The sequence below is a fragment of the Verrucomicrobiia bacterium genome (assembly GCA_035577545.1).
GTDB lineage: Bacteria > Verrucomicrobiota > Verrucomicrobiia > Palsa-1439 > Palsa-1439 > Palsa-1439.
Genome location: DATLVI010000031.1, coordinates 1 through 57,671, shown reverse-complemented (window position 1 = coordinate 57,671; position 57,671 = coordinate 1). Strand labels below are relative to the sequence as shown.

The 57,671-nt window shown below is 57.8% G+C and carries 52 protein-coding genes and 1 tRNA gene; 37 read left to right on the top strand and 16 right to left on the bottom strand.

Features of this window, described 5'->3' with window-relative positions; translation table 11 throughout:
* Positions 1-26: 26 nt before the first annotated feature.
* The 10 genes from VNL17_10670 to VNL17_10625 all read right to left on the bottom strand — a co-directional run bounded on the left by VNL17_10670 (position 27) and on the right by VNL17_10625 (position 9,931).
* Entirely contained in the window at positions 27-239 is a 213-nt protein-coding gene (locus VNL17_10670; GenBank protein ID HXI84538.1) for a DUF3185 domain-containing protein, read from the bottom strand.
* A 36-nt stretch (positions 240-275) separates the two neighbouring features.
* Positions 276-425: a lmo0937 family membrane protein gene (locus VNL17_10665; GenBank protein ID HXI84537.1), complete on the bottom strand. Its 150-nt coding sequence runs from the start codon at positions 423-425 to the stop codon at positions 276-278.
* Between the two features lie 81 nt (positions 426-506).
* Positions 507-1,316, bottom strand: coding sequence for a BON domain-containing protein (locus VNL17_10660; GenBank protein HXI84536.1), 810 nt, complete (start codon positions 1,314-1,316; stop codon positions 507-509).
* 396 nt (positions 1,317-1,712) lie between these two features.
* Entirely contained in the window at positions 1,713-3,200 is a 1,488-nt protein-coding gene (locus VNL17_10655; protein ID HXI84535.1) for an ice-binding family protein, read from the bottom strand.
* A gap of 104 nt (positions 3,201-3,304) precedes the next feature.
* Positions 3,305-4,411, bottom strand: a complete 1,107-nt coding sequence (locus VNL17_10650; GenBank protein ID HXI84534.1) for a hypothetical protein — start codon at positions 4,409-4,411, stop codon at positions 3,305-3,307.
* Between the two features lie 43 nt (positions 4,412-4,454).
* On the bottom strand, positions 4,455-5,909 hold the full coding sequence (locus VNL17_10645) for a glycoside hydrolase family 130 protein (protein HXI84533.1): 1,455 nt from the start codon (positions 5,907-5,909) through the stop codon (positions 4,455-4,457).
* A gap of 13 nt (positions 5,910-5,922) precedes the next feature.
* On the bottom strand, positions 5,923-8,226 hold the full coding sequence (locus VNL17_10640; protein ID HXI84532.1) for a glycosyltransferase family 4 protein: 2,304 nt from the start codon (positions 8,224-8,226) through the stop codon (positions 5,923-5,925).
* A gap of 114 nt (positions 8,227-8,340) precedes the next feature.
* The gene (locus VNL17_10635) at positions 8,341-9,153 is read right to left on the bottom strand and encodes an alpha/beta hydrolase (GenBank protein ID HXI84531.1); all 813 of its coding nucleotides are present in this window, start codon (positions 9,151-9,153) and stop codon (positions 8,341-8,343) included.
* Between the two features lie 75 nt (positions 9,154-9,228).
* Positions 9,229-9,510, bottom strand: a complete 282-nt coding sequence (locus tag VNL17_10630; protein ID HXI84530.1) for a YtxH domain-containing protein — start codon at positions 9,508-9,510, stop codon at positions 9,229-9,231.
* Positions 9,503-9,931 carry a DUF948 domain-containing protein gene (locus tag VNL17_10625; GenBank protein HXI84529.1) on the bottom strand — a complete coding sequence of 143 codons (429 nt, stop codon included), beginning with the start codon at positions 9,929-9,931 and terminating at the stop codon, positions 9,503-9,505. Before VNL17_10625 ends, VNL17_10630 begins: the two co-directional genes overlap by 8 nt.
* Positions 9,932-10,235: 304 nt before the next feature.
* On the opposite strand from VNL17_10625, the gene VNL17_10620 reads away from it, so the two are divergent.
* Positions 10,236-11,135, top strand: a complete 900-nt coding sequence (locus VNL17_10620) for a transglutaminase family protein (GenBank protein HXI84528.1) — start codon at positions 10,236-10,238, stop codon at positions 11,133-11,135.
* A gap of 88 nt (positions 11,136-11,223) precedes the next feature.
* Here VNL17_10620 and VNL17_10615 read toward each other — a convergent pair whose 3' ends face one another.
* The gene (locus VNL17_10615; protein ID HXI84527.1) at positions 11,224-14,625 is read right to left on the bottom strand and encodes an ice-binding family protein; all 3,402 of its coding nucleotides are present in this window, start codon (positions 14,623-14,625) and stop codon (positions 11,224-11,226) included.
* Positions 14,626-14,874: 249 nt separating this feature from the next.
* Here VNL17_10615 and VNL17_10610 point away from each other — a divergent pair, with 249 nt between their 5' ends.
* The 7 genes from VNL17_10610 to VNL17_10580 all read left to right on the top strand — a co-directional run bounded on the left by VNL17_10610 (position 14,875) and on the right by VNL17_10580 (position 20,986).
* Complete coding sequence (locus VNL17_10610; protein HXI84526.1) at positions 14,875-15,582, top strand: histidine kinase; 708 nt, start codon at positions 14,875-14,877, stop codon at positions 15,580-15,582.
* Positions 15,572-16,753 (top strand): sensor histidine kinase, encoded by a 1,182-nt coding sequence (locus tag VNL17_10605; GenBank protein HXI84525.1) that lies wholly within the window; start codon positions 15,572-15,574, stop codon positions 16,751-16,753. The genes VNL17_10610 and VNL17_10605 overlap by 11 nt, the downstream gene beginning before the upstream one ends.
* Before the next feature lie 6 nt (positions 16,754-16,759).
* On the top strand, positions 16,760-17,431 hold the full coding sequence (locus VNL17_10600; GenBank protein ID HXI84524.1) for a response regulator transcription factor: 672 nt from the start codon (positions 16,760-16,762) through the stop codon (positions 17,429-17,431).
* A 190-nt stretch (positions 17,432-17,621) separates the two neighbouring features.
* Positions 17,622-18,824: an ATP-binding protein gene (locus VNL17_10595; GenBank protein ID HXI84523.1), complete on the top strand. Its 1,203-nt coding sequence runs from the start codon at positions 17,622-17,624 to the stop codon at positions 18,822-18,824.
* Positions 18,821-19,258, top strand: coding sequence for a response regulator (locus VNL17_10590; protein HXI84522.1), 438 nt, complete (start codon positions 18,821-18,823; stop codon positions 19,256-19,258). Before VNL17_10595 ends, VNL17_10590 begins: the two co-directional genes overlap by 4 nt.
* 138 nt (positions 19,259-19,396) lie before the next feature.
* A complete protein-coding gene (locus tag VNL17_10585) occupies positions 19,397-20,002 on the top strand; it encodes a hypothetical protein (protein HXI84521.1) in 606 nt (201 codons plus the stop codon).
* A gap of 480 nt (positions 20,003-20,482) precedes the next feature.
* Positions 20,483-20,986 (top strand): hypothetical protein, encoded by a 504-nt coding sequence (locus tag VNL17_10580; protein ID HXI84520.1) that lies wholly within the window; start codon positions 20,483-20,485, stop codon positions 20,984-20,986.
* Positions 20,987-21,054: 68 nt separating this feature from the next.
* Here the strand turns inward: VNL17_10580 and VNL17_10575 are convergent, their stop codons facing one another.
* Positions 21,055-22,860 carry an AI-2E family transporter gene (locus tag VNL17_10575; GenBank protein ID HXI84519.1) on the bottom strand — a complete coding sequence of 602 codons (1,806 nt, stop codon included), beginning with the start codon at positions 22,858-22,860 and terminating at the stop codon, positions 21,055-21,057.
* Positions 22,861-23,443: 583 nt separating this feature from the next.
* Between VNL17_10575 and VNL17_10570 the strand changes: the two genes are divergently transcribed.
* The 3 genes from VNL17_10570 to VNL17_10560 all read left to right on the top strand — a co-directional run bounded on the left by VNL17_10570 (position 23,444) and on the right by VNL17_10560 (position 25,681).
* Positions 23,444-24,538, top strand: a complete 1,095-nt coding sequence (locus tag VNL17_10570; protein HXI84518.1) for a DUF6600 domain-containing protein — start codon at positions 23,444-23,446, stop codon at positions 24,536-24,538.
* Positions 24,539-24,563: 25 nt separating this feature from the next.
* On the top strand, positions 24,564-25,127 hold the full coding sequence (locus VNL17_10565) for a hypothetical protein (protein ID HXI84517.1): 564 nt from the start codon (positions 24,564-24,566) through the stop codon (positions 25,125-25,127).
* A 188-nt stretch (positions 25,128-25,315) separates the two neighbouring features.
* Positions 25,316-25,681 (top strand): hypothetical protein, encoded by a 366-nt coding sequence (locus VNL17_10560; GenBank protein HXI84516.1) that lies wholly within the window; start codon positions 25,316-25,318, stop codon positions 25,679-25,681.
* Positions 25,682-26,003: 322 nt separating this feature from the next.
* Here the strand turns inward: VNL17_10560 and VNL17_10555 are convergent, their stop codons facing one another.
* Positions 26,004-26,141 (bottom strand): hypothetical protein, encoded by a 138-nt coding sequence (locus tag VNL17_10555; protein HXI84515.1) that lies wholly within the window; start codon positions 26,139-26,141, stop codon positions 26,004-26,006.
* Positions 26,142-26,310: 169 nt separating this feature from the next.
* Here VNL17_10555 and VNL17_10550 point away from each other — a divergent pair, with 169 nt between their 5' ends.
* The 7 genes from VNL17_10550 to upp all read left to right on the top strand — a co-directional run bounded on the left by VNL17_10550 (position 26,311) and on the right by upp (position 33,965).
* Positions 26,311-26,661 carry a BON domain-containing protein gene (locus VNL17_10550; GenBank protein ID HXI84514.1) on the top strand — a complete coding sequence of 117 codons (351 nt, stop codon included), beginning with the start codon at positions 26,311-26,313 and terminating at the stop codon, positions 26,659-26,661.
* A gap of 418 nt (positions 26,662-27,079) precedes the next feature.
* Positions 27,080-30,151 carry an N-6 DNA methylase gene (locus VNL17_10545; GenBank protein HXI84513.1) on the top strand — a complete coding sequence of 1,024 codons (3,072 nt, stop codon included), beginning with the start codon at positions 27,080-27,082 and terminating at the stop codon, positions 30,149-30,151.
* Between the two features lie 4 nt (positions 30,152-30,155).
* Complete coding sequence (locus VNL17_10540; GenBank protein HXI84512.1) at positions 30,156-30,872, top strand: hypothetical protein; 717 nt, start codon at positions 30,156-30,158, stop codon at positions 30,870-30,872.
* Positions 30,873-31,595: 723 nt separating this feature from the next.
* A tRNA-Arg gene (locus VNL17_10535) sits at positions 31,596-31,672 on the top strand.
* A 17-nt stretch (positions 31,673-31,689) separates the two neighbouring features.
* A complete protein-coding gene (locus tag VNL17_10530) occupies positions 31,690-32,079 on the top strand; it encodes a hypothetical protein (protein HXI84511.1) in 390 nt (129 codons plus the stop codon).
* Complete coding sequence (gene glp / locus VNL17_10525) at positions 32,057-33,301, top strand: gephyrin-like molybdotransferase Glp (GenBank protein HXI84510.1); 1,245 nt, start codon at positions 32,057-32,059, stop codon at positions 33,299-33,301. Before VNL17_10530 ends, glp begins: the two co-directional genes overlap by 23 nt.
* Positions 33,302-33,335: 34 nt before the next feature.
* Positions 33,336-33,965 carry a uracil phosphoribosyltransferase gene (upp, locus tag VNL17_10520; protein ID HXI84509.1) on the top strand — a complete coding sequence of 210 codons (630 nt, stop codon included), beginning with the start codon at positions 33,336-33,338 and terminating at the stop codon, positions 33,963-33,965.
* Here the strand turns inward: upp and VNL17_10515 are convergent.
* The gene (locus VNL17_10515; GenBank protein HXI84508.1) at positions 33,952-35,436 is read right to left on the bottom strand and encodes a rhomboid family intramembrane serine protease; all 1,485 of its coding nucleotides are present in this window, start codon (positions 35,434-35,436) and stop codon (positions 33,952-33,954) included. The two genes, upp and VNL17_10515, sit on opposite strands and share 14 nt — an antisense overlap.
* A gap of 163 nt (positions 35,437-35,599) precedes the next feature.
* Positions 35,600-36,817 carry a 2,3-bisphosphoglycerate-independent phosphoglycerate mutase gene (locus VNL17_10510; protein ID HXI84507.1) on the bottom strand — a complete coding sequence of 406 codons (1,218 nt, stop codon included), beginning with the start codon at positions 36,815-36,817 and terminating at the stop codon, positions 35,600-35,602.
* Positions 36,818-36,949: 132 nt separating this feature from the next.
* On the opposite strand from VNL17_10510, the gene VNL17_10505 reads away from it, so the two are divergent.
* From VNL17_10505 to carA, 19 genes are all read left to right on the top strand, one after another.
* Positions 36,950-38,134 carry an ATP-binding protein gene (locus VNL17_10505; GenBank protein ID HXI84506.1) on the top strand — a complete coding sequence of 395 codons (1,185 nt, stop codon included), beginning with the start codon at positions 36,950-36,952 and terminating at the stop codon, positions 38,132-38,134.
* On the top strand, positions 38,131-39,492 hold the full coding sequence (locus VNL17_10500; protein HXI84505.1) for a sigma-54 dependent transcriptional regulator: 1,362 nt from the start codon (positions 38,131-38,133) through the stop codon (positions 39,490-39,492). The genes VNL17_10505 and VNL17_10500 overlap by 4 nt, the downstream gene beginning before the upstream one ends.
* A 32-nt stretch (positions 39,493-39,524) precedes the next feature.
* The gene (locus VNL17_10495) at positions 39,525-41,483 is read left to right on the top strand and encodes a glycosyltransferase family 39 protein (GenBank protein HXI84504.1); all 1,959 of its coding nucleotides are present in this window, start codon (positions 39,525-39,527) and stop codon (positions 41,481-41,483) included.
* Between the two features lie 84 nt (positions 41,484-41,567).
* Positions 41,568-42,404 carry a hypothetical protein gene (locus VNL17_10490; protein HXI84503.1) on the top strand — a complete coding sequence of 279 codons (837 nt, stop codon included), beginning with the start codon at positions 41,568-41,570 and terminating at the stop codon, positions 42,402-42,404.
* Between the two features lie 96 nt (positions 42,405-42,500).
* Positions 42,501-43,016: a hypothetical protein gene (locus VNL17_10485; GenBank protein HXI84502.1), complete on the top strand. Its 516-nt coding sequence runs from the start codon at positions 42,501-42,503 to the stop codon at positions 43,014-43,016.
* A gap of 20 nt (positions 43,017-43,036) precedes the next feature.
* Positions 43,037-43,654, top strand: a complete 618-nt coding sequence (locus VNL17_10480) for a DUF4230 domain-containing protein (GenBank protein HXI84501.1) — start codon at positions 43,037-43,039, stop codon at positions 43,652-43,654.
* Positions 43,655-43,768: 114 nt separating this feature from the next.
* Positions 43,769-44,992 (top strand): efflux RND transporter periplasmic adaptor subunit, encoded by a 1,224-nt coding sequence (locus VNL17_10475; GenBank protein ID HXI84500.1) that lies wholly within the window; start codon positions 43,769-43,771, stop codon positions 44,990-44,992.
* 15 nt (positions 44,993-45,007) lie between these two features.
* Positions 45,008-45,769, top strand: a complete 762-nt coding sequence (locus VNL17_10470) for an ABC transporter ATP-binding protein (protein HXI84499.1) — start codon at positions 45,008-45,010, stop codon at positions 45,767-45,769.
* Positions 45,766-46,983, top strand: a complete 1,218-nt coding sequence (locus tag VNL17_10465) for an ABC transporter permease (protein ID HXI84498.1) — start codon at positions 45,766-45,768, stop codon at positions 46,981-46,983. The genes VNL17_10470 and VNL17_10465 overlap by 4 nt, the downstream gene beginning before the upstream one ends.
* Complete coding sequence (locus tag VNL17_10460; protein HXI84497.1) at positions 46,976-48,481, top strand: TolC family protein; 1,506 nt, start codon at positions 46,976-46,978, stop codon at positions 48,479-48,481. The genes VNL17_10465 and VNL17_10460 overlap by 8 nt, the downstream gene beginning before the upstream one ends.
* 9 nt (positions 48,482-48,490) lie before the next feature.
* Positions 48,491-49,336: a prolipoprotein diacylglyceryl transferase gene (gene lgt, locus VNL17_10455; GenBank protein ID HXI84496.1), complete on the top strand. Its 846-nt coding sequence runs from the start codon at positions 48,491-48,493 to the stop codon at positions 49,334-49,336.
* A 17-nt stretch (positions 49,337-49,353) separates the two neighbouring features.
* Positions 49,354-50,256 (top strand): RluA family pseudouridine synthase, encoded by a 903-nt coding sequence (locus VNL17_10450; protein ID HXI84495.1) that lies wholly within the window; start codon positions 49,354-49,356, stop codon positions 50,254-50,256.
* Positions 50,244-50,990 carry a uracil-DNA glycosylase gene (locus VNL17_10445; GenBank protein ID HXI84494.1) on the top strand — a complete coding sequence of 249 codons (747 nt, stop codon included), beginning with the start codon at positions 50,244-50,246 and terminating at the stop codon, positions 50,988-50,990. The genes VNL17_10450 and VNL17_10445 overlap by 13 nt, the downstream gene beginning before the upstream one ends.
* 71 nt (positions 50,991-51,061) lie before the next feature.
* Complete coding sequence (locus VNL17_10440; GenBank protein ID HXI84493.1) at positions 51,062-52,060, top strand: GDP-mannose 4,6-dehydratase; 999 nt, start codon at positions 51,062-51,064, stop codon at positions 52,058-52,060.
* A gap of 114 nt (positions 52,061-52,174) precedes the next feature.
* Positions 52,175-52,375 (top strand): hypothetical protein, encoded by a 201-nt coding sequence (locus VNL17_10435; protein HXI84492.1) that lies wholly within the window; start codon positions 52,175-52,177, stop codon positions 52,373-52,375.
* Between the two features lie 124 nt (positions 52,376-52,499).
* Positions 52,500-53,030 carry a bifunctional pyr operon transcriptional regulator/uracil phosphoribosyltransferase PyrR gene (gene pyrR, locus VNL17_10430; protein ID HXI84491.1) on the top strand — a complete coding sequence of 177 codons (531 nt, stop codon included), beginning with the start codon at positions 52,500-52,502 and terminating at the stop codon, positions 53,028-53,030.
* Positions 53,027-53,977 (top strand): aspartate carbamoyltransferase catalytic subunit, encoded by a 951-nt coding sequence (locus VNL17_10425; GenBank protein ID HXI84490.1) that lies wholly within the window; start codon positions 53,027-53,029, stop codon positions 53,975-53,977. The genes pyrR and VNL17_10425 overlap by 4 nt, the downstream gene beginning before the upstream one ends.
* A complete protein-coding gene (locus VNL17_10420; GenBank protein ID HXI84489.1) occupies positions 53,974-55,254 on the top strand; it encodes a dihydroorotase in 1,281 nt (426 codons plus the stop codon). Before VNL17_10425 ends, VNL17_10420 begins: the two co-directional genes overlap by 4 nt.
* A complete protein-coding gene (carA, locus tag VNL17_10415; GenBank protein HXI84488.1) occupies positions 55,251-56,426 on the top strand; it encodes a glutamine-hydrolyzing carbamoyl-phosphate synthase small subunit in 1,176 nt (391 codons plus the stop codon). The genes VNL17_10420 and carA overlap by 4 nt, the downstream gene beginning before the upstream one ends.
* Here carA and mnmG read toward each other — a convergent pair.
* The coding region (gene mnmG / locus VNL17_10410; GenBank protein HXI84487.1) for a tRNA uridine-5-carboxymethylaminomethyl(34) synthesis enzyme MnmG at positions 56,423-57,671 on the bottom strand (1,249 nt) is incomplete at its 5' end. The genes carA and mnmG overlap by 4 nt on opposite strands.

Sequence of the window (57,671 nt, the reverse complement as noted above, 5' to 3'; positions counted from 1 at the left end):
AATCAACCCCCGGTCCCCCCGACGACTCAGGCGTTTTTGGGGCCGGCTACAAGCAACACGAGTCCACCGGCCAACATGAGCGCGCCAGCAATCGGGGGGATGAAGTGGCTGTGGGTGGTCTCGATGTGCGCCCCGAGGAATTCGATGGGTTTACCCGGGGTCTTGTACGTGATGCCCGAGTAGGCGAGCACCACGATGCCGAGGGCGACCAGGATCATTGCGATCATCTTTGTATTCATGAGATCTCCAGTTTCTTTGCTTCGATTGACTGTGGCTTATATGGGCCTTCGGCCCTGAATGACATTGACCAGGATCATGATCACGGCAATGACCAACAGCACGTGAACAAACCCGCCCATCGTGTAACTGGTCACCAGTCCCAGCAACCATAGAACAATTAGTACTACCGCGATTGTGTACAACATGTGATTCTCCGTTTGGTTTGATTCACTACCGACCGGTGCGGGCAATCATGACCTCTTCACCAGCCGGCAATGAGTTAATGTCTACTTGTTACTGGATACGGTCGCTTCAATGGTCATGTTGTTGACCACGCTCTTCACACCGTTGATGTCCGTGACGAGCTTGGTAACCAGAGCCTTCTCGGCATCGTTCTTGGCTGTGCCACCCACCGTGACCACGCCCTCGGTTGTTGTGACCTTGGTGTTGAGTACACTGGTTGAATGGTGTGACAACAACGATCCCTTGACCTGGGCAGTGATCGACGCATCATCGATTTTTTGGCCGATTGTTTCGTCGACCTTCGCCGGGGTCGTCGCCACCGTCATTTCATTTTTCACGCTTTTGACACCATCGACGTCCTTGGCGTACTCGGTAGTGAGTTCCTTTTGGGCATCAGTGGCGGCTTCGCCTTTCAACGTGACGTTTCCATCTTTCAGGTAAACTTCCGTGGCCGAAGCGCTCACATTGCGGTGGAACAGGAGCGCGGATTTCACTTTCATACTGATCCATGTATCCGAACTCTCGGCCGGACTCTCTCCGGTGACTTTGATCCGATTGTCCACGCTCGTAACGCCCGGCAACGCTTCGGCGACGTCCTGCGCCATCGGCTTGTGCGACGCGTCGGCCACGGCGCCCGACAAGGTGACGACTCCGTCTTTGGAGCTGATTTTGATATGTTCGTCCTTCAGATACGTCTTATACACGTAGGTCTTCTTGAACGATGCGTCGATGCGATCATCCGTCTCGGATGCGCGCACAGGCCCGCTGGTGAACACCAGCACGGCGGTGAATGCCAGAACTCCCGCAGCCATGGCGAGCGCCAACGGGTAGTTTGTCTTAATTACTTTCCTCATACTTAACATCTTTCTGTTGTTACTACTTTGGGTTGAGAGTACGCTACGCGACGAGCGGATTGTCTGCTATAAGGCAGAACCCTACCTCGATGGCTCACTGCCGTTCGCCTATCCTTTATGTGTGCCCATTAACGGCGGGGCCGGTCGTTCCACAGGGCAAAGGCAACGCACCGAGACAGATGATCCATCCCGGCGCGTTGCGAGTTTTGCTTCTGACGTTAGGTAGTCGCTACGTCTTCATGATACTGCGACCGGCGGGACGGTTTTTGACCATCCCTTTTCCACCACGGCCCTTCGCCGCGCGACCTTTGGCTGCCGTCATTCGGCCGCCTCTGCTTTTCTTTGCCATTTGCCATCACCTTCTTTCGTCCATGGGACTTTTTTCCATCCCCAGATCTATGGGGTGGGAACTGTAATGGTGTTGTTGTCCATAGTAACCGCGCCAACCCGTGCCAGTGCCCGGCCTTCCAGCGTTGCGCCGGTCGTCAGCGAGATGGATTGATCCGCCATGACGGTCCCCTTAAACACAGAGGTTGTTCCCAGAGTCGCAGAACTGCCGACCTGCCAGAAAACGTTGGCCGCCTTCGCGCCGCCGCTCAGGATCACCTGGCGTCCCGCCGTCGTAGTCAGGGTGGTCGCCATCTGGAAGATGAAGATCGCATTCGCGTCGCCCTTGGCGTCGAGCGTGAGGTCCCCGGACGAGATTTCGAGCGAGGAAGTGGATTTATAGAGACCCGGGGCGAGGGTTTGCCCGCCGAGATTTCCGGCTACAGTGACTGCGCCGACGGTTCGTCCCTTGGCATCGTTAAACGCGGTGGTCAGGTCGAGTTGCGCCTGGGCAGCGGCAGGATCGCCCGCGTGGACCGCGCCGGTCACAATCCCCGGTCCGGCATCAACGATAAAGAATCCAGTCACTGAAGTGCCGGGGCTCACCCCAAGATCCCCGTTGTTCGTGGTCGTTCCGACGCTGGTGACCGTGGAGCCCGCCAAAGCCGCGAAGGAATTGGCCGATCGAAGGGCTACCGCCGCTTGACCTTCCGTTGGGATTCCCACTCCGCCACTTCCGCCGCCGGCTGTCAGGATGAGGTTGCCGTCAAGATCTGTCAGTGCCAGCGCGTGGATATCGAGCACGTTCGGCGCACCCGGAGGCAGGGCCGTCAGCTTCAGGTTGCCCGAACTGTCTGTGGAATTCGTTTGAGCAGCGTTTCCATTAATTGTTAGCACGTAGTCCGTCGACGGGGTCAATCCCGAAGCGGTCAACTGAAACTGGGTAGAGGTCGTAGTGGCCTTGATCTGCAGCGACCCGACCGCGGCGGGAATAAACCCGGTATTATCCAGGTCACGTTTGACCAAATACTGCAGCTTGTTCGGATCGGTCAGATCCGCCTGCAGAACCGTCTGCGTGCTGCTATTGACGATGTCCAGTTCACGGACGTTTCTGAGCGGGTTCAGCGCGTCCGGGAGAGGATGCTGACTGGGACTGGGGTTTCCCGTGGCCTTTTTCACATACGTGACCTTAAAGGCGCCTTTCGAATCCGTGGTGAACTCCGCCACGCTCGTTGAGTTGGTGTCATCGCCGATGAAGGCGTCCAACTGATACGTCGTGCTGGGACTCAGGTTGGCCAGCGAAATCTTGAGCTGTTGGTTATTGGCGTTCCCCTGTTGGCTGAGTTTACCGGTGACGTTGCCGCTGGCATCAGGTTCGACGCCGCTGTTCGTCATGACCGACGTGAAATTGAAGTGGAGAATACTCGTCCCACCCTGCTTGGCGATCGCGTCAGCGCGCGGGAACATCACGGCCCCTGCAAGGGCAAGGCCCGTTAGGATCCGTTTCGTTCGGTTCGTTACCAATGTCAGCGGATAGTTTGTCTTATTTACTTTCATTATGCTTCAGATCTTTCTGTTGTTACATCTTTGGGTTGGAGATACGTTACGCACTGGGCGGACCGCATGCTATTAGGTGGAACCCTACTGTGCGCGGCTGTGCCCTAGGGGTGCTGTTCTACTTTCAGGTCATCCTGGAAGCAGCGGACTACCTTCTTGACCTCCTGAAGCAGGATCGCGCCGTAAAGGATCCGGTCAACTCCCTTGGCAAAGGCCAGCGTCGGCGCGGCAACGAAATCACCGCGCCATACCAACGCTCCCGACTTTTCGCCGATGCGCATCGGCCAGATCTCGGACAGCGTCGCGGCGGCGTAGTATTTGCCGCTGACATAATACTGCGCGTCCAGGAGTTGGTAGTGGTCGCCTTGTGGCAATACATAGATGGCCCCAAGGCTTAGCGTCGCGTGGTGGTTGGCTGTGAACAGAGTCCAGTACAGCGTTGGTGTGAGCAACTCACCCTGCGGGTCGCCGAGCAGCCCGCTCTGTCGCAGCAATGTCGCAAACTGAAGGGCCACTGCCGGCTTCTCGCGCAACATCTCGCGCAGTTGTGTCGCGGGTGACACCGTCGCTCCATTGGCTTCGTAGGGTAATAGACCGTCAAATCCCTCCCGCTGAAACGCCACAGCGCGCGCCCGCAACAACTCACCCCAACAGGCGCCGATGTCTTGCGGATCAGGATTGCTCTTCGCACAGTTGGCCAGTTGTTGCGCCTCGGCTCGTGTTAAATTGAGATCGGATTTATCGGCAGTGGTGGCGAGGGTCTTGTCCAACAGCCAGTGGATAGCGCCCTGACTGGACTTCAGATTGAGGACTTGAAAGTCTGTGGCGGCGCACGGCGCGTGCACTGCCTGATACGCGAACACATTCAGCGCTTCGTGCGGCAATGGATCCCAGGTCAACAATCGCCGGACCGTCTCCTCCGCCGCCTCCGGTGCCACGAAACACGTCTGTGTGGAGAGTCCGTTGGGAGAGTTCATCAATGAACCGCGGGCGCCGAGAATGTCGCCGTCGATCACATGACGGAGATCGGTCGCCGGAAAATCACTGAACCGCTTCACATCTTCCAGTGGATCGGAGGCTTTGGCGACGATTGCCATGGCCAGCACTCCGCCCAGCAGACCCATCAGCGCGACTGCGCTGATGTTATATCGTCTTTTTGGGATCTTCGTCACGCGCTTAAAATGTACGCCAGAGCCGACAGTCGGTGCCATGGGGTGAAACCCTACCGTGTTTCATGCGACCACAACGTGGCGCTTATTCCATCGCGGCCAGTACGTCGTCGAGGGAGAGCGTGGCGAACGTGGTGGCGTAGTCGGACATCGCGTAGGGGATGATCAGATGATGGCCGCGCAGCAGGCTGCCGCAGGAATAGACGACATTCGGTACGTAGCCTTCGCGCTCGTTTTCGTTGGGTTTGATCAGCGGCTCGCGCAGCCGGCCGATGACCTTGGTCGGGTCGTCCCGGTCGAGCAGGAACGCGCCGATGCAATACTTTCGCATCGGCCCGACGCCGTGGCTGAGCACGAGCCAGCCGGCACTGGTTTCGATCGGGGAGCCGCAGTTGCCCATTTGGACGAATTCCCACGGAAACTTCGGCTTCAAGAGAAGTTGTGCGGTCTGCCAGAAATGCAAGTGATCGGAAAACATCATGTAGAGGTTTTCCGAATCCTGGCGCCCGAGCATGGCGTAGCGACCGTTGATCTTTCGCGGAAAGAGCGCCATGCCTTTGTTCTGCACCGCCGCACCGTTCAACGTGGTGAATTTGAAATGGAGAAAATCGGATGTCTCAATAAATTGCGGCAGGATCAATTTGCCATCATACGCGGTATAGGTGGCGTAATAAGTCTGCGTGCTGTCCTCATTGGTAAAGAGGACAAAGCGGGCGTCTTCGATCCCGTTGCTCTGCGACGGGGTGGTGGGAAACAGCACGCGTTCGGACAAGCGCGAATCCGTCGCAAATTGCACTTCGTAATTCGATTGGGCCAGTGTCAGGATTTTGCGCGCCGCGGATTGTCGTTCCTCGTCACGGGCCCGAAGATGTTTCACGGTCGCCAGGACGCTGTTGCGCAACTCTTCCAGCGTGAATGTATCGTTCAGGCCTTGGAGCGCCTGACGGCTGAAGTCGCCGGCCAGACCCAGTTCATGAAGCTTCCGATCGAACAACGCTTTCTCGTACGAGGCGTTGGGCATTTGCGCCGGTTCGAAGCAGTAACGCGTGGGGGCGTTGATGGTGATGTTGCCAACGGAATCCAGGAAGCCGGTGCGAAAAGTAATCGATGAAATGTGCCCTTCGCCGGTGGCCCGCAGGCTGAGAATGAATCGTAATGAGCCGGGTGGAAGATCCGACTGGTCGGGGTGCGGCACGATGGAGGGATTGAACAGGGCGGCGGCTTCCAGCGAATATTCGTGGCTGAAATACGCACCGAGCAACAATTTCCTTTCTTCAGACACATTCGCGCCAGCGGGCAACGAGGGCCGGACCCGTTCAAAGCGCCGCCGGAGGTACTCGTCGATTTTCACATGGCGCTCGCCAAACTCAGCCATCACTTCCTCCAACAGCGGGTGCACCGCATTTTCGGGAATCGCCATGATCTGCGCGCAAAGATTAACCGCCCGCCGGTCGTTCGTCAGAAGGAATGGGCGGAGTAACACCCGGGAACGATCCGGATTCAGGATAACATTGGTGCGTTGGACGTTGGTGGCCATCATAAACTGTTTGCGCCTAGGAGACCGGGTGATTGAAGGCGGTGACCGTGTTTTGCATGAGCCGCATTTCCGCGAGGGAGAGCAGGAAGGCCAGGCTGGACTCCGCGCCCTGGTTTTGGTTGACGCGATCCACGTGCAGCGCATCGCGGCAGCCGCCGGTGCTGGGGGAGTAGACTTCCAGGCCGAGATCATTCCAACCGAAAAACCAGTCGAAGGCGCGCTCAGCTTCGGTGTACCACCACGCGTCCGCTGTGGACCGATAGGCTTCAAGACAGGCGGACACCATGGCCTGCGCTTCGATGGGTTGTTGATCAAAGGTCGCGCGCGGCCCGCCATGCTGATAAAATCCGTTGCTGCCGATGGGACGGAAATCGCCGCTCTCCGCGGTTTGCACCTCTGCAAGCCAGCGCAACGTCTGGAGTCCGCGCTCAAACACCGGTTTTTGCCCCGTTGCTCTCCCGCTCACAATCAAAGCATGTGCGAGCTTGGCATTATCGTAGGAGAGCACGTCTTCAAACCATGGCCAGTCTGGCTGTGCCGCGCGGTCGAACAACTCGATGAGCTTTGTGATCAAGGTGTCACGGACCTGGCTGGCAGATCGGTCCCCGCTCAGACGTTGCAAGTACTCGTGAATCCCGAGGAGGCTGAAAGCCCAGGCACGCGGTGACGTGAACGCGGTCACCGCCGGTAGCGCCTCCGCGAAGATCTGCCCGGACATGACTTGAAAACTCCGATAGGGCGAGCGTCCCACGCCCATACCCAACGCCCAGAGCGCCCGGGCATGGGAATCCTCCGAACCTTGTTCATCAAGCCAGTGACGGTCGAAGCTCAGGTGGTTATGGAAACGCTTCGTCTTGGGGTCGAACGCGTGATGCAGAAAAGCCGCGTAGGTCGTGGCCATGGTGCGGATGCGCTCCGGCTCCTCTTCCATCTCATCCAGGAGAACCGCGAGAATGAAGGCGCGCGCGTTGTCGTCCGTGCAGTAGCCTTCGGAAAAATTCGGCACGGTGAAGATGGCATGCTGAAAAAGGCCGGTGGAATCGGTCATCCGCGCCAGATGATCCAGCTTCAACTCCGGCAGATCGCGCGGTTGCTGGTCGAGCGTCTTGGTGGCAAACGATTTTCGGGATAACACCGCGCGCTCCAGCCGCGCCAGTTCGAAGGAGCGCATGTAAAGCCGGGCCACGTTGCTCCAAACCATATCGCGACCGAGCTTGTAGGCATTCTTGCGCATCGTGTGCCGGCGGGTATCGTCGCGCAACAAACCGATCACCTCCCGCCCAATGGCCTTCGCGTCCCCGAACGGCACCAGCACGCCGCGATCTTCCGCGAGCAATTCAGTCGCGTGCCAGTAAGGAGTCGAGACGACCGCTTTGCCAGCGCCAAAGGTGTAGGCGAGCGTGCCCGACGTGATCTGCGCTTCGTTGAGGTAGGGCGTTATGTACAGGTCCGCCGCGCCGATGAACTCCTTGAGTTCATCGAGTTCCACAAACCGGTTGTAGAAGATGACGTTCTTCTGGACTTTGTTCCTTTTGGCCAGGCGTTCGAGGCTGAGACGATAGGCCTCGCCCTCTTCGCGTAATTCGTTCGGATGGGTGGCGCCCAGCACGATGTAAACCACGTTCGGGAACTCCGCCAGAATCTGCGGCAACGCGTTGAGCACATGCTCGATTCCCTTGTTCGGCGAAAGTAATCCAAACGTAAGTAAAACAACCCGCCCGGCGACGTCGAATTGGTCCTTGTAATAGTTCGGGTCGACAAAAGGGATATCGGGAATGCCATGCGGGATGAGATCGATCTTGGTTGGCGGCGCATGGTAAATCTCCTGCAACATCTGCCGTCCCCGATCAGCCATAACCAGCAGCCGCGTCGAGCGGGTAATCAATTCCTGCATCACGCGCCGCTGATCGGGGTTCGGCTCACGCAGTACCGTGTGAAGCGTCGTGACAACAGGCATTCTCAGCTCGCGCAGCAATGCCAACACATGACTGCCCGCCGGTCCGCCAAAAATTCCGAACTCGTGCTGCAAGCAGACGATGTCCACATTGCCAATATTGAGAAAGTCCGCCGCACGCTGGTAGGACGATAAATCCTGCTCCTCAATCTCGAAATGGACAACATCGGGGTATTCATAACCACTCTTCAGGTCATTGACCGGTACCGCAAAGCACTGCGTTTGTGGGTGCTCTGTGGCCACAGCGGTAAGCAGGTCGGTTGTGAACGTGGCGATGCCGCATTTTCGCGGCAGATAATTGCCGAGAAATGCGATTTTTCGAATCTGAGAGGGTTTGTCCACAAATTTGCCCGTGGGATTGTACACCAGGCACCGTCTCTCTTGTATACGGTAAAACCCTACCCTGGACGATTGGACGTACTCTTTGAAAATGAGGTCAACGCAGCCGTGGTGAAGAGACTGTGACAACCGAAAGCACGGTCACCGCAACTCACGGACAGGGACGGGAAAGGCCGCGCGGTCCAACCACTCGTCGATCATGTGATTGAACTCGTCCGGCTGCTCGAATGGGACGAGGTGACCCGCGTGCGCAACAATATTCAACTGACTGCCCGGAATCGTCTGGGCCAGCTTTTCCGATTCCGTCGGAGGAATGAGCGCGTCATCAGCGCCGGTGACGACCAGGGTCGGCACAGAAATCCGGGGCAACTCTGCCGTTGCATCCGGTCGCTCCACCATCCCCAGTAAGGCACCGATCACTCCCGCGGGTTTGGATGGCGCCATCAATCCACGCACCTGCTCCGCCATGGCCTGATCATGATTGTCCCCCGCGAGCATCCTGGGCGCCATCGCCTCGATAACAACCTCCACGCCCCTGGCCTGCACTTTCTCCGCCGTTGCGCGTCGTGCTGCGGCAGCTTCGGGGGTATCCTTGCCCGCCTTCGTGCTGACCAACACGAGGCCGCGGACCATCTCGGGGTATTGACGCAGGAAGGCGAACGAAACATAACCACCCATGGAGTGGCCGATCAGCACCACCGGTCCTGTCGTGAGTTGTTGGAGCAGTGCGTGAAGATCGTCGGCGTATTGCGCCATCGAGATCGCGCCAGTCCCGGCTTCGCTTTCGCCGAATCCGCGCAGATCGGGCGCGATGACCCGATAGGATGATCGGAGCGCGTCGATTTGCTTCTGCCAGGCACCCCGACTGAGAGGGAACCCATGCACGAAGAGCAACGGCACGCCACGCCCTTCGTCGGTGTAGTTCATGGCGATGCCGTTCACAATCATTCGCATGTGCGCTCCTGTACGAGGACAGCCAGCCGGTGTCCGGTTAGCACAACTCGCCGCCCGGAACAAGTGCCTGTTCGACTAGGCGTGCTTCTGATGCTTGGCTCGCTCTTCGTGCATCGCTTCCTTGCCAGCTTCGACGGCGGCGGCAATCTCCGCTTTCTTGCCGTCGATGTAGTCCCTGGCATCCCCGAGGGCATCCGTCGCTTTACCCTTGAGCTCCCGGCCCTTGGCGGCGATCAAATTTCGCGTTTCTTCACCCGAACGCGGTGCGTAGAGGAGGGCAATCCCCGCCCCGGCGAGCGCGCCGATAGCAAATACCGCCAGAAAACCCCCTACCGGATATGAATTGTTCTCAGTCATGATCTTGTTCCTTCTTTGTTTGGTTATGCTGATTTCGATGCAGTAGGACCTGCAAAAATGTTGTCACTCCGGTTCGGAACAGGTTCATGTTCCGAACCACCGAATGCACGGGCGGCTCAATCGCCGATCCGACCTCGTCCACGAGCCGGTCTACCCGCTCCGTCCACCGGTGCGCGGTCTGTACCATGCGACTCACTTCGTCCAATTCCTCAGTGGCCCGCTTTGAGAGCTCCGTCACACTTCGCACCATCTTATGGCTGTCCTCCACGAGAACCTGAAGCTTTTCATTCAATTCCGCGTGGGTAATCACCAGTTGCTCCAACTTACGCTGCACCTGGAAAACGACGGGAATCAGGCAGACAACCAGGACAACGAAAGCAAGCGAGGCAACGAACAAAGCCACCTGTAACGCAGCCGACATTTATGTCACCCCTTCCCCTCACGCCCCGACAGATTATCGAGGTCATTCACTGGAGAGGTCGCCTTTGCATTCATCATCGCCAGCAATGTTACGGTCTGTATTGGTCCGCGGCTATGGGGCAAAACCCTACCAACCAGAATCCTTGGTAGGGTTTTGCCGTATGGACTGATTCGAGCGAATGTCACACGGTGAGTACGAAAGATCGAAGGTCTGGTTGTGGGCGCGAAGATTTGCATTCCAATGAAACGGACGTTGACCAAATGAGTGCCGGCCAAGTCTGGCGAGTTGGCCCAAACTGCGACCCATGAATTGGGCTCCCCTGAATCTTACCGTCCGAGTCGGTTGCCATCTTGCCTATGAAACCTCGGCGCCGACCCCGGCGTTTTTCGTACTGAAGCCGCGGCTCGAAGGCAAAGTTCTCGTGTACCAGGAGAAACTCTCGTTCGGGATCGGTCTCCCGTCCTATGAATTCCAGGATTCTCATGGCAACATTATCTATCGCTCGATGCTCATGCCGGGGCGCAACGATATTCGTCATGATGCCCTGGTCGCTGTTTCTTCCCTGCCCGACAACCGCGAGGGACCCGTCGATGTCGTGCCGGTGGCGGAATTGCCCACGGAGTTATTGCGCTACACATTACCCAGCCGCTATTGCGACTCCGACAAACTGCTGAATTTCGCCTGGAACCTTTTTGGGCCGATCCCTCATGGCCTCCCGCGGGTGCAAGCCATCTGCGACTGGATCCACACCCACATCGAATACCGCTTCGGTTCCGGACGCACTGACCTTTCGGCTACAGAGGTGATCGAACGGCGTTACGGCGTCTGTCGCGACTTCGCGCATGTGGCCATCGCGCTGTGCCGTGCCTTTAACTTGCCCGCCCGTTACGTGACGGGACACCTGCCCGACATCGCGCATGTCGATCCGGGCGTCCCGATGGATTTCCATGGCTATTGTGAAGTTTACCTGGGGCAGGAGTGGTTCACGTTTGATCCGCGCTACAACGTCCCGCGCATTGGACGCGTCAAGGTTGCCCACGGGTTGGATGCCGTGGATGGCGCGTTTGGGACCATTTACGGCGAGGCCAGACTCACCTTTTTTGAAATCTGGGCCTATCAAGTGAATCCCGAAGAAGTTTCCGTTGGTGACCCTGTTGATTTATCCAAACGCCTCGATGGCACCCCGACGATCCGGTTTGACTGACAGAACTGACGCCGCGTCTGTTTTTCTTTGTCATTTGCCATCACCCTCTCCAGTCGGTGAGATATTTTCTACTGAAATGCCCCCATCTCTATGGGACAGGAACTGTAATGGTATTGGAGTCCATGGTGACCGCGCCCGTCTGGGCTAGCGCTCGGCCTTCCAGCGTTGCGCCGGTTGTCAGCGTGATGGATTGATTCGCCATGATGGTCCCCTTGAACACGGAGGTCGTTCCCAGGGTCGCGGAAGTGCCGACCTGCCAAAAGATGTTGGCCGCCTTCGCCCCGCCGCTCAGGATCACCTGGCGACCTGCGGTGGTAGTCAGGGTGGACGCCATTTGGAAGATGAACACCGCATTCGCGTCGCCCTGGGCATCCAGCGTGAGATCTCCGGACGAGATCTCCAGCGAGGAGGTCGATGTATAGAGGCCCGGCGTGAGTGTTTGCCCACCGAGATTGCCGGCAACCGTGATCGCCCCGACGGTTCGTCCTGCCGCGTCGTTAAACGCGGTGGTCAAATCGAGTTGAGCGGTGGCCGCTGGGCCGGGCGTGACGTTGTAGATCGTCCCGTTCACTATTCCCGGTCCGGCATCCACTGTAAAGAATCCAGTCACCGCAGTGCCGGGGCTCACTCCAAGATTGCCATTCACCGTGGTAGTACCGAGGCTGGTGACCGTGGAACCACCCAGGACCGCGAACGTGGTCGCTGCTCCCATGGCGACGGGCGCTTGCCCGGCCGGTGTGGCAGCTGTGCTAAAACTCCAGTTAAAATCAGCGGCCAGCGCATTGCCGGCTAGATCCTTGGCTCCCGTGGTGAGCGTGGCTATATAGACGGTGTTGGAGTCAAGGCTGCTGGCCGGTGTAAAGGTCGCAATCTTGCTCGGGACATCATAGCCGACGGTTCCTGTTACGGCGGTCGCCCCCGGTCCTGTCAGCAACAAGGTGGCGGTGTTGATCGTCAACGGGTCCATCGCCTCACTGAGAGTGACGTTGATGGTCTGGTTGATCGCCACATCCGTGGCCCCATTGGTGGGGACGGTGGCACTAACGGTGGGTGCGGTCGTGTCCGGGGTCGTGCCAGTGGTAAAGCTCCAATTAAAATTAACTGTCAGCGGATTGCCCGCCAGGTCCTTCGCCCCGGCGGTAATCTGCGCCGTATAGGTGGTGCTGGGTGCAAGATTACTGGTGGGATTGAAGGTCGCGGTTACCCCGACGTAGGTCACCGTGCCATCCAGACGTGTTAGCCCTTGCTTCAGGGTAAAGGTGGCGGTGGTGATCGTGAGAGGATTCATCGCCTCACTAAAGACGGCGGCGATGTTCCCGCCGATGGCCACACCGGTGGCCGCATTTGTAGGGACTGTGGAACTCACGGTCGGTGCGGTGGTGTCCGGGGTTGCACCGGTGGTAAAGCTCCAGCTAAAGCCTGCGGCCAGCGCATTGCCGGCAAGGTCCTTGGCTCCGGTGGTAATCATGGCCGTATAGGTGGTGCCGGTTGCAAGAGTGCTGGTGGGATTAAAGGTCGCAGTTACCCCGACGTAGGTCACCGCGCCGGCCACAGGCGTGGCCCCTTGTTTCAGGGTAAAGGTGTTGGTGGTGATCGTTGAGGGATCCATCGCTTCACTGAAGGTGGCGGCGATGTTCCCGCCGACTGCCACACCCGTGGCTGCATTCGCGGGAATTGTGGAACTCACGGTCGGTGCGGTGGTGTCCAGGGTCGTGCCGGTGGTAAAACTCCAGCTAAAGCCTGCGGCCAGCGCGTTGCCGGTCAGGTCCTTGGCCCCGGTGGTAATCGTGGCTGTATAGATGGTGCTGGCTGCGAGAGTGCTTGTGGGATTAAAGGTCGCGGTTACCCCGACGTAGGTCACCGTGCCGGCCACAGGCGTTGCGCCTTGCTTCAGGGTAAAGGTGGCGGTGGTGATTGTCAGGGGATTCATCGCCTCACTGAAGAAAGCGGCAATGTTCCCGCCGATGGCTACACCGGTAGCGGCATTGGCCGGGAACGTGGAACTCACGGTGGGAGCGATGTCTGCCGGAATCGCCAATCCGATGGTATTGGAGTCCATGGTGACCGCGCCAATTCGTGCCAAGGCTCGGCCTTCCAACGTTGCGCCGGTTGTCAGAGAGATGGATTGATCCGCCATGATGGTTCCCTTGAAGGAGGAGCCCGTTCCCAGAGTCGCGGAACTGCCGACCTGCCAAAAAACGTTGGCTGCCTTCGCGCCGCCGCTCAGGATCACCTGGCGACCCGATGTCGTGGTCAGGGTGGACGCCATCTGGAAAATGAAAACCGCATTCGCATCGCCCTGGGCGTCAAGCGTGAGATCCCCGGAGGAGATCTCCAGCGAGGAGGTCGATTTATAGAGCCCCGGCGTGAGAGTTTGCCCACCGAGATTGCCGGCAACCGTAATCGCACCGACAGTTCGTCCCTTGGCATCGTTAAACGCGGTGGTCAAGTCGCCCTGGGCGGTGGCCGCGGGTCCGGGAGTGACGTTGAATATGGTCCCGATGACCGAGCCGGGTGGAAATCCAACCACCGCAGTGCCGGGACTCACTCCGAGATCGCCATCAACCGTCGTACTACCGGTGCTGGTAACTGTGGAGCCTGCCAGAACCACAAAGGAATTTGCCGATCGAAGGGCAACCGACGCCTGACCATCCAGGGGGAGGCCCACTCCTCCACTTCCGCCGCCGACTGTCAGGACGACGTGTCCGGTAATATCTGTCAGTGCCACCGCGTGGATATCGAGCACATCCGGCGCACCCGGAGGCAGAGAGGTCAGATTCAGGTTGCCCGCACTATCACTGGTATTCGTTTGAACAGCGTTTCCGTTAATCGTAAGCACATAAGCCGTGTTTGGGGTCAAACCTGAAGCTGTCAATCGAAACTGGGCGAAGGTCGCGGAGGCCTTGATCTGAAGCAGCCCGGCTGCGGCGGGAATTAACCCGGCGTTATCCATAAGACGTTTGACCAGGTACTGCAGTTTCCCTGTATTGGTCAGATCCACCTGCAGAACTGTCTGCGTACTGCCGTTGACAATATCCAGTTCACGGATGTTTCTGAGCGGGTTCAGCGCATCCGGGAGAGGATGCTGGTTGGCACTGGGGTTTCCCGTGGCCTTTTTCACATACGTGATCTTAAAGGCGCCTTTCGAATCCGTGGTGAACTCCGCCACGCTCGTTGAGTTGGTGTCATCGCCGAGGAAGGCGGCCAGCTCATACGTCGTGCTGGGATCCAGGTTTGCCAGCGAAATCTTCAGTTGTTGGTTGCTGGCGTTCCCCTGACGGGTCAGTTTGCCGGTAACGTTGCCGCTGGCATCGGGATCGACGCCGGTGTTCGTCATGGCCGACGAAAAATTGAAGTGGAGAATGCTCGTCCCGCTCTGCTTGGCGAGCGCATCAGTGCGCGGGAACATCACGGCAGCCGCAAGGGCAAGGCCCATTATGATTTGCTTCGTTCCGCTCACTACCAACGCCATTGGATAAACTGCTTTCATGTACTCTTCTCCTTCTACTGCTGTTTCATTTCTGCCATCAACTGCGGACAGAATATGGGGTGGGCTAATTCTTTACTACGGGGTGTTCACCCTAGGGTGGTTACCCCAGATGGGATGACTGGAGGTCGCTTCCGAAATCGCGACGGAGCGGATGAGCCGTCGAAAAGGTAGGGTTTTACCCCATAGCCGGCTGGAAGGAATTGTAAGAGGGTGTCTGTGGAATTGTGACGCACGAAGTCGCACGTTGTCATGAAGAAAAAGTTAAACAAATTGTCGCGGGCATATGCGACAGCCTTGCGAAAGCATTTGAAGCAAGGCCCGCGGGCCAGCCTGGCACCGGCTCGGGAGTTGGGACGCCGGGCGGCCGCCATCGGGCTGGAGACGCTGGACGTGGCCAAGGTTCACGAGACAGCACTCGCCGCACTGGAAGCCTCCAGTAGTCAGGATGGGATTATCAAACGGGCAGAGCTGTTTTTTGCCGAGGCCATCACGCCCATCGAGAAGACGCATCGCGCCGAGATCAAGGCCGGCGCCCACCTGAACCAACTTCACACGACGCTCGGCCAGCGCACGGCGGATTTGGCGGTCTCCCACCGGTCCTTGAAACAAGGAATCGCCCAGCGCAAGATCGCGGAGCAAGCCCTCAAGGAAAGCGGCGGCCATTACGCCCGGCTGTTGAAGGAATCCCGGCTCCTCCAGAAACGGTTGCGGCATCTGACGCACCAGCTTCTCCAGACCCAGGAAGACAAGCGAAAGAAGATCAGCCGCGAGCTGCACGATGAAATCGCCCAGACGTTGTTGGGCATCAATGTCCGGCTGTTGACGCTCAAACAGGAAGCCACGATCAATACCAAAGGCTTCAAAAAAGAAATTGCCAGCACGCAACGGTTGGTGGGAAAATCGGCTAAAACCATAAGTCGGTTCGCCCGTGGATACGGCAAACAACATGGCCCGTAAGCACAACGGAATAGCGCGCCGCTATGCGGCGGCGCTGGGAAAACACCTGAAGCAAGGCCCGCAGTCGGCCTTGCAGCCGGCACGGAGATTGGGCCGGCAGGCGATGTTTACCGGGCTGGAGACATTGGATCTCGCCCGGATTCACGAGCGGGCGTTGGTCGCCCTCGTGTTGCCGAGCTACTCCCCCGGCACCCGTGACACGATGGTCCGGCGGGCCGGGGCGTTCTTTGCCGAGGTCATCACCCCCATCGAGAAGACGCATCGGACCGCGCGCGAGGCCAATCTCCGCTTGACCCAAATGATCGGGAGGTTGCACCGGCGCAGCGCGGACCTGAAGATCTCGAACCGGCGGTTGAAAAAGGAAGTCGTGCAGCGCAGATTGGTGGAGGAATCCCTCCGCAACAGCGAGCGGCACTACAGTAAACTGCTGGAGCAGTCGCAGGTATTGCAGGAACAATTGCGGCATTTGTCCCGCCAGCTTCTATTGGCGCAGGAGGAAGAACGCAAACGGATCAGCCGCGAGCTACACGACGAAATCGCCCAGACGTTGACCAGCATCAATGTCCGTTTGGCGGCGCTCAAGATCGCGGCCACGGTGAACACCAAGGATCTCCAGGAGAAAATCTCCAGCACGCAACGGATGGTCGAAAAGTCGGTGGACATCGTGCATCGGTTTGCGCGGGAACTGCGCCCGACGGTGTTGGACGACCTGGGGTTGATACCCGCGCTGCATACGTTTGTAAAAAGCTTCTCAAAACGGTCGCGCGTCCACGTGCGCCTAACGGTGTATGCCGCGGTGGAGCAATTGGACAGCGTCAAGCGCACGGTCCTGTATCGCGTCGTCCAGGAGGCGCTGACGAATGTCGCCCGCCATGCGCACGCCAGCCGGGTGGACGTCAGCATTCACAAACTTCAGCGGGCCGTGGGCGTGACCATCAAAGACGACGGCAAATCCTTCCAGGTGAGTCGTATGTTGGACGCCAGGAAAAACAAGCGCCTGGGATTGCTTGGCATGCGGGAGCGCGTGGAGATGGTCGGGGGCAGCTTTCACGTGGAATCCGCACCCGGCAAAGGTACTACTATCCGGGCGCAGATTCCGTTCACCAATGGCCGCGCGGGGGGGGGGGGCGGAAAACTCGCTAATGAAGTCTCTGCCCGAACCAAAGTTTAGGTGACTATGAAACGCATCACTGTCCTATTGGCAGAAGATCACATGGTCGTTCGCGAGGGGTTTCGGAAGTTGTTGGAGGGCGAGAACGATCTTGAGGTGGTTGGCGAAGCGCAAACCGGTCGCCAGGCGGTGGAACTGACCCGGAAGCTTCGTCCGGCGGTGGTCGTGATGGACATCGCGATGCCGCTCCTCAATGGATTGGAAGCCACGCGGCAGATCCGCAAGGCCATTCCGGACACCAAGGTGATCATGCTCTCCGCCCACAGCGATGACGCGTACGTCGACCAGGCAATCGCGATCGGGGCGGTGGGTTTTCTGCTCAAACAAACCTCTTCCCACAATCTGGCCGTGGCGATTCGGGAAGTGCAAAAGGGAAACACCTTCTTCAGTGCTTCCATTTCCAAGCGGTTGCACAATCAAAAAGTGCCCGCGAATGGGAAAGCCTTGCGGAAAAAAGTTGCCAGCCTGAGTTCGCGCGAGTTGGAGGTGCTCCAGTTGATTGCCGAAGGCAAGGCCAACAAAGAGACCGCGGCGGAACTCGGCATCAGCATCAAGACGGTCGAAAAGCATCGGCAGAATCTCATGGCCAAGCTCAACATCCACGAGATCTCCGGCCTCACCCGCTACGCCATCGGCGCGGGAATCATCGAGAGCAGTGTCCAGTTGACAATTCACTAGGCCGGTCCCGCGCGGGCTGGACTTTACGGTATCTACCGTACGGTGAACACCCCATAGCGCCCCTCCCAGCACCGGGCGTATTGTTTCTCCAGTAATAAAAACCAATTCGGAAGACCGTGTCCTAGAGTGTGAAGGCGCGCTGCTGACGGGTGTCGCAGCGCTCAAGTGGAGGGAAAGGGGAAGCAGAGAAGTGAACAACACCGCCGAAGTCGAAGTCAAGCGACCGAAGTCACCCGCGGCCATGCGGGTATCCGAGATCCGTTACCGCCGTCTGTTTGAGGCAGCTCGAGACGGCATTCTCATTCTCGACCCCGCTACACGAAAAATCATCGATGCCAATCCGTTCATGTCGGAGTTGTTAGGTTACCCGCATGAGGAATTGCTGGGCAAGGAACTCTGGGAAATCGGCCTGCTCAAGGATGAAGAAGTTAGTCGGGCGGCATTTCGAGAGTTGCAGGAGAAACAGTTTATTCGCTACGAGGATCTGCCGCTTCAGACCAAAGCGGGCCTGCGCCGGGAAGTGGAGTTTGTCAGCAATATCTACGAGGAAGACGGACAAGATGTCATTCAATGCAACATCCGCGACATCACCGACCGCAAAGGCGCGGAAAACGCATTGCACCAGGCCAAAGACCAACTGGCCGATCAAACCGCCAACCAAACCGCCAAACTGGAAGGGCTGGTGGTGGAGCGCACGGCCAAACTTCAGGAAACGATCGGTGAATTGCAGGCCTTCTCCTACAGTGTCTCGCACGACATGCGCGCGCCATTGCGGTCGATGCAAGGCTTCGCTCAAGTCCTCCTGGACGACTATGGCAGCAAACTGGATGAACGGGGAGTCGATCTTCTTCAGCGCGTGATGCGTTCAGCCCTCCGTCTCGACCGTTTGATTCAGGATGTCTTGAGCTACTCCAAGGTCCTCCATGCGCCAGGCCTGATGGTGCCGGTGGATTTGGACGGGCTCGTGCGCGACATCATCGCGACGTACCCGAATGGACACAAAACGGAGATTCACATTCAAGGAAAGCTGCCGGCGGTCCTGGGGAACGAAGCGTTCTTGACGCAGTGTTTTTCGAATTTGTTGGGTAACGCCTCGAAATTTATCGCGCCGGGAACCATCCCAAACATCGAGATTGGCGCGGAAGACCGTGAACAATCCATGGTCCGCGTGTGGATCCAGGACAACGGGATTGGCATCGCCGCCGAAAACCACGAACGCATTTTCCGAATGTTCGAGCGGATCAACCTGGCCGCCGAATATGAAGGTACGGGCGTGGGACTCACCATTGTACGTAAAGCGGCCGAGCGCATGGGCGCGCAACTCGGATTCGAGTCGGACCTGGGCAAGGGAAGTAGATTTTGGATTCAGCTCCAGAAAGCGTCAGACCCGTGACAAGAACCATCTTATTGGTGGAAGACGACGAGAACGACATGTTCTTCTTGCAACGAGCCATGAAGAATGCGGGCGTGCCGAATCCCATTCAGATCGCGAGCGATGGCCAGCAGGCCATCGACTATTTCCAGGGCACCGGCAAGTTTGCGAATCGGGAGGAATTTCCGCTGCCGTACCTGGTGCTGCTGGATTTGAAGTTGCCCCGCGTGATGGGGCTGGACGTCCTGAAATGGATTCGCCAACAGCCCGAGGTGGCGGCGATTGTGATCATCCTCAGTTCCTCCAAAGAGGAAGCGGACGTCGCTACCGCCTATCGGCTGGGAGCCAACGGGTATCTGGTCAAGCCGGCCGAGGCGAGCCAGCTCAATGACATGGCCAAATCGATCAAGGACTTCTGGCTGTCACAAAACACGCCCCCGCCGGAAGCTTGTTAGGGAAGTGTCCAGTTGACGATCCGCGAGCCCCGGTCCCGCACGTGGAAGTTGTCTTCCTGAAATCCTCGGTGGGGTGAACACCCCATATCGTGCGCAGGGCCTCCCATCTTATCCTCCCAGCGTGAAAGCCAATTACAAATGATAGAGGATCATCAAATCGTCAAACAACTGCACGGGATTGCGGCCAGGTTAACCAGCGATCTCGACCTGCAGAAGGACCTGATTCAGGAGATGTTCATCCACCTTGTGCAGGCGGAGGCAGAGCGGCCGGGGCAGACACTGAGTTGGTATCTCCAGGGTTGCCACTTTCGCGCCCGCGGCTACCTCGACCGCGGCCGCAGCATTAATTCGATCAAGCGCAGCAATAACCTCGTGCCGCTGGATCAGGGGGACGATGATGGCGACGGCGGTCTCGGTGCCTGGCTGGAAACACCCGATCCAATCGATCTGCGCAGCGAATTAATCACACGGGACATCGTTGACCTGCTGGTTCCGCGATTGACCGCGATGCAGCAGCAGATTCTGTTTCTTCTGATGCATGACTTCGGCGTGTGTGAGGTGGCGCGGGAATTGCGGGTCAGCCATCCCGCGATTGTTAGACACCGCAAGGAGATCGCCCGGACCGCGTCCGCTCTTCTCGCGGATTCCGCCGGCATCGGTTCCCGAAACGCTTCCAACGCCGTCCGTTGGTTCGCACAGCGTAGCCCAGACCCGGTCCTGCCGGAAGGCGGGAATTGTTGGTGATGGCGCAACGAACACAAAGACCAGATCCTCTTGCTGATATCATCCAATCTCAGCGAGAAGAGATTAGAACGTACAAGTGGATCGAAAGCGAGAAAGCCGGCCGCGACATCGGCTGGGAGTGCGCCGCTCATGAATGGTCGCACCGGCATTTTCCTGAGTGGAAACGCCACGTCTGGAATCGGGCCATACAGGACGCAATGCAAGTGAAAGAGGGGGGGTAGCCTCCCGGGAGCTTGCGCGCGCTACCGGCGCCCCTCAAAAAGGCGTTCCACACGCCGACCTCACAACACTGACGCCGGTACGCAAGCAAGAAGAGAAGGAGGCCGGTTTGAAAGCGGACCGGCCTCTTCTTCGTTTTCGACGCAACGCACAGGGTGTTGGTTCACGCCGTCGCCGTGCCCAGAGATTGCCGGGATTCAGGATCCCCGATGGGGCAAACACCCCATAGCGCCGGCACGACCGCAAACCTACTATCAAGCCATGCAACAAGGAATTTTTGAAATCAACAAGGAGGATGATGTGTCCATTGCCCGTCGAGAAACCGAGATTTCCGTACTAATCGGCCATGAGCCACCGGAAACCAGCGCAACAGCAGTGATTGCGTTGCACCCCGATATCGAAGTGTTAACAATGCGCTCTTACTGCAACCGTGACGGCGTCGTGCTCCTGTTGGCGACGACGAATGCGGTCAAAACCACGCGGGTCCTTAAGGCCGCCGGGTTCCAATGTCAGATCAACCCCGTCATCTTGATAGGCCCAATCAATCGCTCGGGCTGGGTAGATCAGATTGGTGTCGAGCTCGCCAACGCGGGAATTGAAGTTCTCTATTCTTATACTTCGCAAAGGGATTGTGACCGTCATTATCTGGTTTTCAGAACATCCGACGACGACCGCGCGATTGAGGTGCTGACCACCGGTCCGGCATTCCAGCCGTTGGCCTGCAACGATTCCCAGCGAGACCAGGAAATGGCAACCGCTGAATGATTCAGTGCGGAGATTGGCCGCCATTGCCCAGCGTGTTGCATGAGTTCGGTAGAGTGCACATCATTGAATCAGGACACTGCTGCGTCAGGCTGGAGTTTGACGCGGGGATGCAGGGCTTGGACGATCTGGTCGCGGGTTTCGATGAGGGTGGCAGTGACATGGGTGGCGCCAGCAGCCAGGAGGGCTTCGCGGTCGTTATGAACTTTCTCGAGCAATCCCCAATGGCCCGCCACGATGGTCAGTTCGGGGAGTCGGGCGCGCAGCAGCTTACTTACGTGGCGGCTGGCCGACAATCCGCCAGGCGGAATAAAACCAACGCAGAATAACGCCGGACTTTTCTGTTCCACCTCCTGCAGGATTTCGGGCAAGCGCTTACCGGCGGGGCTGATTTCCACCTCATAGCGCGTCGGATCGAGCAGTTGTTGAAGCATCAATAGCGCAATGGCGTCAGCTTCGTCATGAGCGGGCCAGGCCAGGATGCGGATTTTGTTGACACTTACAGTGCTGGCGGCGGTGTTGATCAACGACGTTGGGTGGGTGGATGGAAGGCCAATTCTTTCGATGATCTCACGTGTGGACCTGTAAATGAACTCTTGTTCGTCATCCGTCAGGACGCCCAGGCGGCTGTCCCGTTTGGCGTAATGCAGGGCGGGAATCAACACTTCGTCGAAGACGTGCCCGACCGGATGAGTCCGCAACTGTTCTTCCACAATCGCCTCGGCCTCGTCTTGATCCATCGTCAACAAATGCTGGTAATAGCTTACGGAGGTCTGCATGACCGGCTCGTCACCGAGGAGCACGGCGATGAATTCGAGTTGCGGGACGTACTTCGCGACGACGGCCAGGCATGCAGTCAACGGCGTTGCCAACAGCAGTCCGACGGGGCCCCACAGCCAGGTCCAAAATGCGATCGCGATCAGCATGGCGAGCTTGGAGGTGCCGGCGCTTTGACTGAACAGCATCGGCTCAATGACCAACGCCGCGATAGGCTCGAGCACGGCAAACAGCGCGATCACGGACAACGGTTGCCACCAGTTTGAGGAGGTGGCGAGGCTGACTGCGAACGGAAGGATCGCCGCAATCCAGATTCCGATGTAGGGAACGAACCGCAGGAAAATGATCAAAAATCCCCACAATAGCGCGTAAGGTACTCCCAGCAGAAACAGCCCCAGGCCAATCACCACGCCCAGGCAGGCGTTGACGATGAATTGGGCGAAGAGATAACGGCTAACTCGTTGGCCGGCTTCATCGAGCGCTTGAGTCGCCAGGCTCAGTCGTCCGTAGCCGAGCAGGCGAATGGCGCGGTTGCGCAACTCGTCACGTTCCAAGAGCATGAAAATCACCAGGGTGGCGACCAACAAGATGTAGAACAGCGATTCCAGCAGCGGCTGAATCATCGGCGAGAATTGCCATATCCCAGAGGAAAACCTGCCGCCCTGCACCGCGACCAGGACTGGCTGGCGAGCTTGCTCAGTCGACGGCGCGTTGGTGGTCACGTCGCCGATTAATTGCTCGAACTCAATGCGGACTTTATCCAGCGTCGTTCCCTGGCCCACTTGCAAATCCTCGATCCGTTTTTTGATGTTGCCCTGGTAGCTGGGTAGATTCTTGGCGATTTCCTTCACCTGGACGGAGATGGCCCAACCGATGACGCCAATCAAAGAAAATGTTATTATCGCCAGTAGCGCGACCGAGACCGCCCGCCCCAGGCCGAGGCGTTGAAGCGCGCTGTCCGCGGGGCTTAGTAGAAAAGTCAGCAACATCGCCAGCGCCACCGGTATCAGGACCGGGCGCGCCCAGTATATCGAGGCGACGATCAACACCAGCGCGCCCGACATGACCAGCGGCGATAATTTCAGAGATTTGGGTGGCACAGAGCGCGGTTCCTTGCGCTAGGCGGCCTTCACTGCTTCCTCATGGATGATCCTGACCACCAATGGTGGTCTCATTCTCAATGGTGATCTTGGTCGTCGTGACGATCCTGATCATGATGCTCATTTTCCTCATGTTCTTCATGGCGGGATTCGCCCCGATCGTGATCGTGGTCTCGCCAGATAAAGCATCCCGTAAGCAATGCAGAGAGTGTGCCCAATAAGACCGCCAATTTCAAAGCTGACCATTTCAAATTATTGTTCATGCAAGAAAAGTACGTGGGATGGCAGCGGAATGATATGGGGTGTTGACCGTAGCTCCGGAGGCTGGTCGCGGCTGGTTCAGTGAACGCACCGGTGGGGTGAACACCCCATAGCGCCTGCAGGACTTCCCGGCTTATCGTGGGGGCATGCAAGCCAATCACAAGAAGAGGGCATTGACGTTTGGCAGTCTCATCGAGACCGTTTACAGCGTCTGCGGGAATCGCAGAGCCAGAGGAATCATCCGGCTCGCCGTTAATGCCCACGTCGTTGTGTTCCAAAAACAACAACGCGCTTTTGATTTATTGGACAGAAGGATGACTCTATGAATGGAACCAAACGTTTGGCAGGAAAAGTCGGATTCGTTTTGTGCGTCGCGCTTTTCGCGACATTGACGGGGCGCGTCACTTGCGCCGCCGAGATATCGGTGGGAGTGACGATTCACAGCGAAAGCGATTTTTATGAGCCGCTCGCCCCGCAAGGGGAATGGGTGGTGGTCGGATCCTACGGACGCTGTTGGAGGCCGTCCCGGGTGGAGGTTGGATGGCGCCCGTACTGCAATGGCAGTTGGGAGCGCACCGATGCCGGCTGGTACTGGGTCAGCGACGAGCCCTGGGGCTGGGCCACCTACCACTATGGGCGCTGGGATATGGACGCGGAATTCGGCTGGTTTTGGGTGCCGCAGACGGTCTGGGCTCCGGCGTGGGTCTCCTGGCATGAGGGGGGTGGCTACATTGGTTGGGCGCCGTTGTCCCCGTCCGGAAGAGTCGAGGTGAACATCATCTCGCCACGGGTTGTCTTTGTCGAGGAACGACGGTTTCTGGAGCCGATCCGCCCAACAACGGTGATTGTGAATAACACCACCATCATTAACAAGACCGTGATCAACAAGGGCCCCGATACTGTCATCATCGAAAAGGCAAGCGGACGAAAGATTCAAGCGGCGCCTGTTCGCGAACTGCGCACCAAAGAGGAAGCGAAGGTCGCCGTTAAGCATCCGACGCCAACATCGACCACCGAGAAAGCAGCCCCGACGCCAGTTCGCAATCAGGCTGAACCGGCTGAAAAGAAAGTAGTCCCTGCACAAGAGCCGCATCGGGCTGAGAAGCCAGCCACAACGACGGCCGAACCACAGCCGCCGGTAACGAAGAAGGAAGTCCACCCAGCCGACAAGCCGATCCCGGTTGCGAAGCCCGCCGAGGAGAATCGCGTGCGGCCGGAAAAGGCGAGTGAGACCGGGAGCGAAAAGGCCAAAGCCCCTCCCGCTGGCCCGGAAGCCAAGCCGGCGACCAAGCCCGAGACGAAACATGAGACCAAACCTGACGGGAAGGTTGAGTCCAAGCCCGCGACCGATCGGCCCGCAGCGACCAAGGAACCAACCGAGCAGAAGCCCGGGAAAGACGACGAAAAGAAGGATTAGAGGACCAAGAGAATAAGAGGTCGTCGTGAGCCGTTGCAGTAAACGTAGCATCCTCAGCCACTGGCACTCAACCATATCCGGGACGGCCGCGTGTCTTTCCTGTTGGTCGGCCGTCCCGGCCGCTACTGCGCAAAACTCCGAGTCCCCGTTCCTGATGGCCTCCTTATCGATTTCCACAATTCCGGTGGAGTCCGTACGGAGCAACGTCAGCGAACGGACCCATCGTGTGGCCCTTCCCGAATGTGAGCCCCAGTCGATGCTGGCGCCCCAGCGCAAGCCGACGGACATCGAGGCGTGGGAGCGTTTTGAAGCAGAATACAGCCCGCCGCAAAAATCCTCGTCATCCGTCAAACGCCAGATCCAGGCCGCCAAATACGGTCTCGACACGGCGGTGTTTGCCGTCGATCGCTTCGTCAAGAGCGTCGAGAACCAGGCTGATTTCAGCTTTGATCAGGGCGGCCTGCGCCACACGCGGGCAACTTCTTCTGGAGTGTTACTGAACAACGTGCGCGTGAAGCTCGACCTTGACACGGGACAAGGCAGTAAGCCGTATGTGGGTGTGCGGATCATCATCCCGTTTGGCCACTGACGTGCCGTGAGTGTCTGACAATCAATGGTAAAAACAGACCCGGGCCGTTGCTCCCTACTTGATGATTGGCCATAAGCTGCGCCAAGAGCGGTCTCTCTTAAGATGGGGTGAACACCCTATCGCAGTTGACCGCTGCCCGACTTATCTTTGGTGTAGTGAAACCTCTCGAGGCAACAATAAAGGAAAATATGAATAAGAGACTCATTGTACTCACCTTCGCCATCAGCAGTGTGCTGGGGCTGGTCGGCTGTTATGTAGAGCGCCCTCACGAATACTCGCGCGGCCCCGCCGTCGGCGTTTCGTATTCGTATGTGTATTACCCGGATGCGGAAGTGTATTTCGAACCCCACCGGCATGTCTATTATTGGTCGGATGGCGGTTCGTGGCGTTCGGGTGCGCGCGTGCCGCAGAACTTCGTGTTGCGTTCTCACGTGACGGTCAATCTCGATTCGCCTGAGCCGTACCGGCACCATGATGAAGTGAGGGCGAAATATCCGCATCAGAAGCAAGAAGAACGGCACGAGCAGAAACATCCGGATCACGACGAGCATTAGCCGGCATGAGGGCAGAAAAGCGTAACGAAACAATTGGATCGCTGTTGGGCGGCGCCGTACCGCACCCCCGGCAGCGAATCCAATTCCAAACGCAGCCCAACTCAAACCCACCTCCGCCGAAGCTGGCATATGACGACTGACCTTTGGGACAAACACGGGCACGCCGTGGCGTACGTCGACGGTGACAAAGAGTCCATCTATATGCAAGATGGCACACCGGCGGGGTGGCTCTCGGGGAATGGGATCTATGCCTATGGCGGGAAATTTCTGGGATGGTTGTATGAGGGGTGGATCTTCGGGCGGGATGGGAAGTGTGTGCTTTTTACAGAAAGGGCGCAACCCGGGGCTGTGAGGCCGTTCCGCCAACCTGCCACTGACCGTGGTGATCAAGGTGCGTGCCCATCTCGCGCGACACGGGACGCTGCTTGCCGTCGGCCGGGGCGTTCTCCCTTGTGGTCATCAATGGACGCCCTGTCGTTTTTCGATCTTTAGAGACAATTGCTACAGGCGATAATCCGCTACCGCCCCGGCGATCCACAGTAGGGTTTCACCCCATGGCAAACATCTGGCGCACGACTATAGTCTGAAGTCCTGGCAAACTATTAGCCGTAGAAAAAGAAAGGGACCATATGTCAAAAATATCTCCAAACAGGAGCAGGACCTTCAACGCGTTGGGATTGATCCTTTATCTCGGGGCGTTGCCATTACTCGTTGGTGTGATTGGCTGCGCCAGCGGCCGCTACACGCAAAGCACCGGCGAACGGATTGATGACCGCGCCACATCTTCTCATGTGAGCGCAGCACTGGCGGACAGCCATCAACGCAAGTATTTCGAGGGAGTGAATGTGGAGACATTCAAGGACGTTGTCCAGTTAAGCGGATTTGTGAACACAAGAGATCTGAAAAGCAGGGCCGGGGACATCGCCAGAGATGCAGCGGGCGGGCGAGAAGTCCGCAATAATATCACTGTTAAAGAGTGATTGATTTACGACCCGGCGAAACGAGAGCGCTTTGCCGTTGAGCGTGTCAACGCGGGATTGAAGCCGTGGGAGCACGACGCTGGTTGAACACCTCGAAGCCGATGATCGGGTCGGTTACGGGCATTGAGGGCAGTCGGTGGGATTAAGGCTGAGGCGAGTCTCCCGGGTTCGAGGCGGCGGAATCGCGCGTATACCTGAAATCCAGCTTCTCGTGGTGACGGCAACAACTACGCCGTCCTCTACCAACCGCTTCACAACCGCCATATTTCGCCCATGCCGGCGGACTGCACTCCGAACTCCATAACTGTCAACGATTTCCGCTTGTAATTTATTTCTCATATGCTAATCTCTCGCCGCACACGAGGTTCTGGTAAGGGATTCTGAAGCCAACAAGGAGCGTTATTCGTTTTTGGAGGTTATGAGTGGCACACGGAAATGGCGCACTCCTGCTTCTCATGTTAACCACGGTGCGATTCCGCACGCGATCATGGGGTGTGGTGTTCCCATTCAGAATGTAAAGTTATTCGTCCCGACCCCTGGACCAGAACTGCTGAATTACTTAGACTTGTGTCCCGGCCCTTATAATGGCGGCGGCAAAGTCGTGCCGGACGGTGTGGCGGAGAGTCGCGACCGCCCTCTGCTCTACTTCATTAGAAATGACAAGCTTTCCGCAGATCACAAATGGGACGATCAAGAACTACGCCGTTTGCGCCGCGCTCTCGGCAGTCGCGGCGAGCGCGCTTTTCTTGCCATCGTGGAGCCGGGATTGGTCCGCGTTATTCCTGTCAGCCTCGATACTCGCTCGCAGAATTGGGAGGAGTTTCAACCAAACACACCGAATGCGCGCTCTCTCTTTGCGCGCATGGCCCTTGGCGAATATGACCCAAAAGGAACGCCAAACGCAGACTTCGTATACCAAGCCATGTTCAAGCTTCTCACAGAAGTCGCGAATAGAGTTGGTGCGGCAAGTCCCCGCATCGAGCGGCGCGACATCCTGTCATTGGTTGGTCGTGCTCTTTTCCTCCGTTTTCTGAGCGATCGCGGAGTTGTGACAGCGCAGAACCTCCAAGAGATCGCGCCCGGTGCCCGACGCCTAGATGACTGCTTCTTAGATGCCACAAAAACCGTTCACACTTGCCAGTGGCTTGACAACACGTTCAATGGCGACTTTCTACCGCTATCCGGAAAGGGGAATCTTGCGTGGTTTCGTCAACTTGCGCTTCCTGACAATGAGGTTTTTAAACACCTGCGTGCCATTCTGCGGGACGAGGAGCCAGCGGGCGGGGGCTATCAACAACAGTTACGCATGGACTGGAGCACGTTTGATTTTGCACATGTACCAGTTGGTTTGTTGAGCCAAGTATACGAAGGGTTTGTCTGGCAATGGGAGCCCGAGGAAGCGGAAGACACAAGTGTGCACTACACACCACGGCGGATCGCGGAGTATCTCGTGGACGACGCTTTTGACGGCATGCGGAGAGGAGGTAAAGCGCATGTGTTGGATCCGGCTTGTGGCGCTGGGGTATTCCTCGTTCTCGCCTTTCGACGCCTCTATCAAGAACGTTGGAAGGCCATGGGTCAGCGGCCTGATCGACGCATAATCCGCGATATTCTCAATAAACAGTTACGTGGTTTTGATATCAGTGAATCGGCGCTTCGGCTTGCCGCACTTAGCCTTTATCTAACGGCGGTTGAACTCGACCCGAAGCCCACCCCCCCTCACGCCTTGCGATTCAAAAACCTGCGCGGCGCGGTGCTTTTTAACTGCCGGCGCAAAGAAGACCCCGAAAAAGGCCCGGTGGTAGGAAGTCTGGATCTACAAATGCTGGAAGGCCATCGTGGACGCTACCAGATGGTCCTCTGCAATCCGCCTTGGAGGAGCCTCGACGAGTCAAAAAAGGCGGTCGCTACGACATTCCACGCAATCGGACGTGAAGTCCTTAACGAGCGCAATCTTACCGCCCTCGCGGAATCCTACGAGAACCCTGATAGCGTGCCAGACTTGCCGTTTGTTTGGCGAGCAATGCAGTGGTGCGAACCGAGTGGGCGAATAGCATTCGTACTACCAGCACGGCTACTCTTCAAGCAGGGTGACATCGGCCAGCGTGCACGAGAAGCAATCCTGCAGGCCGTCACTGTGACCGGGATGCTGAACTGCTCGAATCTTTCCGACACTAACGTGTGGCCAGAGATGCAACAGCCCTTTCTCTTATTCTTCGCCCGTAACCGTCCGCCAAAACCGGACCATACAGTGCGCTGGATCACGGTGCATCCTGACGAGGCACTGAATGACCGTGGCGAAATTCGCGTAGACTCGAAATCAATTGAGGAGGTCAGTCTTGAACAGACCTTTGCTGAGCCGTGGCTGTGGAAGGCCCTTGCGCTCGGCACCGCTTTAGACATTGAGGTCGTACGCAAGGTGAAACAGAGCGACGGCGTACCTTTACAACGGTACTGGGAAGAGGATTTGAAGTTACTCTGTACTAACGGCTATTCAGTTAAGAAAAAAGGACAAAGGGATGCCTCGTTTCTAGAGGGCTTGCCGAATGTCACTGCGAGAGCTCACTTCAAATTCTCTGTGAGGACTTCGGTGCTTCCGCTATTCGCTCGCACTACCGCTGCTCGCCCGAGATCCCGTGAATACTACAGAGCTCCCCTCGTTTTGGTTAAGGAATCGCCCGGAATCGCACGCGCAAACGGCAGAGCATGGCTTGCACAGAAAGATGTCGCCTTCAACCAAAGCTTCCACGGCTTCTCTGGTGCCGGACACCCAGAAGGTCGGGCTTTGGTTCGCTACCTCCAACTCGTAACCCACTCCGATTTATGGATGCATTACGCCCTGCTCACAAGCCCAAAGCTCGGAGCAGAGCGCCGTGTGATCTATAAAGAAGATCTCGAAGGCTTTCCAATTATTCCTTGGGCAAAGCTGTCCCACACCCAACGAACCTTGGCTCAAAAACTCAGCGAACGGTTACTTGGCGAAGACGCTCAAGTCTTCGCGGACATAGACGGCTTCTTCGCCGATCTCTACGATCTCAAACCACGTGACATGGAAGTCATTCGTGACACCTTGAGTGTGGAGCTCCCTTTCAAATCTGTCCGTAGGAGGGCCAGTGCATCACCGAAGCCGCAACAGTGCACTGAATTTTGTGCTCGGATGGAAACCGTCTTACGACCATTCTTCAAACGCATCGGTCAAGGTGTCTGTGTCACGCTCAGCGACATCGGCGCCGGCGCTAAAGACGCACCGTTCTCCGCGATAGTGATAACGAACACGCCCGAACTTAGTTATGACCTTGATGACACTGTGATTGCAAGCGCCTTGGAGTTAGCCAGCGGTACCGGGGCAAGTATGGCAATGATTGATGCAGAAATCCCGCGTACACTGATCGTCGCCATTTTGAACCATTCACGTTACTGGACGGCTTCCCGTGCGCGACTCTGTGCGATAAGGATTCTGAGCGAAGGTATGGGACCTTTCGAGGAATAAACGAATGGGATTTGGACTGTCTGTCGATTCGACGGCGAGGAGGGAGCAGGGGTTCTCATTGCCACATCCCGGGGTAACTCTTGCGGTCTTTCTCGTCATCGAAGAAGCTGTAGTGGCAGCGTGGAACATCTTGCACGTAGATCCGCCACGACCATTCGATCCTAGCTCTGCACATGAGGTCGATTTTACTACCCACCTTCACGAGATTCTCGAGGACCACTTATTGGATTCCAACTTGGTGAACGGATTCACGGGCGACGTCTTTTCCAGCATCAAACGGCCCGAAGTACGGAACTACGACGGTGTCAAGACCAGTAAGAAACCCGATATGGTTGCGTATCTCGCCGATCGCCCGAATGTAAAACGGTCGCAGGATGGAATCTTCATCGAGTGTAAACCTGTGGATGCAGCGCACTCCCTTCTTGCAGACTACTGCGACGCCGGGATTGAACGTTTTATCGTCGGTGACTACGCCTGGGCAATGACCGAAGCGCTGATGATTGGATATAATACTGTGCACCAGAAACCATCCGCAGCTTTAGTACAGCCGTTCCAAGCCCGTGCGAATAAAATCAACGCTATCGGCAAGCCGCGCGATTGTAAGATTAGCGCTCACAAACCGGCAGTTGCTATTACCCGTCACAGGCGTAGCTTTGTGCTCAGAGGTAAGCGAGCAGGCGCTATCACACTGCGACATCTTTGGCTATCAATGCCGAATTAGCCTGGGCGGGAATTCGTCGTTTTGACAACGGCCCTCTGCATACCAACACCGCAGTTCTCGCGGGATTCGACAGCCCACACCTTTCTTCTGGAAATCGGATTCCGATAGTGGTATGGTGGGCGGTATGACTACGGAAGAGCAGTCGAAGGCCGAGCACGCCTCCTGGGTGCAACAGCGGAAGGCTACAGGCGGGACGCCTGTTCAACTCGAAGGCGGAAAGACACGGGCGGGAGCCTACTTCGCGAGGACGCTACGAAGGCCGGGCTGCCCGCGCCACTATACATGAGGGAGGGGCCTATTATACGTTTCTGCGAAACGAACCCAAATTGGTTTTGTGAAAACCAACGCATATACCACTTGTTATTAGTGACTTATGTATTTGGAGGCGACGAACAAAATTGGGTTCGTTTTGGAAAACGAACCCAATTTGAGGGGGTAAAATGCGGGCATTTACCGAAAACGAACCCAAAATGGGAGGTAAAAGAGGCCTTGAGACCTTCGGTCGGGCGACGTGCGTGGTCTGGAGACCGTCACACAGCCCCCGGGTGCGATCGGCGCGAAACCCTTCGGGCTCGGCGCCTTGCAATCCGGCGACGGGGCAGATTAAGGAGAAAGGGAAGATGACTTGATGGCCACGGCGTATCTGCTTGCGGCTGGTGTTGAAAATGGTGAAAATGGCAGAGTAGATTTTGATAGGCTGTCAGCCAGTAATGAACAATCCGGGCGCCTGTAGCTCAGTTGGATAGAGCATCGGATTTCTAATCCGGCGGTCGCGTGTTCGAATCACGCCAGGCGCGCCAATTTCTCGAGCGGAGGCATGAAAATTGTGATAAGTCGACGATTTCCGTCCCCGGCAGTGAGACGGATCGCCGGGGTGATTCTTGCGACGACACTTGTCGCGGGTTGCCTGGGATGTGCGATGAATCCGCCGGCACGAGTTACGGCCCAGCCGGACAAGTTGCAGCTCGAATCTTCTGTGTACGTGCCGGGAACCACGGGCGTCAGGATCGTCTCGCTGAACTCGGAACATGGTTTTGTGGTGATCGATTTCACGTCACGGGTGGTGCCAGCAGTGGGAACGCGTGTGGATGTCTACCGCAATGGCAAATGGGTGGGCGTCGTGCGGATTACGGAGCCGGTGCGGGCGCAGTTCGCGACGGCGGACATTATGGAAGGAGAGGTGCATGTTGGCGACGAAGCCCGTTAACGGCGGCGAGATGCTCGCGGTTGCCGAGGCGCGGGAAATCATTTTGTCGGCAGTGCGGACACTCTCGGCGCGAGCCGTTCCTCTGGTCGAGGCCCTGGATTGCGTGCTGGCGCAGGATGTTGCGTCGCCCATCAATTTACCCCTGTGGGACAATAGCGCGGTTGACGGTTACGCAGTGCGTTCTTCCGACGTAGCAGGTGCGAATGAGAACAACCCGATTCATTTGCGCGTGACGTCCACAGTGCCCGCGGGCACGGCGGCCGGCGCGCGTTTGGAGCCGCAGACGTGCGCGCGGATTTTCACGGGCGCGCCGATACCCGAAGGCGCGGACGCAGTGGTGATGCAGGAGGACACGCGACCGCACCATGAAGGATATATTGCGGTCGAGGAATCCGTGGAGGTGGGCGAAAACATCCGTTGTGCCGGCGATGACGCGACGAAGGGTGAGATTGTACTGCGTTCAAACCGGGTGCTCGGCCCTGCGCAACTCGGGTTGGCGGCGGCGGTCGGGCTGGCCCAACTTACGATTTACCCGCGGCCGAGGGTGGGCGTGTTGGTAACGGGAGCGGAGATCATCGAACCGGGGCGCGCGTTGCGCCCCGGCCAGATTTATGATGCGAATAGCTATTCACTCGGCGCGCTGGTGAAACAAGCGGGGTGCGAGCCGGTTGAACTCGGCATCGCGGACGACACGCGCGAGGATTTGTTCGAAAAGATCGATTATGGCCTGAGCGAATGCGACGCGGTGATCACCGTCGGTGGCGTTTCTGTCGGCGAATATGACCTCGTGAAGGACGTGCTGGCGGAATTGGGATGCGAACAGAAATTTTGGAGGATCGCGATGCGGCCCGGCAAGCCGTTTGTATTTGGCGCGCACGGGGAAAAGTTGGCGTTCGGGTTGCCGGGCAATCCCGTCAGCGCCGCGGTGACGTTCCTCATCCTGGTACGACCGGCGTTGCTCAAGATGCGGGGCGCTGCCGAGATCGACCTGCCAACGGTGACCGCGGAAGCGGCGGAAGATTTCGTGAACCGCGGTGATCGTGTGCACTATATGCGGGCGAACCTGCGGCGGGACGGCGAGAAGTGGCTGGCGAAACCGATGCCTCGCCAGGGTTCGCATGTGATTTCCTCCCTTGCGAACGCCGATTGCCTCGTGGAAGTTCCCGAGGAGACCACCATCCCACAGGGGCATCCGGTTCGGGCGATTCGTTTCTCCGCTTGAATAATCCAATCCGCGTCTTACACTAGCTATCGCGATGCGCGAGACCGCCCATGTCCTGAACCATCCCCTGGCCCAAAGCTTCCTGACCGATATCCGCGACAAGAATTCCGACCGTGCGGTCGTCCGCAGCCGCATCCGCGCGTTGTCGGTGCTGCTTTTCTATGAGGCGACGCGTGATTTGCCGCAGGAGACCATGAAAGTGGCCACGCCGTTGGCGGAGACGACGGGCGCACATGTTGGCGCGAGCGTCGGACTTGTGCCGATCCTGCGCGCGGGACTCGGAATGGTGGATGGGATTTTGGAATTCCTGCCGGAAGCGCGTGTGTACCACCTCGGGTTGTTCCGCGACGAGAAGACGCTGGAGCCCGTCGAGTATTACAGCCGGTTCTCTGAAGACAAACCGGTTGACATCGTATTCGTGCTCGATCCCATGCTGGCCACGGGCGGATCGGCCTCCGTCGCCGTTGCGCGGTTGAAGAAGTGGGGCGCGAAGAAGATCAAGTACCTCGGCCTGTTCGCCGCGCCCGAAGGCATCCGCAAACTTTCCAAGGCGTATCCCGACGTCGAGATTTACCTCGGCGCGACCGATTCCCACCTGAACGACCGCGGCTACATCGTCCCCGGCATGGGCGACGCCGGCGACCGTCAGTTTAGCGGGGAGTAGGAAACTGCGAAGGTGTCGTTGTAGCGCCGGCAAGTCCATATTCTTTCGGGCGGTAGAGAACGAAAGCCGTAAGGAAGCCGATGACGACGCCAGATGTATGTACAGTGAAGCTAACTTGCGGCGTGAGCAAGTCGAAAACGGCCTGTGAGACAACTATCAGGCCGATGGTTTTCAGGCGTTTGAAGGCAATTGGGGCTCGCTCGGTGCGCCACCCACGGACCAATATTGCCCCGGTTGCGCCGACCAATCCCATGATGCATCCGGAGGCACCTGCTTCGATGGCTGTTGGCAGCCAACCGATCCAGACGAGTAGTACGAAGGTCAGAGCGGACCCAACTCCGGCAACAAGATAGGTTGCCAGGTAACGGACGAGGCCTAGAGAGTACTCCACGAATCGCCCCAGGATGTAGAGGGCTAGCATGTTCATCAACAGGTGGATCAGCCCGAAGTGGAGAAAACATGCGGTGAACACCCGCCACCAATCTCCTCTTAGCACGGCATCCGGGTAAGCGGCGCCCGCTCGCAGTAGCGTGTCTGCTCTTGTGGTGTCACCCAACGAGATCTCAAATGCAAACGCGGCGAGATTGAGAGCAAGGAGTGTGTGCGTCGCATATGGTCGCCACGAACCGAAATTGCGGCGAGTTTCATAGCGTGCCTCATGATCGAGTTCGTTTTCCACTCGCGCGACAGCTTGGCGGCTTTGTTCTGACAGAGCCTGTTCGGCGAGGACGACACCGCCGGAGAGGCGAAGCTCGATTGATTGACGGATAAGCGCGTCGGAAGAAGAGGAGATGTTGGCTAATAGTGTGCGTCCTCGATTTTCTTCCCCAGCAGCCATGTCAGTGGTTCCCAACCAAAAAGTCCTGGCGTTCGGGTGCAGATGCGCCAACTCGCCATTGAGGATGCGTTCGACGTGTTCACGTCGCCCGCAGAATGCCAGTACCGGCAGTCGGCAAAGAGCGCGGATCATCGGATTCCCAAGCTTCTCCAGGCTTTGCTCGGCTTGTTTGTACGCCTCGACCAAGCCGTCAAGATCGCGGGTTTCGCCGAGAGCTCGCAGATGGAGTGGCATCAGCGAAACATCACGGCTGCGTGTTGCCGGTGGTAGAGTGCGCGCCCACTCGACGAGCTCCTCCCAGTGACCCTGAATGCGACACCGTTGCGCGGTAGCCACACGCCCGAGGGGACTTGCGTTCGATTGGTGACGCGCCAAAAGATTCACGGCCTCGGGAAAAGCTCCTTCTTGTGCCATGCGCAACGCGCGGAAGAGATCAGGTTGTTGTCTCCATCCGTCCGTGGGATGAAGCCATCGCGCGAAATTGGCGAACCTCTCTGCACGTTGGTAATCCTGCCGCAGGCCCGCGTGTGTCGCGCTTCGACCAGCGAGGCTGGGGACCAGGATGAACAGGATCCACAGGCTGCCGGCGACATACCCGGCCACCTTCGGTGCGATAATCATCAGCGCCAGCATCACGACAAGAATTGATGCTGAGGCAAGTAGCCACCCTCGTTGAAGTCTCGCGGAGTATCGGACGGACCGGATGATAAGCGCGATGCATGAACCGCCGGCGATCCAGATGAGAATATAGTTTGGATCCACTATTTTATTTCCACGTACGCCGTGGCTCTTCCCGCTACGCCCCGAATTTATCCAGCCGTTTGGCGTTGGCTTGCATATAGCGGATGAGGTACTTCGCTTCGAAGACGCCGAGGGAGCCGGCGTTGGCGCTACGCTCGGTGAAACGTTCCTGGCCGTCCCAACCGGCAATTTCACCGCAGATCATTACGGGTTGCGGGTGCCAACTGTGTCCCTTGACCGGCACGGGTGTGCTGTGGTCGCCGGTGATGGCCACCACATCCACTTCGGGCAGGAGCACACCGAACGCGGCATCGGCTTCTTCGATGGCCTTCACCTTCCCATCGAAATTGCCGTCCTCGCCATACATGTCCGTCCCTTTCACGTGGACGAAAACGAAATCGTAAGCTTTGAGGGCATCGACGGCCGCGTCGAACTCTTGCTGCACGGTCGATGGGCCTTCGACTTTCTTCATGCCGACGAGTTGGGCGAGGCCCTTGTACATCGGGTAGATGGCGATCGCGGCGGCCTTGAGCCCGTAACGGTCTTCGAAGAGCGGAATCTTTGGCTGATGCGCGATGCCGCGAAGCAAGAAACCATTGGCTGGTTTGCAGTCTTTCAACAATGGCAGCGCCTGTTTGTAGAATGCCGCGATGACCTTCGCCGTTTTCGCGGCCTTGGCGGATTTATTCTGCGGCTTGACGACGGCAATGGGCAAACCTTCACGATGTGGATCGCTGTCGTTGAGAGGGCCTTCGAGTCCCTTGCCGCGGAATACCACGACGAAGCGGTGGCCTTTGCCAGCTTTGATGATGACCTCGACGTCGCCAATTTTTTTGATTTTCCCGGCGAGCAGTGCGCACTGTGCTTCGCAGACTTTGGTGTCGATGCGGCCCGCGCGGCGATCGGTCACAATGCCTTTCGCGTCGAGCGAACAGAAATTTGCCCGTGCGGCGACGTCGCCATGCCTTAGATCGATGCCCAACCCGAGAGCTTCAATGACGCCGCGGCCCACTTCAAACTCCAGCGGATCGTAACCGAACAACCCGAGGTGCCCGGGGCCACTGCCGGGGGTTATGCCGGGGGCGACAGGGGTCATCCGGCCCAGCGCCGAACGTTTGGCCAGGGCATCGAGGTTGGGAGTGCGGGCGGCTTCGAGGGGTGTGCGAAAGCCCGTTGAGTGCGTGGCAATATCGCCAAGTCCATCCAGGACAACGAGAGCGAGCTTGGAATCGTTTGGAACCAGCAGGCTTTTGTAGACTTCATCAACATTCATTTGAATTTCTCAGTATTTAGGCTTGAAAATGTCCTTATTTAGCGTCATGTTGGCACACGCGCCCGGGCCTGTCAAAGACGAAAACATTCCAAACCGTGACGTAGTTGCACATCACATTCATACTGGATTTAGGTGAAAACCTCCTTTCTTGATAAGTTGATCGGTCGCATCGAGCGGGTTGACCCGCAAAGTTTGCAGAGCGTTGTGCTGAAGCTGGCCCGCGAGAAAGGCTTTCTTGAAACTCTCTTCAATACGATCCAGGAAGGTGTCATTGTCACCGACGCCGATGGCCGGGCGACGTATCTCAATGCCGCCGCCGGCCAACTGCTGGGCATCGATCCCGAGCGGGCCGTCGGCGAACCGCTCTCGAATTATCTCCGTGATATTGACTGGCAGAAAATCTGGTCCGCGGACAAGGACGAGTGGCGGAAAGTGTTCAGCCACGAACTGGAAGTCTTCTATCCGCAACAACGGTTCCTCAGTTTCTATATCGTCCCCGTGGCCGACGAACAGAATTCCGTGGTAACGGGCATGGCGATCATCCTGCGCGACGTGACGGAGTCCCACCACCGCGCGGCCAGCGCCATCGAGTCGGAGAAACTCTCGGCGATTACCTTGCTGGCTGCGGGAGTCGCGCATGAAATCGGCAACCCACTGAACTCGCTCAACATTCACCTCCAACTCATGGAGCGCGAGTTGAAAAAGCTGCCCACGGCGCAAGGAGACCGACTGCGGGAGGATCTTCGTGTGGCCCGCGACGAAATCGGGCGTCTCGACCAGATCATCAACCAATTTCTGCGGGCGATCCGGCCCACGCAGCCGGAGCTGCAACCGACTGCGGTAAATGATGTGATCACCGACGCGCTTCTATTGCTGGAGCGCGAGATTGGGGACCGCGATATTCTCGTCGAGCAGGAGTTGGCGCCCAGCTTGCCGCGGATCCTGTTGGATCGCGCCCAACTCAAGCAGGCCTTCTACAATATCATCAAGAACGCGCTACAAGCGATGCGCTCCGGGGGCATCCTGCGCATTCGGACGGAAGCGAACCCGACGCACGTCATTATCTCATTCATTGACAGCGGGCACGGCATCGCCCCGGAGGAGATTGGCCAGCTTTTCGAGCCATACTTCACCACGAAAGAGAATGGCACGGGCCTGGGACTGATGATCGTGCAGCGCATCGTTCGCGAGCACGGCGGCACGATTGAAGTCGAGAGCGACAAGGACCGGGGGACGACGTTTCGCGTCAAGCTTCCCATTCATGAGAAGCGGACGCGACTGTTGGAAGCGTCGCGGAATGAAGTCATCACGGAATGAAGACGAAACAACCAACGATCCTGATTGTTGACGACGAGCGCAACACCCGCGAGGGGCTGCAGCGCGCCTTGCACGACCGGTACGACGTGTTGCTGGCCGAAGACTCTCAAAAGGCTTTGGAGGCGCTGGAATCCACACGTGTGGACGTGATGCTCACCGACCTACGGATGCCCGGGGTAGATGGCATGGCTTTGTTGCGCCGGGCCCTGTCGCTGACCGATCCACCAGTGTGCATCATGATGACGGCCTACGGGTCGATCGAAAACGCCGTGCAAGCGATGCAGGTGGGGGCATATCATTACATCGCCAAGCCGGTAAACCTCGACGAACTCGAATTGGTCATCCAGCGGGCGCTCAACAGCCGCCGCGTCGAGGCCGAGAACGTCAATCTACGGGAGCAAATTGAACAGAAGTACGGCCTTGAGAACATCATCGGCCAATCGGCGTTGATGCGCCAGGTTTTTGAGACGATTCAGCAGGTCGCGCCGAGTCGCGCCACAGTGTTGATTACCGGCGCGACGGGTACAGGTAAGGAACTCATTGCGAAAGCCATCCATAACATCAGTCCTCGCAAGAACGGCCCGTTTATCGCTGTCCACGCGGCCGCACTGCCGACATCGCTTCTGGAGAGCGAATTGTTCGGGCATGAAAAGGGAGCATTTACCGGGGCGGTCGAGAGGCGGACGGGACGATTTGAACTGGCAGACGGGGGAACTCTGTTCCTCGACGAGGTTGGAGAACTGGAACCGCAAATCCAGGTCAAATTATTGCGTGTGCTCGAGGAACGGGCGTTCGAGCGGGTGGGGGGCGCCAAGACGCTGCAGGTGGACGTGCGTCTGGTGGCGGCCACGAACAAGGATTTGAAAAAGCTGGTCAGCGAGGGAAAGTTCCGCGATGATTTGTTCTATCGGCTAAGTGTCGTGACGGTGGACCTTCCGCCCCTGCGCGAGCGGCGGGATGACATCCCGTTGCTGGTGAAGTCGTTCCTTGATGAATTCAGCCGTGAGAACGGCAAGCAGGTGCGTGAGTTGACGCCAGAGGCACTCAACGTGCTACTGGCGTATGACTGGCCCGGCAATGTGCGCGAATTGCGCAACGCCATCGAACAGATGGTCGTATTGGCCCGGGGCGAGCGTCTGACCGTGCGTGACGTGCCCGCAGGAATCCGCGGTGTCGCGGATCTGACGAAGATCAACGTTGTGCACGCGGGGATGACCGTTGAGGACGCCGAGCGGCAGTTGATTATCCAGGCGTTGAAAGAAACGGATGGCAACCGCACCAGGGCGGCGCAAAGGATCGGCATCAGCCGCCGCACGCTGCATCGGAAGTTGAAGGGGTACGGACTCGAGAATCTATAGCGAAGAGCGAAGCAGACAACAGGAGCATACATATGGCGCGACCAACAGGGGCACCGGAATCATCGGTTCAGTCGGCGGTTTTTCAAATTGAAATGGGGCGTGGCAAGAAGGTCCTCCAGTGGGCGGCCCTGTTCTTGCTGGCGGCGGTTTTGAGTCCCATCTACACCGCCAGCCAGTTTCGCAACGGCCTCGGGAAACGCGAAGCGATCGACATGGCTCAGTTGGCGCGCAACATCGCCCGCGGTGAGGGTTTTACGACGCACGTCATACGTCCCCTGAGCCTCTGGCAACTGGAGCAGAATGGTTGGGACATCCAGAACAAGGACACACGCGATGGGCTGATCAACCGACATCCAGACATCTCCAATCCGCCGCTCTATCCATTTCTACTGGCGCAGGTCTTCAAGATCCTGCCCAAGAGTGTGTTCAAGTACAACGAAGCCGATCACATCTTTCCGGCCGAACGGTGGGGGATCCTGCCGTTCAACCAGCTTTGCCTGCTGGCGAGCATATTGATCATGTACCTCTGGGCCAAGCAGCTCTTTGACAGCCGTGTCGCCGCCATGGCGGGGTGGTTGATGCTCTTCTCCGATACGCTGTGGTCGTACGGTATATCGGGATTGCCGACGAACCTGCTCATGTTGCTTTTTTTACTGGCGGTGTACTGTTTGTTCCTTGCCGATGGACGGCTGAATCCGCCCGAACCGGCGGAAGGCGAGGGCGCCAACGCACAGCCGGCGCGAGTGGCGGGCGCGGTAGTGGCGTTGACCGTTGGCAGTGCAGTGTTGTTGGGGTTGTGCTTTCTGACGCGCTACCTCGCAGGTTTTTTTCTTGTTCCGCTGGCGATCTATGCCGCACGCATATTTCGTGGCCGTGCGGCCGCGATGTGGGCCGGCGTGTACGTGGTGGCGTTCCTGGCGGTCATCACCCCGTGGCTGGTGCGCAACGAACGGGTTTCTGGCAGCTTGCTGGGCGTTGCCAAATACGAGTTGATCGAGCGTTCGGGAACACTTCAGGGTGAAGCGTTGCAGCGTTCCTATCAACCTGATTTCACGGATGCCTACTCCCTCCGACAAATGATTTCAAAGTTCTTGAGCAACGCGCGCCCGATTCTGCTCACCAATCTGCGGGTCGTCGGCTCCGACTTTCTGGTGCTTTTCTTTGGTGTTGGCCTGATGTACGGCTTCCGTCGCCGCGATGCGACACGATTGCGCGGTGTGTTGCTGGGGGCAATCGCCGCGGCCATCTTTGGTATGGCATTAATCGGCTCCGAACCCGAGCGAATCGGACCGGAGGTGGGTGGGGGCAATCTGCTCGTCTTGCTTCTCCCGCTCATTGCAATCTTCGGGGTGGCATTCTTCTACCTCTTGCTGGATCGCATTCCTTTCCGCATCAAGTTGACCCGCGGAATGGCCATTGGCGTGTTCGCAGCGCTGAATGTTTCGCCAATGATCTTCACGATGCTGCCGCCCCGGGCTGGTTCTTACCCGTATCCACCATACATTCCACCCGTTACACGCGCGGTCGCAAATCTCTTTGAGCCCAATGAGCTGGGTTGTAGCGACCTGCCGTGGTCCATGGCCTGGGACGGCGACCGCCGCACCGTGTGGTTGCCCATGACTGTTGACGAGTTTTACCAGATCAGTGATTTTGTTGCGCCGAAAGGCGTGCAGTTCATGTTCCTTACACCGTATTTTCTCGATGCGAAGCGGGAGAGCGAAGTTTTAAGAGGCGAGTACAAGGGCTGGGCGGGGATATATCAGGGCCAACTCCGGGCGGATTTCCCACTCAAGGCCTTCATGGCGCCCACGGTGGACCACATTCTCCTTGCCGACCGCACCCGTTGGGCCAAGAAACCGGCGGAAGAAGCGCCGGCAGGACTTGCCCAACCCTCGGAAACCGGAGCCACCAACGCACTCGCTCCTTCCATCGATTCGACGAACCAGCTCGCGGCACCGCCCGCAGTTGGCGCCAAGCCAGCGGCGAAATAAACTCGGCCGCATTTTGCGGCGGAATTTCGCTTCCGCGCCGGGTGGGGCGCGGCTATAGTGGCCACGCAGGAGATCGCGCGGAATATGAAACCGGCGGCGGCATTTTCAATTGGATTATGGACGGGGGCGGCGGTCATTGCAGCGATCGGACTGTTTTATGTGCAGGGTTCGCAGCATGGGCGTAGCGGGGCCTCGCCCACCACAAATTCCGATCTCTCCACGGAATCCGAACAGATCCGCGTGTTGCAACAGGAGAATGCGCGGCTCAACGCCGAAGTCCGGCGCCTGAAAGAGACCGCTTCGACCCTCAGTAGTAATCTCGAGATCCAGGCCGCGGTTGATTCCCGCCGCCGCATTCCTTTCGGGCCCGGGTTGAACGAAGCGGGGCCCACCACTCCGGAGGTCGCATCCGAAAACTGGATCGTGCAAATGGTGGCCGGCGCCGATGCGACAGCATTGCCCCAACTGGAGAAGATGGCGTTGCGCAATAATCGTCGGGCACTGGAAGCCGTGGCGCTGCTGGCCGACCGGGATCAGGCGGCAACGCTGACACGAGTGTGGCGTTCGGGAGCACTGACGTTGCCCAATTTGGTGGAGGCGACGCGCTATCTCGCCGCCACGCAGGAGGTCAATCCCGACGCGGAACAGATCTTGCGCGGATTGGCCGCAGACCCGAACGTGGATGCGCGAGTCCTCTACGCCGCGGTGGACGGCCTCGCCAACGCGAATTTTCCCGTGAGTTTTGCACCGGTGGCCGCGGTGCCAGCACCGCCGCATTTCAAGCCGGACTATCCACGACGGATTCGGTTGCTGGACAGTTTGCGATCGTCGTTCACCGATGACAACGCCCGCGCGTACGCGGACCAGGCGAAAATCGATCTACAGGCGCGTTGGGCGGAGTCGAACCCGGGTGCGCCGTAAGGCGGCGGGCCCCGTCATCGTTGGCGGCTGTTCGTTAAGGAGGTTTGTGCAGGATACCATGATTGTCTTCTGGTGCGTCGTACCGGCGTTGGCGCAATGAGTCGGCGCGTCCAAATCTCGGTGGCGGCGATCGCTGTGGCGACCATTGGCGTGAGCCTTGGGTTGCTCTCGTTGCTGCGGATTCGCGAGGCGAAGGAATTCAGTGAACCGCATATCGTCCAGACATACGGCGGAACGAATTACGTGGTGCAGCTAACCGAGGTGGCAGTGGGAAAGACCGAGACAAGCTGCGTGTTGATTGTGTACTTGCGGCTGCAAAACCCGAATACGTACGACGTGACACTTCGCCGCAACTGGTTTATCCTCATGGACCACGACAAGGATTATTTCCTGCCGTCGACCACGGGCACGCAAACGGAATTGATCAAATTGCCCGCCAACGGTGTCTTAGACCGGGAGATGCTCAGCTTCATGGTACCCGACAACGCGTTTGGGGGCCGGGTGGCGCTGTTCGTGGGCCAGAACTATATGGTCCTGGTGAAAAACGATTGGCCGTTCGAAGCGCACCTTCGAAACGGAGAGTTCCGGTCGTTTCGGCGAAGGAGTTGGTAAACACCACGCGTTAAACGCTCATGTGGAAGAAAATCAAATTTTACACGGTCAGCACGATCATTCTCGCGCTCAGCGCGACGTGCGTTTATCTGTATTACTTCGGGCGCCGCGAAGCGGTTGTGCATCGCGTCCTTGACCCACCCGCGGTGGTGAGGGAAATCCAGCGATTAAGCGAACTGGTCACTGTGAAATACAGCATCCAAAAGGTCGTTGGCTTGAAAGAGGAAAAGGTGCCGTTCGGTTCCGAGCAGGTGCTATTGATGGTGCAGGCCGACGTCCTCGGGGGTATCGATCTCGCCGCGTTGAATACGAACGATGTGCAGATCGCCCCGAACAACACGGTCACGGCCAGGCTTCCTCCGCCGAAAGTCCTGCACGTATATGTGGACGAGAAACAAACGCGTGTGTGGGACCGCTCCAAGACGTGGTGGACGCCGTGGGTGCCGTTCAATCCGGAGCTGGAACAGAAAGCACGGCTCGCGGCGCTGGAGGCCGTGCAAGCCGCCGCGCTGGAGATGGGCATTCTCAGCAACGCGCAGCAGAACGCCCAGAAAACCATCTGGGAGGTTCTCCGCGCCGCCGGCGCCGAAACGGTGCGGTTTGAATCACCTGCGGAAGGAAGCGCGACGGCGAGGTAAACGAAGATTTCCTTGCGGGACATATCGCAACGATTGTTGTAACCTTGCGACGACATTTCACGTCTTTCACGGGAATGGGGATGCGCAGGAAACCGGCGGATTTTGGAACTGGAGATGGCAAACACAACGAAAAAGCGGTCCTGGAAATGGGTGGTCTTCATTGCAGGCGTTATCGTGTTGGCGGCGCTGGGCCTTTGGTACATGAAAGTCCGCCGCGACAGCGCACCGCAGTACCAGACAACTCCGGTCGTACGCGGTGATCTGACACAACTTGTCACCGCGACGGGCCAGCTCAATCCGGTGACCAATGTCCAGGTCGGCTGCCAGATTTCTGGAACAATCGCCAAGCTCTACGCGGATTGGAATTCGCCAGTGACAAACGGCCAGTTGGTCGCGCAGATCGACCCGTCGACGTACCAGGCCAACCTGCATCAAGCCGAGGGCGACCTCGCCAACTCACAGGCGGCCCTGGAACTCACGAAGGTCAACGCGGTGCGCGCACAGGAATTGTTTGAAAGCAAACTCATCCCGCATTCCGACTACGATCAGGCGATAGCCAACCTGCATCAGGCCGAGGCGACCATCCAGATCAAGCAGGCCGCCCTTGAGAAGGCCCGGGTGGATTTGCAGTACTGCACGATTTATTCTCCCGTGGACGGCATGGTCATTTCGCGCAACGTGGACGTGGGGCAGACAGTCGCGGCAAGCTTCAACGCGCCCGTGCTCTTCGTTATCGCCAACGATCTCACCAAGATGCAGATCGACGCCAACGTGGCCGAAGCGGACGTCGGTGGTGTCGAGGACCACCAGAACGTGGATTTTTCGGTTGACGCGTTTCCGAATCGCACCTTCCATGGCGAAGTCGTCCAGGTGCGCAACTCGCCGATCACCGTCCAGAATGTCGTCACCTACGACACGGTCATCGCGGTGAACAATCCGGATTTGAAACTCAAGCCGGGCATGACCGCCAATGTCTCAATCATTATCGCCGAGCGCGACGCCGTCTTGCGAGTCCCCAATTCGGCTCTGCGCTTCCATCCCCCGGAGTCGGGACCCAGTACCAATGCGGCACCACGAACAGGTGGAGGTGGTCAGCGTCCTGGTGGCGCCTCCGCCCAGCGCCCCAAGGGAGAGCGCCGACCGACACGCACCGTGTATGTTCTCAAAGACGACAAGCTGCAACCAGCCCAGGTCAAGCTGGGTATCACGGACGGGATCTACACCGAGGTGACGGAAGGCTTGAGCGAGAACGACAAGGTTGTCACCGCCGCCATCTACAAGCAGGGAAGTGGTCCCGGGCCGGCAGCCAGCCCGTTCGGCGGGATGCGGCGTTTTTAAGGAGGCGACGCGTACGTGACGGAGGTCATCAAGCTCGAAGAAGTCCACAAAGTCTACCACACCGGCGAGGTGGACGTACATGCGGTGAGCGGCGTTTCACTGGACATCATGCCGGGTGAGTTTGTGGCCATTATGGGCGCCAGCGGCTCGGGTAAATCCACGATGATGAACGTTATTGGTTGTCTCGACCGTCCCACCAAAGGGCGGTATTTTCTCGACGGTGTCGATGTTTCCCACCTGGACCGCGACGAACTGGCGGCCATTCGTAACAAGAAACTCGGATTTGTATTCCAAGGCTTCAACTTGTTGTCACGCACGTCCGCGCTGGAGAACGTCGAACTGCCGATGCTCTACACACACGACCACATTACCTCCATTCAACAGCGCGACCTCGCTTTGCATGCACTGGAAATCGTTGGTCTTTCGGATCGCGCCGATCATTATCCGAATCAACTCTCCGGTGGCCAACAGCAACGGGTCGCCATTGCCCGCGCGCTCGTCAATAATCCCGCGGTCCTACTGGCGGACGAGCCGACCGGCAATCTCGATACCCGCACCAGCGTGGAAGTGATGGGCGTGTTCCAGAAACTCAACAGCGAAGGTATTACCATCGTCATGGTCACGCACGAACTGGACATCGCCTCGTACACGAAGCGCAATGTCATCATGCGCGACGGCGTGGTGGTCAACGATGTGCCGGTCAAAAACCGGTTGCTGGCCGAGGCGGAACTTCGCAACCTGCAGCAGGCGCATCAGGCCGTCAAACTTTCGTCATGAGAATCGCCGCCACACTACGTTTGGCGCTGCGTGCCTTGCGGCGCAACAAACTGCGCTCGACGCTGACCGCGCTGGGCATCATCATCGGCGTTAGCGCGGTCATCGCCATGGTGGGGATCGGCACCGGCGCGAAGTCGCAGGTCGAGGCCCAGATTGCCAGCCTCGGGCAAAACGTCATTCTCGTTTTCTCCGGCAACTTTTCCAGCAGTGGCGCGCGGAGCGGTTGGGGTGGCGCCGGCACGATGACTGTCGATGATGCCGACGCCATTGCCCGCGAGGTGCCGGGGGTGATCGGCGTCAGCCCCGAGGTTCGCGACCGCCAACAGGTCCTTGCGAATGGGCTGAATTGGAACACCCAAATCCTCGGGGAAGGCCCGGAGTATTTGGACATCCGTGACTGGCCACTCGACGACGGCGCGATGTTTACGGAGCAGGATGTGCGCAGCACGGCCAAGGTGTGCATCATTGGTAAAACCATTGTCACCCAGCTCTTTCCCAACGAGGATCCGGTCGGCAAAATCCTGCGCATCCGCAATATTCCCTTCAAGATCCTTGGCGTGTTGACCCCCAAGGGACTTTCGGTCATGAATACCGACCAGGACGATGTCGTTATCGTTCCCTACACCAGCGAAATGAAGCGAGTTTCCAAGCGCACCAATCTAAGCATGATAACGATCCAGGCTGCCTCGCCGGATGTCTCCGATAGCCTTCAACGCAGCGTTTCCGATCTGCTCCGCCAGCGCCATCGGCTCGGACCGGGACGGGATGATGATTTCACCATACGCGGCCAGCAGGAGATTGCTGACGCCGCGACTGCCACCACCCGAGTCATGACCATGTTGTTGGCGAGCATCGCCTGCGTGTCCCTGGTCGTCGGCGGGATCGGCATCATGAATATCATGCTGGTCAGTGTCACCGAGCGCACACGCGAGATCGGCATTCGCATGGCGGTTGGCGCCCACGGTCGGGATATTCTGCTGCAGTTTCTCATTGAAGCCATCACGCTCAGTTCGTTGGGGGGTATTATCGGCATTTTGCTGGGCGTGGGGGCGGCCAAACTCTTGTCCGCGGTGGCTGGGTGGCCCACCCTGATATCGATCAGCTCGATCACCGTGGCGTTCCTGTTCAGCGCGGCGGTCGGGGTGTTTTTCGGCTTTTACCCGGCGCGCAAGGCTTCTAATCTCGATCCGATCGATGCATTACGCTATGAATAAATCCATCCGTTTTCTGTTTGTTGCACCGTTGGCTCTATTGACTGCGGCGACTGCTGCCCGCGCCGGTAGCGATGTTACCAACCAGACCAAATCGCTGACATTGCGCGAGTGCATCGAACGCGCGTTGGAGAATAATCTCGAAATCAAGTCCGAGCGCATTAATCCCAGTATTAGCTCTTGGGGTGTGATCAATGCCCAGGGCGTGTACGATCCGGCGCTCTCCGGCGGAATCAATTACCAGGACGCCAACACGCCACTGGATCCCAACCAGACAAAGTCGCTCGGGCTTTCCTCGCTCAAGCAGCAGCAATTAAATTCCAGCGTCGGCCTCGCGGGGAAACTGCCCACAGGAGCGACTTATGATCTGTCCGGGAACAGCACGCGCACCTCTGGTGATTTGACCAGCAACTTCGTGTACACCGGCTCGGCGGGAGTCAGCTTGACGCAACCGATCTTGAAAAACTTCGGCCTGGGGATCAATGCAGCGACCATCCGCATCGCGCGCGAAAGCCAGTCGATTGCCCTCCAAACTTTTGTCCAGTTGGTGATGAACAAGATCAACGAAGTGAGTACCGCGTACTATGAGTTGATCTTTGCCATCGAGAACCACAAGTCCGCCCTCGAATCCCGCGCGCTCGCCCAGCAATTGCTCGACGAGAACCGCAAGCGGGAGCAGGTCGGGACGATGTCGCCGCTGGATGTGATCCAGGCCGAATCCGGCGTCGCCAACAGTGAACAGAGTGTCATCACTACGGCGCGTGCAATCAAGGACAACGAGAACACGCTGAAGCGCCTGATTTGTCAGCGGGTCACGGAATTACGGGGAGTCTCATTGGTGCCGGTGGATTATCCGTTGGTGCAAATGGTCGCGATGGACGTGGATCTCAGCCTGGTGACGGCGCTGGAGAAACGGGCCGACTACCTTGGCCTGAAACATGCCCTGGAAAAACAAAACATCTCCGTGCAATTCAACCGCAACCAGCTCTGGCCGGAGATCGACCTGCAGGGTAGTTATGCGGCCAACGGGCGTGGTGGTAGCTTTGAGACATTTGCCGAGAGAACGGCTGGCGGCAACACGCCAACCTGGGCCATCGGCGTCCTGCTCACGGTGCCCCTGGGGAATCGGCAGGCACGCGCCAATTATCATATCGCGCGCCTGGATGCGGACCAGGCATTGCTTAGCCTCAAGTCGCTTGAACAGGACATCGTCGTGGGGGTAGACAACGCGGTCGGGCACGTGCAAACGAACTTGAAAAGCGTCGAAGCCGCGCGCGCTGCGACACGGCTGGCGCAGGAGTCGCTTGACGCTGAAAAGAAGAAACTACTAGCGGGCACCTCGACAACTTTTCTGGTCTTGCAGGCGCAATCACAGCTGGCTACTGCACGCTCCGGTGAAATCCGGACAGAGGCTGATTACAACGAATCGATTGTCGCATTGGATCTGGCGGAAGGCACGATCCTTGAGAAGAACAGCATCGTGCTCGATGAGAAGTACTAGGAAGAGCCTGTGCATCCCATCTTCATTCGTTTTGGCCCGCTCGACATCCATACCTACGGTGTGCTCGTGGCCATCGGGTTCATCGTGGGGCTGGCGGTGGCGGGCCGGCGGGCGCGCAGTGAGGGAATCAGTGCCGATCAGATCAGCGATCTGGGCGTATGGTTGATTGTTGCGGGAATGCTGGGCGGGAAGCTGTTTCACATCATTTTCTTCTGGGACGATTTCATTGCCGGCTGGCACGCGGACGGGGTGCGGTCGCTGCGAGAGGGGTTTGTGTTTTACGGTGGATTCATTCTCGCGACCGTCACGGCGGTGGTGTACGCGCGGCTCAAGCGGCTGCCGCTTCCGAAATTGTTGGATGTTTTTGCGCCGTCGATCGCGCTCGGCCACGCCTTCGGTCGCATGGGCTGCTTCTTCAACGGTTGCTGTTATGGGAAAGTGTGTTCCGATGGGTTTCCGTTAGGCGTTCGGTTTCCCGCAATCTTTGATGCAACCGGCAGACCGATCGGGAGCGCGCCGTTCCTGGACCATCTGCAACATAAGTTGGTGAAGATTTCAGCGAGTGCATCCTTGCCGGTGCATCCGACGGAAATCTATGAAGCGCTCGGCAACCTGGCCATCTTCGGCGGACTGAGCCTGTTCTACCGCCACAAACGCTTCGACGGCCAGGTGTGGTGGTTGTACGTGCTCAGCTACGGCGCGCTTCGCTTGGGCGTGGAATTCTTCCGGGGCGATTACTACACCTTCTATTTTGGCGTGTTGACGATTGGCCAGATCGTGGCGATCACGATGATCGCAGTGGCTTCGCTGGCGCTGTGGCTGTCGCCCAAAACCGTGAAACTTCGTACGGCCTGAGACGATGATTGGGAACGATGTCGGCACACGTAGTTGTTAAAGATACGGTGGGGCAACGCCTCGACCAATACCTGCGCGGGGAACTCGCCGAGCATTCCCGCGCCTTTCTGCAGAAGTTGATCGAGCAAGGTCATGTCCTTGTCAATGGTGGGGCGGTCAAAGCCAGTTACAAGGTGCGCGCCGGCGACAAGGTCCGTGTCGAAATCCCGCCGCCGCGTCCGCTCGCAACACAGCCGGAAGAAATCGCGCTGGATGTTCTCTTCGAAGACGACGACCTGATCGTCGTGAATAAACCCGCCGGCCTGGTGGTGCATCCCGCAGCGGGGAACTACGAACACACGCTCGTCAACGCGCTCCTGCATCATTGTCGCGGCGAGCTGGCGGGGATCGGCGGCGTGGAACGTCCCGGCATCGTGCACCGGCTGGACAAGGGCACAAGCGGCTGCATTGTAGTCGCAAAAACGGACTTCGCCCACAGGGCGCTGGTGGCGCAATTCAAATCCCGCGAAGTGAAGAAAATCTACCGAACGGTCTGCTGGGGAAAATTCGTCCGGCCAAGCGGACGAATCGAAACAGTCATTGGCCGCAGTGAACGCGACCGCAAGAAGATGTCCGCGCGCGCTTCGCGGGGACGGCCCGCGGTGACGGACTACCGCGTGCTAAAGCAATTCGCCGACTTTGCGCTCGTGGAGGCGCATATTCACACCGGCCGCACGCACCAGATCCGCGTCCACATGGCGCACATCGGTCATCCCGTTATGGGTGACGCGACGTATGGGCGCGCGCGTCCGACAAACATTTCGGTTGCCCGGCCGTTGCTGCACGCCTATAAACTCGGCTTCACGCACCCGCGTTCGCAGGAATTCGTGGAGTTCACCACGCCGGTGCCGGACGACATGGTGAAAATGTGCGAGAGCTGAACGAAATCATCGACGGAACCATCAAGGTGCTGGAAGATATGAAGCGCTCCGGCGTGACCCATGTCGAAGTGTCGAACAGGACGATGGAGGAGCTGGGCAAGCCTCCTGTAGCGATGGGCACGAGTTCGCCGCTGGGGACAGCGGCGACTACACCTGCCGACCACACCACCGAACTCGCGGCGGTCGAGGCGCGGGCGAAAGTATGCGTGAAATGCGGCGAGTTGTCACGTTGCCGCCATAGCGTCGTTTTCGGTGTGGGCAGTACGCGCGCGGAAATCATGTTTGTCGGTGAAGCCCCGGGACATGACGAAGACATGCAAGGTATCCCGTTCGTGGGACGCGCCGGCGATTTGCTCACAAAGATCATCGCGGCGATGGGCTGCAAACGCGAAGAAGTTTATATCGCCAACGTGCTGAAGTGTCGTCCACCACAAAACCGCACACCATTGCCCGACGAAGTGGCGAACTGTCTGCCGTACCTGTTGTCACAAATCGAACTCATCCAACCGAAGGTGATTGTAGCGCTCGGTGCCACTGCTGTCCGCGCCTTGCTGGACGTGCAACTGGGGATCACCAAAATGCGCGGTCATTGGTATACCTTCCGAAGCATCCCGATCATGCCGACCTTTCACCCCGCCTACCTACTGAGGAACCCACCCGCGAAGAAAGAAGTGTGGGAGGATATGAAGGCAGTGCTGGAAAAGCTCGGACGCGAAATTCCAAAAGGCCGCTAATTGAATCAGGGGTAACTCTGTTCTCCTTAGGTTTCTGTGGATTTTTCATGCGGGAGTAGTTACTTTAAGACATCGTGCAGCGTGTGCTAATCACTGGCGGGGCTGGTTTTATTGGATCGCACCTGGCGGAGTCTTTGGTGACGGAGGGCAAGGAGGTCTTTGTCATCGACGACCTGAGCACGGGTTCGCTCGCGAACATTGCCCATCTGCGGGATAATCCAAATTTCCATTTCACGAAAGGCTCCATTCTCAATAGTGCCGATCTTGCGCCGCTGGTTGACCAGGTGGATTTCATCTATCACTTTGCGGCGGCGGTGGGAGTCGAACTTGTTGTGCGCAGCCCGGTATTCACGATCGAGAACAATATCCGCGGCACGGAGAATGTCCTGGCAGCCGCCGCAAAACACAAAACTGGGTTGCTACTGACTTCCACATCAGAGGTTTACGGAAAGAGCGAGCGAGATAATTTCCGGGAGGATGACGACCTTTTGATCGGACCCCCAACATTCGGCCGGTGGAGTTACGCATGCTCGAAACTGCTGGATGAATTCCTGGCGCTCGCGTATTGGCATGAGAAGAAGATGCCGGTGTTTGTAGTGAGGCTTTTCAATACTGTCGGGCAACGCCAGACGGGGCGCTACGGCATGGTCGTGCCGCGATTTGTGCAGGCTGCGCTGCGGGATGAGCCGATCGCGATTCATGGCGATGGGAAGCAAACACGCTGTTTTTGCCATGTAACCGACGTGGTGCGGGCGTTGGCGGCACTGCCGAACCAGCCGCGGGCTGTGGGCCAGGTCTACAACATTGGTAGTACGGAAGAGGTTTCGATCATCGAATTAGCCCGGCGGGTCAAGGAATTGACCGAAAGCCGATCCGAGTTGCGGTTGGTCCCTTACGACCAGGCGTATGCCAAAGGCTTTGAGGACATGCGGCGGCGGGTGCCGAGCATCGACAAGATTTACCAGCTGATGGGCTGGCGTCCAACGAAGTCCCTCGACGAAATCCTGCGGTTGACGATCGAATTTCAGCGCGCGGAAGACGTCCAAGCCGATCGCCGCGGGCGTAACTGAATCGTTGCATTTCAGTCGGTCGTATGTTATAAACCGGCCCCAAGTGAGTGGTATAAGGGATGCTTCCCGATGATGATCAGGCCAGAGCGTTATGCCGTGAGTGACAGGCCCGAAATGAACGGCGATTCGAAAGATATGGTGATGAACTCGGCGCTGTACCGGGAGTTTTTGGCCGAGCGCGAAGAGATCCTTCGTCATAAGTGGATCGAAAGCGAAAAGGTGGGGTACGACATCGGTTTTGAACGGGCCCTACTCGACTGGATCGTAAAACATCGGTCGAACTGGCGCAGGTCGCGAAAGCAGTCGAGCTCGTAGGCAAGCAGAGTTTTCCAGAGCACCTTTAAGTTGGTCCGAGAGGCCGACAAGGAGCGATGATAAAAGACACAGATATTTTAATGAGGCCGTTTGCCCAACTGGGGCGAGCGGTTTTTTTTATGCCATGAACGCGACGGTACTCATGGACGGCGCGGCACTGGAGCGGGCGCTGACTCGCATGGCGCACGAGGTTGTCGAGCATAACCCCGAGGCCGATGCGCTGGTGTTCATTGGTATCCATACCCATGGCGCGCCGCTGGCGCGACGGCTGGCCGCGAAGGTCGGGGCGATTCTCAAACGCGAGTTTCCCGTCGGCGAGCTGGACATCTCCATGCACCGTGATGACCTCGCGTTGCGCGATGCGCCGCCGAAAGTGGGACCATCCAATGTTACGTTCGATGTCGCCAACCGGGCGGTCGTGCTGGTGGACGACGTGCTATTCACCGGGCGGACGATTCGCGCGGCGCTGGACGAGATCAGCGATTTCGGCAGGCCGCGGCGGATTCAATTGGCCACCCTGATCGATCGTGGTCACCGCGAGCTGCCGATTCGGCCCGATTACGTGGGCAAGAATGTGCCGACATCGACTGGCGAACGCGTCCGGGTGCGGCTGACGGAGATCGACGGTAAAGATGAGGTGGTGATCGAGCGATGACAACCACCCCGTGGAATCACAAAGATCTGCTTGGCATCCAGGATCTGACGGTGGATGAAATTAATTGCGTGCTCGACACAGCGGCGGCATTCAAGCAGGTCGGCGAACGTACGGTGAAGAAGGTGCCCTCATTGCGCGGCAAGACGATGGTGAATTTGTTTATCGAGCCGTCGACACGCACGCGCACAAGTTTTGAGCTGGCGGCGAAACGACTCTCCGCCGACGTGATTAACATTACGACGTCCGCCTCGAGCATCGTCAAGGGCGAGACGCTGAAGGATACCGCGCTGAATCTGCAGGCGTTGAACACCGACATCATCGTCATCCGTCACTCGGCGGCGGGTGCGCCGCATTTTTTATCGCGGCTCTTGAAGGCGAGCGTGATCAACGCCGGCGACGGCGCCCATGAGCACCCGACGCAGGCGTTGCTGGATGCGTTCACGATTCGCGAGAAGAAGGGACGCATCGCGGGGCTCAACGTGACCATCCTCGGCGACATCTTGTACTCGCGCGTCGCGCGCTCAAATATCTGGCTGCTGACCAAACTCGGCGCGCGCGTCACGCTGGCGGGACCGTCGACACTCGTGCCACGCGTGTTTGAGGAATTCGGCTGCCGCGTGACCCACGACATCGACGAGGCGATTCGCGACGCAGACGTGATTAATCTGTTGCGCATTCAACATGAGCGCCAGCGCATGACGATGTTCCCGGGCATCGGCGAATACGCGGCGATGTTTGGCCTGAACAAGGAGCGCTTCGCGCGGACCAAGCCCGACGCCATGATCATGCACCCCGGACCGATCAATCGCGGTGTTGAAATTGACAGCGAGATTGCGGATTGCGTGCGCTCGGTGATTTTGGAGCAGGTCACGAACGGACTCGCCGTGCGCATGGCCGTACTGTTTCTCTGCGCGGGTGGGAAACATTCCACGGAGGGCGCGGAATGAGTTCGCTGGTCATCAAGGGCGGTCGCGTGATCGACCCCGCGAACAACGTGGACGAAGTCCGCGACGTGTTCGTGGTGGACGGCAAGATTACTGCCGCCGCAGCAAAGGACGCGGAAGTGATCGAGGCTGCTGGCAAGATTGTCACGCCCGGGTTGATCGATATGCACGTGCATTTGCGCGAGCCGGGACGAAGTGACAAGGAAACGTTTGCGACGGGAACGCTTTGCGCCGCGCGCGGTGGGTTCACTTCGGTGGTCTGCATGCCCAACACAACACCGCCAGCGGACAATGCGGGCACGATCGCCTTCATGAAACAACGCGCTGCGGAAGCCGCGTGCGTGAATGTGTTTCCGACAGGCGCGATCACGAGGGAGTTGAAGGGTGAAGAGTTGGCGCCAATTGGATCGTTGAAGAAAGCCGGCGTGGTGGCCATCACCGACGATGGCCATTGTGTGCAGAATAATGAGTTGATGCGCCGAGCCGTCGAGTACGCGAAGATGTTTGACCTTCCCGTGCTCGATCATTGCCAGGATTATAATTTGGTCGCGGACGGCATGATGAACGAAGGTCATTGGAGCGCGGCGCTCGGCCTGCGCGGCTGGCCGTCGATAGGTGAAGACGTGATCGTGGCGCGGAATATTTTGATTGCCGAGCAGGTGGACTGGCACATCCATTGCCTGCACATTTCCTCGGCGCGTTCGGTGGAACTCATCCGTCAGGCAAAAAAGCGCGGGATTAAAATTACCGGCGAGGCGTGCCCGCATCACTTCACGTTGACGGAAGAATCTGTGAAGACCTACGACACGAATTATAAAATGAATCCACCATTGCGTACGGAACGCGACCGCGAAGCACTGTGGGCGGGACTTGCAGACGGCACGCTGGAGATTATCGGCAGCGATCACGCGCCGCATTGCACGTACGAGAAGGAAGTGGAATTCGATGTCGCGCCGTTCGGGATTATCGGCCTGGAAACAGAGCTGGCGCTTTCACTCGAACTCGTGCGAAAGAAAGTTCTCAGCCTGCGAACTCTCGTCGAAACATTCACGGTGAACCCGGCGCGATTACTGCGCTTGAAGGAAGGCACGCTTTCGATCGGTGCGGACGCGAACATCACGGTCATTGACCCGGAACGCGAGTGGACTTACGATGTCACGCAGTCGGCGAGCAAGTCACGCAACTCACCGTTCCACGGATGGAAATTTCGTGGGCAGGCACTGGCGACGATCGTGAAAGGCAATGTCGTCTGGCACGAGTTCAAGAAACAATCGAAATGACAACGGAACTGGACGGAATTTTCGCGCTCGAAGATGGGACGATTTATCGCGGCACTGGCTTCGGAGCGAAAGCCACTGCGTGCGGTGAAGCGGTCTTCAATACTTCGATGACGGGTTATCAGGAGATTCTGACCGATCCGTCGTATAAAGGCCAGATCGTCGCGATGACCTACCCGCAGATTGGGAACTACGGAGTAAACCCGGCGGACGTAGAGAGCTGGCGGCCGCACGTTTCTGGGTTCGTCATACGGGAGCTTTCGGGAATCGCCTCCAATTGGCGTGCGCAAAATACTCTGCCCAAGTATCTTGAGAAGTATAAGATTGCCGGAGTTCAAGGAATAGACACTCGTTCCTTGACAAAAATATTACGCATTAAAGGCGCCATGAAATCTTGTATATCGACTGAAGGTCTAAGTGATAAGGAGGCGGTAGTGCGCGCGCGGGAATGGAAGGGCATCGTTGGTGTTGACTACGTGAAGGAAGTCACGCATCCGCAGGCGTTTGTATGGGACCCACAGGACGACCTGAGCCATGGGTGGAAGGTTGATCATCGGGCGGATGGGCGGATGGAGTATTCAAGCGCCTTGCCTCAAGCCGACATTCCGATCGTGGCATTTGATTTTGGCATTAAATACAACATCCTTCGAAAGCTACGCCAGCGCGGATTCCGTGTTCAAGTCGTTCCGGCCACGGCGACAGCTGAAGAAGTGATGAAGTACAAACCGCAAGGCGTGTTTTTATCCAACGGCCCTGGGGATCCGGAGGCTTTGGATTACGCGCACGCCTCGGTGCGTGAGCTCATGGGTGAGGTCCCGATCTTCGGAATTTGCTTGGGGCATCAAATACTGGGATTCGCTTTCGGGGGAAGGACCTTCAAGCTGAAATTCGGCCATCGTGGGGCCAATCAACCTGTAAAGGACGTTCTAAGTGGCCGTGTATCAATTACTTCTCAGAATCATGGATTTGCGGTGGATCCTCAGAGTCTCGGGCAGGACGCAGTGCAGATTTCGCAGATAAACCTGAATGATCAAACAGTGGAAGGAATGCGGCATAAAAAACTGCCGATCTTCAGCGTTCAGTACCATCCCGAAGCTTCGCCTGGACCTCACGATGCAGATCGGCTGTTTGAAGAATTCCGGCAGATGATTCTCGATTGGCGGAAGACGGATTAGGTAGCTGCGTTTGCTGCCCGCTTGATCCAAACGAGAAGGATTGCGATGTCTGCAGGCGTGACGCCCGGAATTCGAGACGCCTGGCCAATCGAGTCTGGTCGAAAGCGCGTCAACTTCTGGCGGGATTCGAAGCGGAGCGCGGCTATTTTATCGTAATCCAACCAGCCTGGGAGGCTTTTATCTTCTAGCTTGCGGAACCGTTCGATTTGTTCAAGATCGCGAGCGATATAGCCTTCGTATTTCAGTTGAATCTCAACTTCTTGAGTTACATCAGCTGGAAGAGTCGCGTCGGCGATCGAAAGCGAATTGTACGTGATCTCCGGGCGACGAAGGATTTCGGCATACGTGAAGGATCCATCGCGCAATTTGCGTAGGCGATCGATCTCGCAGTCGATGCCACGGCGCTTTTGGTCGAAGAGAGCCCAATGCTCATCCGAGACGGAGCCAACGTTTCGGCCGAGAGGTGTGAGGCGGAGATCGGCGTTGTCCTGACGAAGAAGAAGTCGATATTCAGCGCGAGAGGTGAACATACGGTAGGGTTCATCCGTGCTTTTTGTGATTAGGTCGTCTATCAAAACACCTATGTAACTATTTGCACGAGTGAGGATTAACGGTTTGGTTTTCTTTGTTTTGAGTGCGGCGTTGATACCGGCAACCAAGCCTTGGGCACCCGCTTCTTCGTAACCAGACGTCCCGTTGATTTGTCCTGCGAAGTAGAGATTTTCGATGAGTTTCGTCTCCATCGTCGGGTGAAGTTGATGCGGGAGGCTATAATCATACTCCACCGCGTAGGCCGGGCGCATGATCTGCGCGTTCTCAAGACCTACGATAGTCTGAATCATCTGCATTTGCACGTCTTCCGGCAGGCTTGTAGAAGCCCCATTTACATAGAATTCGTCAGTGGTACGACCTTCTGGTTCCAGAAAGATCTGATGGCGCTCTTTTTCGGCGAATTTCACGAATTTGTCTTCAATAGATGGGCAATAGCGAGGACCGACGCCTTGGATTTGTCCTGAGTACATTGGTGATCGGTGCAGATTGGCTTGGATGACTTCCCGGGTCTTCTCGGTCGTGTAGGTCAGATAACAGGGCAATTGTTCCACGTGGAACGTTGGCGGAGTGCGGTAGGAGAAGAATGGGATGGGATCATCTCCTGGCTGGACGTCCATCTTGGAAAAATCAATGGAGCGGCGGTTGAGGCGAGGCGGAGTACCTGTCTTCAAACGTCCGAGCTCAAATCCGAGA

Coding starts and splice junctions, on each gene's coding strand:
- VNL17_10630 (HXI84530.1), bottom strand. CDS start 9,510: ATGACTGAGAACAATTCATATCCGGTAGGGGGTTTTCTGGCGGTATTT.
- VNL17_10555 (HXI84515.1), bottom strand. CDS start 26,141: ATGACCACAAGGGAGAACGCCCCGGCCGACGGCAAGCAGCGTCCCGTG.
- upp (HXI84509.1), top strand. CDS start 33,336: ATGCGCGAGACCGCCCATGTCCTGAACCATCCCCTGGCCCAAAGCTTC.
- VNL17_10515 (HXI84508.1), bottom strand. CDS start 35,436: ATGCTGGCGCTGATGATTATCGCACCGAAGGTGGCCGGGTATGTCGCC.
- VNL17_10670 (HXI84538.1), bottom strand. CDS start 239: ATGAATACAAAGATGATCGCAATGATCCTGGTCGCCCTCGGCATCGTG.
- VNL17_10605 (HXI84525.1), top strand. CDS start 15,572: ATGGCCCGTAAGCACAACGGAATAGCGCGCCGCTATGCGGCGGCGCTG.
- pyrR (HXI84491.1), top strand. CDS start 52,500: ATGAACGCGACGGTACTCATGGACGGCGCGGCACTGGAGCGGGCGCTG.
- VNL17_10540 (HXI84512.1), top strand. CDS start 30,156: ATGGGATTTGGACTGTCTGTCGATTCGACGGCGAGGAGGGAGCAGGGG.
- VNL17_10660 (HXI84536.1), bottom strand. CDS start 1,316: ATGAGGAAAGTAATTAAGACAAACTACCCGTTGGCGCTCGCCATGGCT.
- VNL17_10665 (HXI84537.1), bottom strand. CDS start 425: ATGTTGTACACAATCGCGGTAGTACTAATTGTTCTATGGTTGCTGGGA.
- VNL17_10610 (HXI84526.1), top strand. CDS start 14,875: ATGAAGAAAAAGTTAAACAAATTGTCGCGGGCATATGCGACAGCCTTG.
- VNL17_10460 (HXI84497.1), top strand. CDS start 46,976: ATGAATAAATCCATCCGTTTTCTGTTTGTTGCACCGTTGGCTCTATTG.
- VNL17_10620 (HXI84528.1), top strand. CDS start 10,236: ATGAATTGGGCTCCCCTGAATCTTACCGTCCGAGTCGGTTGCCATCTT.
- VNL17_10435 (HXI84492.1), top strand. CDS start 52,175: ATGAACGGCGATTCGAAAGATATGGTGATGAACTCGGCGCTGTACCGG.
- VNL17_10550 (HXI84514.1), top strand. CDS start 26,311: ATGTCAAAAATATCTCCAAACAGGAGCAGGACCTTCAACGCGTTGGGA.
- VNL17_10560 (HXI84516.1), top strand. CDS start 25,316: ATGAATAAGAGACTCATTGTACTCACCTTCGCCATCAGCAGTGTGCTG.
- VNL17_10500 (HXI84505.1), top strand. CDS start 38,131: ATGAAGACGAAACAACCAACGATCCTGATTGTTGACGACGAGCGCAAC.
- VNL17_10570 (HXI84518.1), top strand. CDS start 23,444: ATGAATGGAACCAAACGTTTGGCAGGAAAAGTCGGATTCGTTTTGTGC.
- VNL17_10615 (HXI84527.1), bottom strand. CDS start 14,625: ATGAAAGCAGTTTATCCAATGGCGTTGGTAGTGAGCGGAACGAAGCAA.
- VNL17_10420 (HXI84489.1), top strand. CDS start 53,974: ATGAGTTCGCTGGTCATCAAGGGCGGTCGCGTGATCGACCCCGCGAAC.
- VNL17_10625 (HXI84529.1), bottom strand. CDS start 9,931: ATGTCGGCTGCGTTACAGGTGGCTTTGTTCGTTGCCTCGCTTGCTTTC.
- VNL17_10530 (HXI84511.1), top strand. CDS start 31,690: ATGAAAATTGTGATAAGTCGACGATTTCCGTCCCCGGCAGTGAGACGG.
- VNL17_10450 (HXI84495.1), top strand. CDS start 49,354: ATGTCGGCACACGTAGTTGTTAAAGATACGGTGGGGCAACGCCTCGAC.
- VNL17_10490 (HXI84503.1), top strand. CDS start 41,568: ATGAAACCGGCGGCGGCATTTTCAATTGGATTATGGACGGGGGCGGCG.
- VNL17_10635 (HXI84531.1), bottom strand. CDS start 9,153: ATGCGAATGATTGTGAACGGCATCGCCATGAACTACACCGACGAAGGG.
- glp (HXI84510.1), top strand. CDS start 32,057: ATGTTGGCGACGAAGCCCGTTAACGGCGGCGAGATGCTCGCGGTTGCC.
- VNL17_10655 (HXI84535.1), bottom strand. CDS start 3,200: ATGAAAGTAAATAAGACAAACTATCCGCTGACATTGGTAACGAACCGA.
- VNL17_10650 (HXI84534.1), bottom strand. CDS start 4,411: ATGGCACCGACTGTCGGCTCTGGCGTACATTTTAAGCGCGTGACGAAG.
- VNL17_10645 (HXI84533.1), bottom strand. CDS start 5,909: ATGATGGCCACCAACGTCCAACGCACCAATGTTATCCTGAATCCGGAT.
- VNL17_10475 (HXI84500.1), top strand. CDS start 43,769: ATGGCAAACACAACGAAAAAGCGGTCCTGGAAATGGGTGGTCTTCATT.
- carA (HXI84488.1), top strand. CDS start 55,251: ATGACAACGGAACTGGACGGAATTTTCGCGCTCGAAGATGGGACGATT.
- VNL17_10585 (HXI84521.1), top strand. CDS start 19,397: ATGATAGAGGATCATCAAATCGTCAAACAACTGCACGGGATTGCGGCC.
- VNL17_10425 (HXI84490.1), top strand. CDS start 53,027: ATGACAACCACCCCGTGGAATCACAAAGATCTGCTTGGCATCCAGGAT.
- VNL17_10465 (HXI84498.1), top strand. CDS start 45,766: ATGAGAATCGCCGCCACACTACGTTTGGCGCTGCGTGCCTTGCGGCGC.
- VNL17_10545 (HXI84513.1), top strand. CDS start 27,080: ATGAGTGGCACACGGAAATGGCGCACTCCTGCTTCTCATGTTAACCAC.
- VNL17_10600 (HXI84524.1), top strand. CDS start 16,760: ATGAAACGCATCACTGTCCTATTGGCAGAAGATCACATGGTCGTTCGC.
- VNL17_10480 (HXI84501.1), top strand. CDS start 43,037: ATGTGGAAGAAAATCAAATTTTACACGGTCAGCACGATCATTCTCGCG.
- VNL17_10580 (HXI84520.1), top strand. CDS start 20,483: ATGCAACAAGGAATTTTTGAAATCAACAAGGAGGATGATGTGTCCATT.
- VNL17_10495 (HXI84504.1), top strand. CDS start 39,525: ATGGCGCGACCAACAGGGGCACCGGAATCATCGGTTCAGTCGGCGGTT.
- VNL17_10510 (HXI84507.1), bottom strand. CDS start 36,817: ATGAATGTTGATGAAGTCTACAAAAGCCTGCTGGTTCCAAACGATTCC.
- VNL17_10485 (HXI84502.1), top strand. CDS start 42,501: ATGAGTCGGCGCGTCCAAATCTCGGTGGCGGCGATCGCTGTGGCGACC.